Origin of the sequence: Sporomusa termitida (assembly GCF_007641255.1) — a bacterium.
In the GTDB taxonomy this organism is placed as follows: Bacteria; Bacillota; Negativicutes; order Sporomusales; family Sporomusaceae; genus Sporomusa; species Sporomusa termitida.
The window spans coordinates 2,537,548-2,594,361 of sequence record NZ_CP036259.1; the positions used below are offsets into that span (position 1 = coordinate 2,537,548).

At 49.6% G+C, this 56,814-nt stretch carries 63 protein-coding genes and 1 other annotated feature (2 of these 64 cut by a window edge); of the genes, 16 read left to right on the top strand and 47 right to left on the bottom strand.

Going from position 1 to position 56,814, the window contains the following annotated elements; translation table 11 throughout:
* A protein-coding gene (locus SPTER_RS11905; protein ID WP_246105585.1) for an acyl-CoA dehydratase activase-related protein crosses the window boundary here: on the bottom strand, positions 1-280 show its 5' portion. It extends 632 nt beyond the left edge of the window; 280 of the gene's 912 nt are visible here — the first part of the coding sequence; the start codon lies at positions 278-280; the stop codon falls past the left edge of the window.
* Between the two features lie 2 nt (positions 281-282).
* The gene (locus SPTER_RS11910; protein WP_246105586.1) at positions 283-1,233 is read right to left on the bottom strand and encodes an acyl-CoA dehydratase activase; all 951 of its coding nucleotides are present in this window, start codon (positions 1,231-1,233) and stop codon (positions 283-285) included.
* Positions 1,234-1,389: 156 nt separating this feature from the next.
* On the opposite strand from SPTER_RS11910, the gene SPTER_RS11915 reads away from it, so the two are divergent.
* The 3 genes from SPTER_RS11915 (at position 1,390) to hydG (ending at position 4,378) form a co-directional block, all read left to right on the top strand.
* The gene (locus tag SPTER_RS11915) at positions 1,390-2,487 is read left to right on the top strand and encodes a PRK06851 family protein (RefSeq protein WP_144350602.1); all 1,098 of its coding nucleotides are present in this window, start codon (positions 1,390-1,392) and stop codon (positions 2,485-2,487) included.
* Positions 2,488-2,670: 183 nt separating this feature from the next.
* Complete coding sequence (locus tag SPTER_RS11920) at positions 2,671-2,952, top strand: TM1266 family iron-only hydrogenase system putative regulator (RefSeq protein WP_144350603.1); 282 nt, start codon at positions 2,671-2,673, stop codon at positions 2,950-2,952.
* Positions 2,945-4,378, top strand: a complete 1,434-nt coding sequence (gene hydG, locus SPTER_RS11925; RefSeq protein WP_144350604.1) for a [FeFe] hydrogenase H-cluster radical SAM maturase HydG — start codon at positions 2,945-2,947, stop codon at positions 4,376-4,378. The genes SPTER_RS11920 and hydG overlap by 8 nt, the downstream gene beginning before the upstream one ends.
* A 50-nt stretch (positions 4,379-4,428) precedes the next feature.
* On the opposite strand, the gene SPTER_RS11930 is transcribed toward hydG, so the two are convergent.
* The 5 genes from SPTER_RS11930 to SPTER_RS11950 form a co-directional block, all read right to left on the bottom strand.
* Complete coding sequence (locus SPTER_RS11930; RefSeq protein ID WP_144352882.1) at positions 4,429-5,331, bottom strand: prephenate dehydrogenase; 903 nt, start codon at positions 5,329-5,331, stop codon at positions 4,429-4,431.
* Positions 5,332-5,333: 2 nt separating this feature from the next.
* A complete protein-coding gene (aroF, locus tag SPTER_RS11935; protein WP_144350605.1) occupies positions 5,334-6,350 on the bottom strand; it encodes a 3-deoxy-7-phosphoheptulonate synthase in 1,017 nt (338 codons plus the stop codon).
* Positions 6,351-6,390: 40 nt separating this feature from the next.
* Positions 6,391-6,636, bottom strand: a binding site (T-box leader).
* Between the two features lie 52 nt (positions 6,637-6,688).
* The gene (locus tag SPTER_RS11940) at positions 6,689-7,009 is read right to left on the bottom strand and encodes a hypothetical protein (RefSeq protein ID WP_144350606.1); all 321 of its coding nucleotides are present in this window, start codon (positions 7,007-7,009) and stop codon (positions 6,689-6,691) included.
* A 57-nt stretch (positions 7,010-7,066) separates the two neighbouring features.
* Positions 7,067-7,312 carry a TIGR03905 family TSCPD domain-containing protein gene (locus SPTER_RS11945; RefSeq protein ID WP_144350607.1) on the bottom strand — a complete coding sequence of 82 codons (246 nt, stop codon included), beginning with the start codon at positions 7,310-7,312 and terminating at the stop codon, positions 7,067-7,069.
* A gap of 64 nt (positions 7,313-7,376) precedes the next feature.
* Complete coding sequence (locus tag SPTER_RS11950; protein WP_144350608.1) at positions 7,377-9,008, bottom strand: putative manganese-dependent inorganic diphosphatase; 1,632 nt, start codon at positions 9,006-9,008, stop codon at positions 7,377-7,379.
* A 159-nt stretch (positions 9,009-9,167) separates the two neighbouring features.
* Here SPTER_RS11950 and uvsE point away from each other — a divergent pair, with 159 nt between their 5' ends.
* The gene (gene uvsE / locus SPTER_RS11955; protein WP_144350609.1) at positions 9,168-10,121 is read left to right on the top strand and encodes a UV DNA damage repair endonuclease UvsE; all 954 of its coding nucleotides are present in this window, start codon (positions 9,168-9,170) and stop codon (positions 10,119-10,121) included.
* Between the two features lie 11 nt (positions 10,122-10,132).
* Here the strand turns inward: uvsE and SPTER_RS25355 are convergent, their stop codons facing one another.
* The 7 genes from SPTER_RS25355 to mobB all read right to left on the bottom strand — a co-directional run bounded on the left by SPTER_RS25355 (position 10,133) and on the right by mobB (position 15,269).
* A complete protein-coding gene (locus SPTER_RS25355; protein ID WP_144350610.1) occupies positions 10,133-10,621 on the bottom strand; it encodes a MogA/MoaB family molybdenum cofactor biosynthesis protein in 489 nt (162 codons plus the stop codon).
* The gene (locus tag SPTER_RS25360) at positions 10,614-11,054 is read right to left on the bottom strand and encodes an MOSC domain-containing protein (protein WP_144350611.1); all 441 of its coding nucleotides are present in this window, start codon (positions 11,052-11,054) and stop codon (positions 10,614-10,616) included. The genes SPTER_RS25355 and SPTER_RS25360 overlap by 8 nt, the downstream gene beginning before the upstream one ends.
* 7 nt (positions 11,055-11,061) lie before the next feature.
* Complete coding sequence (moaC, locus tag SPTER_RS11970) at positions 11,062-11,538, bottom strand: cyclic pyranopterin monophosphate synthase MoaC (RefSeq protein WP_144350612.1); 477 nt, start codon at positions 11,536-11,538, stop codon at positions 11,062-11,064.
* Positions 11,539-11,710: 172 nt separating this feature from the next.
* Positions 11,711-12,871: an iron-containing alcohol dehydrogenase gene (locus SPTER_RS11975; protein ID WP_144350613.1), complete on the bottom strand. Its 1,161-nt coding sequence runs from the start codon at positions 12,869-12,871 to the stop codon at positions 11,711-11,713.
* Positions 12,872-13,307: 436 nt separating this feature from the next.
* Complete coding sequence (locus SPTER_RS11980) at positions 13,308-13,664, bottom strand: hypothetical protein (RefSeq protein ID WP_144350614.1); 357 nt, start codon at positions 13,662-13,664, stop codon at positions 13,308-13,310.
* Positions 13,665-13,780: 116 nt separating this feature from the next.
* Positions 13,781-14,761 (bottom strand): GTP 3',8-cyclase MoaA, encoded by a 981-nt coding sequence (gene moaA / locus SPTER_RS11985; protein WP_144350615.1) that lies wholly within the window; start codon positions 14,759-14,761, stop codon positions 13,781-13,783.
* A gap of 4 nt (positions 14,762-14,765) precedes the next feature.
* Entirely contained in the window at positions 14,766-15,269 is a 504-nt protein-coding gene (gene mobB / locus SPTER_RS11990; protein WP_144350616.1) for a molybdopterin-guanine dinucleotide biosynthesis protein B, read from the bottom strand.
* A 172-nt stretch (positions 15,270-15,441) separates the two neighbouring features.
* Between mobB and SPTER_RS11995 the strand changes: the two genes are divergently transcribed.
* Positions 15,442-16,110: a metal-dependent hydrolase gene (locus tag SPTER_RS11995; RefSeq protein ID WP_144350617.1), complete on the top strand. Its 669-nt coding sequence runs from the start codon at positions 15,442-15,444 to the stop codon at positions 16,108-16,110.
* Between the two features lie 119 nt (positions 16,111-16,229).
* Here SPTER_RS11995 and SPTER_RS12000 read toward each other — a convergent pair whose 3' ends face one another.
* The 3 genes from SPTER_RS12000 to SPTER_RS12010 all read right to left on the bottom strand — a co-directional run bounded on the left by SPTER_RS12000 (position 16,230) and on the right by SPTER_RS12010 (position 18,801).
* Positions 16,230-16,682 (bottom strand): N-acetyltransferase, encoded by a 453-nt coding sequence (locus SPTER_RS12000; protein WP_144350618.1) that lies wholly within the window; start codon positions 16,680-16,682, stop codon positions 16,230-16,232.
* A gap of 292 nt (positions 16,683-16,974) precedes the next feature.
* The gene (gene nth / locus SPTER_RS12005; protein ID WP_144350619.1) at positions 16,975-17,610 is read right to left on the bottom strand and encodes an endonuclease III; all 636 of its coding nucleotides are present in this window, start codon (positions 17,608-17,610) and stop codon (positions 16,975-16,977) included.
* A gap of 162 nt (positions 17,611-17,772) precedes the next feature.
* Positions 17,773-18,801: a GntG family PLP-dependent aldolase gene (locus SPTER_RS12010; protein ID WP_144350620.1), complete on the bottom strand. Its 1,029-nt coding sequence runs from the start codon at positions 18,799-18,801 to the stop codon at positions 17,773-17,775.
* Positions 18,802-19,284: 483 nt separating this feature from the next.
* Here SPTER_RS12010 and aroF (SPTER_RS12015) point away from each other — a divergent pair, with 483 nt between their 5' ends.
* Entirely contained in the window at positions 19,285-20,298 is a 1,014-nt protein-coding gene (gene aroF, locus SPTER_RS12015) for a 3-deoxy-7-phosphoheptulonate synthase (protein ID WP_144350621.1), read from the top strand.
* Positions 20,299-20,346: 48 nt separating this feature from the next.
* Here aroF (SPTER_RS12015) and SPTER_RS12020 read toward each other — a convergent pair whose 3' ends face one another.
* From SPTER_RS12020 to SPTER_RS12055, 8 genes are all read right to left on the bottom strand, one after another.
* Complete coding sequence (locus tag SPTER_RS12020) at positions 20,347-20,541, bottom strand: YwbE family protein (RefSeq protein WP_144350622.1); 195 nt, start codon at positions 20,539-20,541, stop codon at positions 20,347-20,349.
* Between the two features lie 79 nt (positions 20,542-20,620).
* Positions 20,621-20,866, bottom strand: coding sequence for a GIY-YIG nuclease family protein (locus tag SPTER_RS12025; protein WP_425474349.1), 246 nt, complete (start codon positions 20,864-20,866; stop codon positions 20,621-20,623).
* A 38-nt stretch (positions 20,867-20,904) separates the two neighbouring features.
* Positions 20,905-21,453 carry a GDYXXLXY domain-containing protein gene (locus SPTER_RS12030; protein WP_144350624.1) on the bottom strand — a complete coding sequence of 183 codons (549 nt, stop codon included), beginning with the start codon at positions 21,451-21,453 and terminating at the stop codon, positions 20,905-20,907.
* Positions 21,443-22,738, bottom strand: a complete 1,296-nt coding sequence (locus SPTER_RS12035; protein WP_144350625.1) for a DUF2157 domain-containing protein — start codon at positions 22,736-22,738, stop codon at positions 21,443-21,445. Before SPTER_RS12035 ends, SPTER_RS12030 begins: the two co-directional genes overlap by 11 nt.
* 34 nt (positions 22,739-22,772) lie before the next feature.
* On the bottom strand, positions 22,773-23,033 hold the full coding sequence (locus SPTER_RS12040; protein WP_144350626.1) for a TfoX/Sxy family protein: 261 nt from the start codon (positions 23,031-23,033) through the stop codon (positions 22,773-22,775).
* Positions 23,034-23,046: 13 nt separating this feature from the next.
* Entirely contained in the window at positions 23,047-25,218 is a 2,172-nt protein-coding gene (gene recQ / locus SPTER_RS12045) for a DNA helicase RecQ (protein WP_144350627.1), read from the bottom strand.
* A gap of 23 nt (positions 25,219-25,241) precedes the next feature.
* On the bottom strand, positions 25,242-25,577 hold the full coding sequence (locus tag SPTER_RS12050) for an arsenate reductase family protein (protein WP_144350628.1): 336 nt from the start codon (positions 25,575-25,577) through the stop codon (positions 25,242-25,244).
* 21 nt (positions 25,578-25,598) lie between these two features.
* A complete protein-coding gene (locus SPTER_RS12055) occupies positions 25,599-27,506 on the bottom strand; it encodes an ABC-F family ATP-binding cassette domain-containing protein (protein ID WP_144350629.1) in 1,908 nt (635 codons plus the stop codon).
* A 161-nt stretch (positions 27,507-27,667) separates the two neighbouring features.
* Here SPTER_RS12055 and SPTER_RS12060 point away from each other — a divergent pair, with 161 nt between their 5' ends.
* Positions 27,668-28,108 (top strand): hypothetical protein, encoded by a 441-nt coding sequence (locus tag SPTER_RS12060; protein ID WP_144350630.1) that lies wholly within the window; start codon positions 27,668-27,670, stop codon positions 28,106-28,108.
* 35 nt (positions 28,109-28,143) lie between these two features.
* Complete coding sequence (locus SPTER_RS12065) at positions 28,144-28,347, top strand: hypothetical protein (protein ID WP_211367552.1); 204 nt, start codon at positions 28,144-28,146, stop codon at positions 28,345-28,347.
* A gap of 76 nt (positions 28,348-28,423) precedes the next feature.
* Here SPTER_RS12065 and SPTER_RS12070 read toward each other — a convergent pair whose 3' ends face one another.
* Positions 28,424-29,164, bottom strand: a complete 741-nt coding sequence (locus tag SPTER_RS12070) for a transposase (protein ID WP_144350632.1) — start codon at positions 29,162-29,164, stop codon at positions 28,424-28,426.
* Positions 29,165-29,376: 212 nt separating this feature from the next.
* Here SPTER_RS12070 and SPTER_RS12075 point away from each other — a divergent pair, with 212 nt between their 5' ends.
* Positions 29,377-30,708 carry a DEAD/DEAH box helicase gene (locus SPTER_RS12075; protein WP_144350633.1) on the top strand — a complete coding sequence of 444 codons (1,332 nt, stop codon included), beginning with the start codon at positions 29,377-29,379 and terminating at the stop codon, positions 30,706-30,708.
* Here the strand turns inward: SPTER_RS12075 and SPTER_RS12080 are convergent, their stop codons facing one another.
* From SPTER_RS12080 to SPTER_RS12090, 3 genes are all read right to left on the bottom strand, one after another.
* On the bottom strand, positions 30,709-32,715 hold the full coding sequence (locus SPTER_RS12080) for a DNA topoisomerase III (RefSeq protein WP_144350634.1): 2,007 nt from the start codon (positions 32,713-32,715) through the stop codon (positions 30,709-30,711). It lies immediately after the preceding gene.
* A 218-nt stretch (positions 32,716-32,933) separates the two neighbouring features.
* The gene (locus SPTER_RS12085) at positions 32,934-34,097 is read right to left on the bottom strand and encodes a DEAD/DEAH box helicase (protein WP_144350635.1); all 1,164 of its coding nucleotides are present in this window, start codon (positions 34,095-34,097) and stop codon (positions 32,934-32,936) included.
* Positions 34,098-34,120: 23 nt separating this feature from the next.
* A complete protein-coding gene (locus tag SPTER_RS12090; RefSeq protein WP_144350636.1) occupies positions 34,121-34,909 on the bottom strand; it encodes an inositol monophosphatase family protein in 789 nt (262 codons plus the stop codon).
* 126 nt (positions 34,910-35,035) lie between these two features.
* On the opposite strand from SPTER_RS12090, the gene SPTER_RS12095 reads away from it, so the two are divergent.
* The gene (locus SPTER_RS12095) at positions 35,036-35,353 is read left to right on the top strand and encodes a hypothetical protein (RefSeq protein ID WP_144350637.1); all 318 of its coding nucleotides are present in this window, start codon (positions 35,036-35,038) and stop codon (positions 35,351-35,353) included.
* A 63-nt stretch (positions 35,354-35,416) separates the two neighbouring features.
* Here the strand turns inward: SPTER_RS12095 and SPTER_RS12100 are convergent, their stop codons facing one another.
* From SPTER_RS12100 to SPTER_RS12115, 4 genes are all read right to left on the bottom strand, one after another.
* Complete coding sequence (locus SPTER_RS12100; RefSeq protein ID WP_425474366.1) at positions 35,417-36,739, bottom strand: PFL family protein; 1,323 nt, start codon at positions 36,737-36,739, stop codon at positions 35,417-35,419.
* A 53-nt stretch (positions 36,740-36,792) separates the two neighbouring features.
* Entirely contained in the window at positions 36,793-37,062 is a 270-nt protein-coding gene (locus tag SPTER_RS12105; RefSeq protein WP_144350639.1) for an ACT domain-containing protein, read from the bottom strand.
* Positions 37,063-37,207: 145 nt separating this feature from the next.
* Complete coding sequence (locus tag SPTER_RS12110; RefSeq protein ID WP_144352883.1) at positions 37,208-38,131, bottom strand: NAD(P)/FAD-dependent oxidoreductase; 924 nt, start codon at positions 38,129-38,131, stop codon at positions 37,208-37,210.
* 12 nt (positions 38,132-38,143) lie between these two features.
* Entirely contained in the window at positions 38,144-38,905 is a 762-nt protein-coding gene (locus tag SPTER_RS12115; RefSeq protein ID WP_144350640.1) for a flavin reductase, read from the bottom strand.
* 132 nt (positions 38,906-39,037) lie between these two features.
* Between SPTER_RS12115 and SPTER_RS12120 the strand changes: the two genes are divergently transcribed.
* Positions 39,038-39,241 (top strand): DUF896 domain-containing protein, encoded by a 204-nt coding sequence (locus SPTER_RS12120; RefSeq protein ID WP_144350641.1) that lies wholly within the window; start codon positions 39,038-39,040, stop codon positions 39,239-39,241.
* A gap of 80 nt (positions 39,242-39,321) precedes the next feature.
* Here the strand turns inward: SPTER_RS12120 and SPTER_RS12125 are convergent, their stop codons facing one another.
* The 3 genes from SPTER_RS12125 to SPTER_RS12135 all read right to left on the bottom strand — a co-directional run bounded on the left by SPTER_RS12125 (position 39,322) and on the right by SPTER_RS12135 (position 41,453).
* Positions 39,322-39,708 (bottom strand): DUF1540 domain-containing protein, encoded by a 387-nt coding sequence (locus tag SPTER_RS12125; protein ID WP_144350642.1) that lies wholly within the window; start codon positions 39,706-39,708, stop codon positions 39,322-39,324.
* Between the two features lie 58 nt (positions 39,709-39,766).
* Complete coding sequence (locus SPTER_RS12130; protein ID WP_144350643.1) at positions 39,767-40,000, bottom strand: hypothetical protein; 234 nt, start codon at positions 39,998-40,000, stop codon at positions 39,767-39,769.
* Between the two features lie 145 nt (positions 40,001-40,145).
* Complete coding sequence (locus SPTER_RS12135) at positions 40,146-41,453, bottom strand: APC family permease (RefSeq protein WP_144350644.1); 1,308 nt, start codon at positions 41,451-41,453, stop codon at positions 40,146-40,148.
* Between the two features lie 131 nt (positions 41,454-41,584).
* On the opposite strand from SPTER_RS12135, the gene SPTER_RS12140 reads away from it, so the two are divergent.
* On the top strand, positions 41,585-42,961 hold the full coding sequence (locus SPTER_RS12140) for a [Fe-Fe] hydrogenase large subunit C-terminal domain-containing protein (RefSeq protein WP_144350645.1): 1,377 nt from the start codon (positions 41,585-41,587) through the stop codon (positions 42,959-42,961).
* Positions 42,962-43,004: 43 nt separating this feature from the next.
* On the opposite strand, the gene SPTER_RS12145 is transcribed toward SPTER_RS12140, so the two are convergent.
* The 11 genes from SPTER_RS12145 to SPTER_RS12190 all read right to left on the bottom strand — a co-directional run bounded on the left by SPTER_RS12145 (position 43,005) and on the right by SPTER_RS12190 (position 53,901).
* Positions 43,005-44,669, bottom strand: coding sequence for a nucleoside kinase (locus SPTER_RS12145; protein ID WP_144350646.1), 1,665 nt, complete (start codon positions 44,667-44,669; stop codon positions 43,005-43,007).
* 357 nt (positions 44,670-45,026) lie between these two features.
* Positions 45,027-45,203 (bottom strand): hypothetical protein, encoded by a 177-nt coding sequence (locus SPTER_RS24725; RefSeq protein WP_170233242.1) that lies wholly within the window; start codon positions 45,201-45,203, stop codon positions 45,027-45,029.
* Positions 45,204-45,267: 64 nt separating this feature from the next.
* Positions 45,268-45,762 (bottom strand): superoxide dismutase family protein, encoded by a 495-nt coding sequence (locus tag SPTER_RS12150; RefSeq protein WP_144350647.1) that lies wholly within the window; start codon positions 45,760-45,762, stop codon positions 45,268-45,270.
* 183 nt (positions 45,763-45,945) lie between these two features.
* On the bottom strand, positions 45,946-47,193 hold the full coding sequence (locus SPTER_RS12155; RefSeq protein WP_144350648.1) for a pyridoxal phosphate-dependent aminotransferase: 1,248 nt from the start codon (positions 47,191-47,193) through the stop codon (positions 45,946-45,948).
* Between the two features lie 92 nt (positions 47,194-47,285).
* Entirely contained in the window at positions 47,286-48,578 is a 1,293-nt protein-coding gene (asnS, locus tag SPTER_RS12160; protein ID WP_144350649.1) for an asparagine--tRNA ligase, read from the bottom strand.
* Between the two features lie 177 nt (positions 48,579-48,755).
* Positions 48,756-49,016: an alpha/beta-type small acid-soluble spore protein gene (locus SPTER_RS12165; protein WP_144350650.1), complete on the bottom strand. Its 261-nt coding sequence runs from the start codon at positions 49,014-49,016 to the stop codon at positions 48,756-48,758.
* Positions 49,017-49,182: 166 nt separating this feature from the next.
* Positions 49,183-50,043: a hypothetical protein gene (locus SPTER_RS12170; RefSeq protein ID WP_144350651.1), complete on the bottom strand. Its 861-nt coding sequence runs from the start codon at positions 50,041-50,043 to the stop codon at positions 49,183-49,185.
* 434 nt (positions 50,044-50,477) lie between these two features.
* On the bottom strand, positions 50,478-51,698 hold the full coding sequence (locus SPTER_RS12175) for an aspartate kinase (RefSeq protein ID WP_144350652.1): 1,221 nt from the start codon (positions 51,696-51,698) through the stop codon (positions 50,478-50,480).
* A gap of 194 nt (positions 51,699-51,892) precedes the next feature.
* Positions 51,893-52,288: a class II SORL domain-containing protein gene (locus tag SPTER_RS12180; protein WP_144350653.1), complete on the bottom strand. Its 396-nt coding sequence runs from the start codon at positions 52,286-52,288 to the stop codon at positions 51,893-51,895.
* 236 nt (positions 52,289-52,524) lie between these two features.
* On the bottom strand, positions 52,525-53,637 hold the full coding sequence (locus SPTER_RS12185) for an MgtC/SapB family protein (protein WP_144350654.1): 1,113 nt from the start codon (positions 53,635-53,637) through the stop codon (positions 52,525-52,527).
* Positions 53,638-53,649: 12 nt separating this feature from the next.
* Positions 53,650-53,901 carry a hypothetical protein gene (locus tag SPTER_RS12190; RefSeq protein WP_144350655.1) on the bottom strand — a complete coding sequence of 84 codons (252 nt, stop codon included), beginning with the start codon at positions 53,899-53,901 and terminating at the stop codon, positions 53,650-53,652.
* Positions 53,902-54,263: 362 nt separating this feature from the next.
* On the opposite strand from SPTER_RS12190, the gene SPTER_RS12195 reads away from it, so the two are divergent.
* From SPTER_RS12195 to fba, 4 genes are all read left to right on the top strand, one after another.
* Positions 54,264-54,608: a hypothetical protein gene (locus SPTER_RS12195; protein WP_144350656.1), complete on the top strand. Its 345-nt coding sequence runs from the start codon at positions 54,264-54,266 to the stop codon at positions 54,606-54,608.
* Positions 54,609-54,642: 34 nt separating this feature from the next.
* Positions 54,643-55,110, top strand: coding sequence for a hypothetical protein (locus SPTER_RS12200; RefSeq protein ID WP_144350657.1), 468 nt, complete (start codon positions 54,643-54,645; stop codon positions 55,108-55,110).
* Positions 55,111-55,462: 352 nt separating this feature from the next.
* On the top strand, positions 55,463-56,353 hold the full coding sequence (locus SPTER_RS12205; RefSeq protein WP_144350658.1) for an RluA family pseudouridine synthase: 891 nt from the start codon (positions 55,463-55,465) through the stop codon (positions 56,351-56,353).
* Positions 56,354-56,416: 63 nt separating this feature from the next.
* Positions 56,417-56,814 carry the start of a class II fructose-1,6-bisphosphate aldolase gene (gene fba / locus SPTER_RS12210; RefSeq protein ID WP_144350659.1) on the top strand. The gene runs 532 nt beyond the window's last position, so 398 of the gene's 930 nt are visible here — the first part of the coding sequence; its start codon is at positions 56,417-56,419; its stop codon lies beyond the right edge, outside the window.

Here is a 56,814-nt window from a genome sequence, read left to right on the forward strand (position 1 = left end):
AACCCATCATTTTGGGACAGGTATACATCTGACGGGCAACACTCACAATCCGTGGCACAAACAGACAATCGGCCTTACCTGCCAGACTGACGGTGTGACCGACATATACCTTCAGCGGCAGACAAACCTCACCCAGCACGCCGCCGGCAGTAAGCATGGCCTTCGTAGTTTCTTCGGAGACAATGACCCGGGCACCAAGGGCGGCAAAAAAGTTTTGCCACAGGTCGCCGTATTCATAATATAAAAGCCCGCGCGGTAAACCAATACGTAAAGGTTCCAAAACTATTCCTCCTGACAGTGCTTGTAACCCCATTTGCCGCAGCGATCGCCCCAGCGCGCGGCCAGCTGATCATTCCGGCTGATTTCAACAACCTCACACATATTGGGACAGCCGTCACACTCAAAGCTGCGCGGCAGATAGATATCATCAATAACCGCAAAGCCCCGGAAGGCGGTTGAGTTGCCGGCTGTAGCTTCCTGCGCCAGCAGGGCGGCGCCAATCGCCCCCATGACATTGTAATAAGGCGGGATAATAACCTGACACCTTAATACCTCTTCAAAGGCCCGCTTCATTCCCTGGTTGGCTGCGACGCCCCCCTGAAACAGCACAGGCCCTTTAATATCTTTGCCTTTGCCGACATTATTGACATAATTGCGAGCCAAGGCCTGGCATAACCCGTTAACTATGTCACAGATCTGATGGCCGGCCTGCTGTTTATGAATCATATCCGATTCGGCAAAAACAGCGCAGCGCCCGGCAACTCTGACCGGAGTTGTTGATGCCATTGCTTTGCCGCCGAATTCTTCTATTGACAGATTCAGCCTTGCGGCCTGTTGATCAAGAAAAGAGCCTGTCCCCGCTGCACAAACCGTGTTCATCGCAAAATCAATAACAATACCATTACGAATAATAATCAGCTTGGAATCCTGCCCGCCAATCTCAACTACGGTTTTCACATCAGGTGTAACATGCATAGCGGCAACGGCATGAGCTGTGATCTCGTTTTTTACAACATCGGCCCCCACCATGATCCCGGCCAGCTGCCGGCCGCTGCCGGTTGTGCCGATCGCCTGAACCGTAAGGCCCGGGTTGCGCTCTTTTATTGTCTTAAGCCCCTGCTGGATAGCCGCAATCGGCTGTCCCTGGGTTCTTACATAAAGAGTATCAAATACCTGGCCGCTGGTGTCTAATACGGCAATATTCGTACTCACCGAGCCAACATCGATGCCCATGTAGCAGGCCAAATGCTGCTGCAAAACCATCCCCCCGTTCCATTGGTATACATTGGTATTATGACCTGCAAAAGGAAAGATATACTTAGGCCGCCGGCATCATACACATTATAGTGAAGACAGCAGTAATACAAAGCTGCAAAAAGGAGGTTGCAAATGGCGGAGGCAAAGATTAGGCACATGTTTCCCGGCGGTAATACCCCGCAGGGGTTTTTCTCCTACTACGGGCATATAATTGCTGCCGACGCAGTGCGGATTTTTTTACTGAAAGGCGGACCTGGCACCGGTAAATCAACGTTTATGAAAAGAATCAGTCAGGCACTGACCGGACAAGGGTTTGCGGTTGAACACCATCACTGTTCCAGTGATCCCGCTTCTTTGGATGGTCTGGTTATACCGGCGCTGAACATCGCCCTTATCGACGGCACGGCGCCCCATATTGTTGACCCCAGGTACCCGGGCTGTGTTGATGAAATCCTTAACCTGGGCGAATTTTGGCTGGAAAGCAGCCTGGTGAATAATAAATCAGCTATCCTGGCCTGTACTAAGGAAATCAGCAGGTATTTCCAGCATGCCTACGGGATGCTGCAAGCCGCCAAAGCGGTATATGACGACTGGGAGGCCGCAAACTGCGAGGCAATGGACTATACGCAGGCCAACTGGAAAGCAGCAGAGCTTATTGAAACACTGTTTGCCGGTGTAACCACTGCCGGCAACGGCAAAAATCGCAAATTATTCGCTTCTGCCATCACCCCGGACGGTCCGGTAAATTATATTGATTCTATTACCTCCGGTCTGGCAAACCGCTATGTCCTGACAGGGCCTCCCGGTACCGGCAAAGCCACCCTGCTGGCCAAGGTGGCCGCTGCCGCCAGCGTGAAGGGGCTGGATATCGAAACCTATCACTGCCCGCTTGATCCGCTGAAAGTGGAACATATCGTCATCCCGGCGCTGCATACCGCGCTGATTACCTCTGTCCCGCCTCATAATCATTCCCCCCGCGGTACCACGGCCATTATCGACATGACTGACTGCCTGGACCGGGAGCTCATTCAGAAGGCAGAGCCTGTCACCGATTATGACCGCACTGCCTTCTGGGAGCTGTTCGGCAAAGCCGGGGCCTATATCAAAGAGGCGAAGAAACTCCATGACCGGCTGGAAGGTTATTATGTGCCCAATATTAATTTTAACGGCATTGATGCCCTGTACGACAGGACACTGGCCAGGATACTGGCGTACGCCGGCCGGGAATAACTAAGGTTGCCGGAAATATTGTAAAATAGATCATATTCATTTCTCGCCAAATCATGTATAATAGGAATAAGACTATGGTCTGAGGCCTGGCGGTCAACCGCTCTGCCAAGGATACTAAAATTATGTCGCCAGTCTAAAAGCAAGGGCTGAGGCCTACGCTCAGGAAGAGGGAGGGAACAACACATGGCTAAACGTATTGGCGTAATCGGCATCGTAATCGATGATCCCCGCTGTATAGTTGACAAAATCAACAGCATTCTTAGCGATTACGGCAAAATTATTATTGGCCGTATGGGTATTCCCCGGCATGATACAGAGGTCAGCGTTATTGCCCTCATTATTGAGGGTACCACCGATGAAGTGGGTGCGCTTACCGGCAAACTTGGCAACCTTCCCGGCGTTACTGTCAAATCGGCCCTTACTGCCAGAGAAGCGGCAGCTAAAGGGGAGAAAAAAAATGATTGACAACGCGCAACGTACCTCAGATGCATTTATTGATGAGCCTTTAATTTATCAACTGCTGGCTGAGGCGAAAACAAAATCCCGGGATAAGGAATATGTCCGGGCCATTATTACCAAGGCGCGCCAATATCACGGCTTATCGGCCGCTGAAGTCGCGGTTCTGCTTGAGGTAACTGATGCGGATTTACAAACTGAAATGTTCGCCGCCGCCGCCGATGTCAAGCAGGCCATCTATGGCACGCGGATTGTATTATTTGCCCCGCTCTACATTTCCAGTCACTGTATTAATAACTGTACTTACTGCGGTTACCGGGCCGGCAATGCCGCCCAGCTGCGCCGCCGGCTGACCCTTGACGAAATCAAAGAAGAGGTTGAAATCCTTGAATCAATGGGCCATAAGCGCCTGGCTGTCGAGGCGGGTGAAGACCCGGTCAACTGTACCATCAACTACGTAGTTGATGCGATCCGTCAGATTTACAGCATAAAAGACGGGAACGGCAGTATTCGCCGCGCCAATGTAAATATCGCCGCCACTACTGTTGAAGAATACCGTAAACTAAAAGAAGTGGAAATCGGCACCTATATCCTCTTTCAGGAGACCTACCACCGTTCCACTTATGCCGCGCTGCACCCCACCGGCCCCAAACGCGACTATAACTGGCATACCACGGCTATGGACCGGGCCATGGAGGCAGGCATTGACGATGTCGGCATTGGGGTGCTCTATGGCCTGTATGATCACAAGTTTGAAACGGTGGCGATGTTCCTGCATGCCGAACATCTTGACAAGACCCGGGGCGTTGGCCCCCATACCATCTCGGTGCCCCGCATACGCCCGGCCAGCGGCATGGACCTGACTAAGTTTCCCTACTTAGTCAGTGATGAGGATTTTAAAAAGATTGTCGCCATTATCCGGCTGGCAGTCCCTTATACAGGTATGATTTTATCCACCCGTGAATCTTCTGCGCTTAGAGATGAGCTGATCAGATATGGTGTATCCCAGATTAGTGCCGGTTCCTGTACTGGTGTCGGCGGCTACCATCAGGTCTATAAAGAGCGGGAAACGAATGCCCCGGCCAAAGGTCTCCAGTTTGAGACTGGTGATAACCGTTCGCCTGAGGAAATTATCAGCATGCTCTGCGAGCAGGGTTTTATCCCCAGTTACTGCACAGCCTGCTACCGCCAGGGCCGTACGGGTGACAGATTTATGAGCCTTGCCAAAAGCGGCGAAATCCAAAATGTCTGTTTACCTAACGCCCTGTTAACATTTAAAGAATATCTCCTCGATTACGCCGCCCCTGCTGTCAGGGAGATTGGCGAAGCCACTATTCATAAACACCTCACCGCAATACCGGCGGCAGCCACCAGAGAAGCCACGGCCCTTCGTTTAAAAGAAATCGAAGCAGGTACGCGAGATCTGTATTTTTAAGTAATAAATAAAAGAAGCTTTACGGAACTTCCGTAAGCTTCTTTTTATTATCAACGCCCATTGGACAAGGGTTGTTCGGTAACAGCCTGCTCCAGTTGCAGGAGCTCATCCCGGCGTTCTTGGGCAGCGGCAAAAAAACCATGGACACAGGCCCGGTCGCCGCGGCGAATAGCGCTGGCAACCTCACCGATAATCTGGCTGAATTTATCCAGGCTGTCGGCAATCGGCCCGGCATTTGTCATACACACATCGGCCCACATATCGGCGTTGGAAGAGGCAATACGGGTGGTATCACGGAAGCCGCCGCCGGCCAGCTTAATGCTGCTGTCTTTATCCTCAGCGTAAGACAATAAATTTACCAAAGCGGCCGCACCGATATGGGGCACATGGCTAATCAGCGCCGTACACCGGTCATGGCGGCCAGCCTCCATCTCCGTAATCCTGGCGCCTGTCCAGCCAACAACCCGGCGCACCGCCTCAATAGCAGCGGCATCGCTGTTTGCCGGCGGGATGAGAATATACCATTTATCACAAAAAAGAGTGCTGTCAGCGGCTTCAATGCCGCTTTTTTCCCGTCCAGCCATAGGATGGCCAGGCACATAAGAAACACCGGCCGGCAGCACTGCTGCTATTTCCTTAATTAAATAAGACTTCGTGCTGCAGGTGTCGGTCAGGATTGTTCCCGGCTTTAAATAGGGTGCTATTTCTTTTACCAAGGCCGCCGCCTGCAGTACCGGCGTACATAAAATAACCATATCGGCCTCAGCTGCGCCTGCCTTGCTGTCAGCAGTAACGCTATCAGCCGCGCCCCGCTGCCGGGCCCTAATCAGTGACAATTCGTTGGTATCAATGCCGGTAATTTCAATTTTCCCGCCCCTGGCTGCTTTAAAAGCCAGCCCCAGCGACCCGCCAATCAAGCCCATACCAATGATTGCAATCCGCCTGACAGCCAGACTCATGCCATTCTCCTGCCCACCACCGGCGCAATGGCCCTGATTTCGTTCATTAGCCCCCGGAAGTTCGCCGGTGTCAGGGACTGACTGCCGTCGGACAAGGCTTCCGACGGGTTGGGGTGTACTTCAATCATCAGACCGTCAGCCCCGCCGGCCACTGCTGCCCTGGCCATCGGCCGCACCAGCTTCCATAAGCCGGTCCCATGACTCGGGTCGACGATAACAGGCAGGTGGCTGAGATTTTTAAGCGCGGCCACGGCACTCAAATCCAGAGTATTGCGGGTGTAGTCCTCAAAAGTCCGGATACCGCGCTCACAAAACATAACATTGTAATTCCCCTCACTCATAACGTACTCGGCAGCGTGCAGCCACTCATTAATCGTCGCCGCGATACCGCGTTTTAACAATACCGGCATACCACTTTTGCCTACCGCCTTTAACAACTGAAAGTTCTGCATGTTGCGGGCCCCGATTTGCAGTACGTCAGCATAAGCACCGACTACCGCCACCGACTGAATATCAACAACCTCGGTAACAATCTTCAGGCCTGTTGCCGCTCCGGCTTCGGCCAGCATCTCCAGCCCTTTTTCTTCAAGCCCCTGGAAAGAGTAGGGAGAAGTACGGGGTTTGTAGGCCCCGCCCCGCAGAAACTGAGCACCTGCTGCTTTGACAATGCCGGCCGACTCCAAGAGCTGGTCCCGGCTCTCCACCGCACACGGCCCGGCCATGACGGTTAACTGCGGACCGCCAACAAGTACGCCGCCAACATCAATCACCGAGTCTTCATTTTTGAATTCCCTGCTGACCAGTTTGTAGCCGGCCGTAACCGATATTGTTTTTTCCACGCCGGCCATAGCTTCCAACGGCAGCTGGGCCATTAATTTTTTCTCACCGATAAGACCAATAATAGTACGCAGTTTTCCTTCTGACACATGCACCTTTAACCCGGCACCGGTTACCCGGGAAATCACTTGTTCAATCTCCGTTTGTGTAGCTGTTGGGATCATTACAATAATCATGCCTATCGCCTCCATAAAAATATAAAAAGCCCCATCCCTATACAGGGACGAGACTTCACTCGCGGTACCACCCTGCTTGCTAAAAATAGCAAGCCGCTCTTTTCAGGTACGGGAAAACTCCGATACCCTAGCCTGTAATAACGGTGGCAGCCGGCGCAGTCTACTTGATCACTTTCGACCTGCTGCTCACGGGTGTATTTCCACAAGCCCGCCTACCGGGTCACACCAACCCCCGGCTCTCTGATAATAGCGCTGCTCATGTACTTATCCCGCTCATTGCATTTGCGATATGCTGTTGCCAATGAATATACCAAATAACAATCTCATTGTCAAGAGATTTATGGCGTCATTGTCTCGTCATCTTTATAAAACCTAAGACTATACCACGCCGCCCCCTGCTCAGGTAATTGCTGCCAGCCGGCTTTTACCAGCTTTTCAACCAGGCCGTCCAACGCCCGCCGGTGGCGTTTATTTTTTTCGTCCGGTGTGAAAGAACAGGACATAATCTCAATCTGTTCTGACTTCCTGATCATAGGCTTTTGATTTTCCTGAATATTTATACCGTCAGAATTTAACAGGCGGGCCTGAAACTCACCCTTGTCACGGGGAAATATCCCCCAGCGTTCGCCTGTGACCTGATAAATAATTTCACAATACATTGCGCTTAACCCCTTAGTAAAAATTAATAGCTTCGCCGGCAACCGCCGCCCGGGGAACTACCGTGCCTGATACTCGGCCAGTGCCCGGGCCAGCTGATCCGGACAGGAAGTAGCTTTATCACCGCATCGAATACCCTGTAACTTACGAATAACATCTTCGACCTTCATGCCTTCGGCCAATCGGCTTACGCCCTGCAGATTCCCGGAGCAGCCGGACTGAAACTTAATCTTGGTTACACGCCCTTCTTCGACCACAAATTCGATTGTTTTAGCGCATACGCCACTGATCGTGTAAACTGGCATAATTCACATTCCTTTCTCTGGCTGTTATGGTAATAATGATACCATAAAACAGCAGCTTTTTCTATTAAAGCCGGCGCGCAGCATCAATCAGGGGCGGAACAACCTGCTTCTTGCGTGACATTACACCAGGCAAATACCAGGTGCCGTCAGGGCAAGGCTCACCGAAAGCAATAGTCACCACCCGCGCTGGCTGACCATAATGCAGCAGGTAGGTTGCTTCGTCCAGGATGCCGGTTATAAGCAGTATTGCCATATTATACTGTTCTTTTTCACAGATGGCCTGCATAGCCGCCTTCAGCTGCGCTTGCTGCTGCAACACATCTTTTTGATCCATAACTGAGATTTGACTAATCGCAACATAATACTCGCCAATTTGAAATTCTTTCAAATCGCTGGCTACTATATCACCCGGGGTCAGTTTATCGATTACCGAGCCCGCTTTCAGCATCGCCATACCAAAATCCTGGATATCCAGGCCGGCTATAGCTGCCAGTTTATAGGCAGCATCGCGGTCCTTATCTGTCGCGGTCGGCGATTTAAACAATACCGTATCCGAAAGGATGGCGGCCAGTAAAAGTCCGGCTATATCTGCGGGTAGCGGGACATTACGGTGCCAGTGCATGTTGGCAACAATAGTAGCTGTCGATCCTACCGGCTCATGTTTGATAAAGATCGGCTCACTGGTCTCCATTCCCCCCAGCCGGTGATGATCAATAATCTCAACAATCTTAGTCTCTTCAATCCCATCCACCGCCTGCGAACGTTCGTTGTGGTCAACCAGAATAATCTGATTCCGGTCAGGTACAATCAGCCGGTCCCGGTCAATAAGACCAACCATCCTGCCATTTTGCACAACAGGGTAATTACGGTAGCCGGTCCGGATAATAATTTCTTTCATATCGGCAACCATATCATCCGGTTTAAATGCCGTCACATTCGCTTTCATAACCTTCCCCACCGGGATGCTCTGGTTGATTAGGCGCCCGCAGGTATACGTGTCATAGGGGGCTCTGATAATATATGTCCCGGCCGCCCGGGCTGCCGCCTCCACCTCCGGCGCCACTTCAAAACCGCCGGTTATTATCAGGCAGGCAATACCGGCTTCGATGCAGGTCAGTTGAACATTAGTACGGTTGCCCACCAAAACAATATCGCCGGGTTTGATCACCTTCCCCATAGTTTGAGTCCGGGAAGCGGCAATTTTTACACGGCCTTCCAGCCTGCAGGTTAAATCACCGCCACATATAAGAGTGCCGTTAAGACACCTGAGAATGCCGGCATAATCAACCCCGGTTTCCCGCAAATCCTGCATGCCCAGTTCATTAACATACCGTTCAGCCAAATCGCCGACGGTAACCATGCCAACTAAACTGCCGTCAGCCTCGACCACGGGAATAGACTTTACACTGTACTGCTTGATCAATTGCCCAAGCTCTCTCAATGTATTCCAGGGATGAATAGTTATACTGTGTTCACGCATAACATCCTTAGCCCGCGGATACATATCCAGAATGAGCGCCGGCGGTTTTATACCCAATAAATCCAAAACATATTTAGTCTCAGCGTTGATCTTGCCGGCCCGTGCCGGAATTACATGCTCGCCCAAAGCTTGTTTGAGGTGTGCGTAGGCAATTGCTGAACAAATAGAATCTGTATCAGGATTACGATGACCAATAATGTAGATCGGTTTGGACAAGCGATACTCACTCCTAAGACTTTTCTTACCATTCTAACCCCGATACCAGGCAAATTGCAAGCGTTCTTCCTCTTTTTACCCGCTTAGCCGATATCCTGCGCTAAAGTAGCATATACTAAAGGATAATGAATGAGAAACTGATAAAAGAGGTACCTGGTTATGCGAATAAGGTTTGGTTATGTAGCAATTGCCCTTAATATTGCCGAAGGTTCACCCAATAAAAGCGTGACAGTAAAAAACCTGGAAAAAATTACTGATCCCGAAGGCCGCATCAATCGTCTGCGCCGCTTAACACGGGAAAACCTGGCTAATACCCTCCGTATCCTTCGCTACAACTCGGCCTATGACATTCATGTATACCGCCTTACCTCGAAAACAGTACCGTTGGCGACCCATCCCCTGGCGAATGACTGGAGCTATACGGAAGAATTAAAGACTGAGTGGCGGGAAATCGGCGATTACATTCAAAGCCGCAATATGCGCATCAGTGCCCACCCTGATCACTACACACTGCTGAACAGTCCGCGCGAGGATGTATTAACAGCCGCACTGGCAGACCTTGATTACCATGTGAATATGCTGGAGGCTATGAGGCTGCCGCCTGCTCCCCAGTTGGTCATTCATGTCGGGGGCCTGTATAAAGCCAAAACCCCCTCGCTGGAACGCTTTATCAGCCGGTTTAGCCTGCTCCCTGACCGGATTCGGCAACGGCTGATGATAGAAAATGATGATAAATTATACACCGCCGCCGATGTGCTCACCCTGTGTCAAACACTCGGCAGTCCCATGGTGCTCGATATTCATCACCATACCTGTATGAATCAGGGGGAAGATCTGGCCGGGCTCTGGCCGGCGGTTATCAAAACCTGGCAGGGCTGCCTGCCAAAAATCCACCTGTCCAGCCCGAAGAATGCCCAGGACATTCGCAGCCACGCTGACAATATCAATCTGGCCGATTTCCTTCCCTTCCTGGCGATTGCCAAAGAAACCGGCCATGATTTTGATGTCATGATTGAAGCCAAAAATAAAGACCAGGCACTGTTCAAGCTGTTGGACGAGCTCGAACAGACACCTGGCGTTAAACGGGTAGAACAAGCTGTTATTGAACTATAAACCTGTACAAACTAAGGCCGGGCGCACTCGCCGGCTTCCCCCCTGGCAATCGCTAATCCGTGTTCAAGCGCCGGCAGAACAACTGCCAGACATTCCCGCACGCCTTTAGGACTGCCGGGAAGGTTAATAATAAGGGTCCGGGCCCGCAGGCCGGCCACGGCCCGGGACAGCATGGCCCGCGAAGTTACCGCCATTGACTTGGCCCGCATTGCCTCAGGAATACCCGGGGCCTGCCTGTCAATCACGTCTAAAGTGGCTTCAGGGGTTACATCACGGGGTCCGAAACCAGTACCGCCGGTGGTAAGGATAAGATCAACCCGGAGGTTGTCGGCCATATGAATCATTGCCTGGCTCAGGGCCGCGCGCTCATCAGGTACGATTACATAATGATCGACCGTCCCCAGACCGGTCAGCATTTCTGCAATTGCTTTGCCGCTCAAATCCTCGCGCTCACCGCGTGAGCCTTTATCACTGGCTGTTATAATGCCAATACTAAACATTTCGCATCACCTCGATCGTATCGCCGGCAGCTACCGGCCCGCCGGCAAGGACAATGGCGAATATTCCCTCTTTCGGCATCACACAATCGCCGGCCTGATAATAGATATTACAGTGGGTATGGCATTCTTTGCCAATCTGGCTGACTTCCAGCAGCACCCCGCCAATCTTTATTTTTGTACCGATCGGTAAGACCGGCAGGGTGAGCCCTTCGGTAGTAATATTCTCAGCAAAATCACCAGGGTGAACATCCAACCCCATTTGCCGCATTTTTTCAATGCTTTCTAAAGCCAGCAGACTTACCTGCCGGTGCTGAAAGCCGGCATGAGCATCGCCTTCGAGGCCAAGTCCGGGCAAAAGTATAGCCTGGCCGACATTTTTCTTACGCTCGCCTTTATTTTTACTGGTACAGACAGCCACAATCTTTCCCTGCATAGTATTTTTAATCCTCCCTGATATAATCGCCGCTCTTACCACCCGATTTGGCCCGCAGCCGGACATACTCAATAGTCATAGATTTATCTGCCGCCTTGCACATATCATAAATAGTCAGCGCCGCGACAGACACAGACGTCAACGCTTCCATCTCCACGCCGGTCTTGCCGGTCGTCTTGACCACCGCCGTAATATCAATGGCCTTGGCCGTATCGTCGATGGCAAACGCCAGCGTGACTCCAGTCAATAAGAGCGGGTGACACATCGGGATTAAATCCCACGTCCGCTTGGCCCCCATTATCCCGGCTACCTGAGCAACACCCAAGACATCGCCTTTACCCATAGCCCCTTGTTTTACCAGTTCAAGGGTAGCGGGCTGCATTGTAATCCGCCCTTCTGCCACTGCCTCCCGTTTAGTTTCTGCTTTTACTGTTACATCAACCATGCGTGCCTTACCTGAGTGATCAAAATGTGTTAATTCCATGGATGCGTCTGGCTCCTTCGCGCAAATGATTTATAGTTAGTATTTTGCCATTTATTTAATAATTCCTGCAATAATACAGAGATTATTGCCGATTTATGCTATTACCGCTGTTAAATAAAACACAAGAGGCTGTAAGCACAGCCTCTTGTCGATTAACTATTTTCTTGTCCGCTTAAATAGCAGCCCTAAAGATATTTTCTATTTCGTCCTGGGTGGCTTGCTTGGGATTAGTAAAACCACAAGCATCCTTCAGGGCGTTGGCAGCCAAGATCGGTATATCACTTTCCTTAAACCCCTTTAAGTCTTTCAGGCCGGCAGGAATACCAATGTCGGCGGAAAGCTGGCGTATCGCGGCCAGTGCTGCTGCTGCGGCCTGTTCAACGGTCAAACCGGCAACATCCTTACCCATCGCCTTTGCAACATCAACAAACCGCTCCGGCACAACCTTAGCATTATAATCTTCCACCGACGGGAGTAAAATTGCATTGCAAACACCATGGGGCAGATCATAGAAGCCGCCAAGCTGATGGGCCATGGCATGAACATAGCCTAAACTGGCATTATTGAAGGCAACGCCGGCAAGATACTCGGCATAAGTCATCATTTCTCTGGCTTCCATATCCTTGCCGTCGGCAACCGCTCTTCTCAAATAGCCGGCGATCAATTCAATGGCTTTAATGGCGGCGCAGTCAGTAACCGGTGTGGCAATGATGGAAACATAAGCCTCCACCGCATGAGTCAGGGCATCCATACCTGTGGCTGCGGTCAGCGAAGGCGGCATGGCAACCATTAGATCCGCATCATCAACTGCAATTACAGGCGTTGTGTGCCAGTCGACTATGGCCATCTTGATGTGGCGGCTTTCATCGGTAATAATGCAGAACCGGGTCATCTGGCTGGCAGTGCCGGAGGTTGTATTAACAGCAATAAGCGGCAGCTGCGGTTTCGCCGATTTGTTAACCCCCTCATAGTCTTCAATCTTGCCGCCATTGGCAGCAACGAGGGCAATACCTTTCGCACAGTCATGAGGCGAACCGCCGCCGAAAGATACAACAAAATCACACTTGTTCGCCTTCAGCAATTTTAGGCCGTCATTCACATTGCCAACTGTCGGATTAGGCTGAGCCCCGTCAAAAATGACATATTGCACATCTATTTTCTCAAGCACATCGGTGAGCTTTTTGATAAGTTGGATTTGAACAAGAACCTTATCACTGACAATCAAGGCTTTTTTAAAACCCATAGGCTTTATGTAATCCGCGATGTCTTCAAGACAGCCAACCCCCATGATACTGACCGGAGGCATAAAATACCCATAAGATTTTTTTGTCATAATATAACTCCTCCTTGTTTATTAACTCAACTTTGGCTTACCTGGCAAACAACCAACCTAACCGGGACACCTGGCGAACCGACAAATCATTGGCCTCATTCATCCCTCCCCCTATAATCCGGTGTATTTAATAAGGTATCCCAAGGCACTGTGACCCTCAACCGCGCTTTTTTCAATATTCAGAATTTAAATTTCAGCATACTAAGCATGTAATTTCGTAAAAGCCAAAGTTCTCAGGATAGTAAATCACACTATAACATATAGCAAAAATCGTGCCATTCCATTTAGGCTTGTTATTGATTACTATTTAAGGCACATTATGGTAAATTGTTAGTCAAATGCAACATTTGTGACAAGATTGTGTTACATTTATTTCACACATTTAGGACACCTGTTTCGTATTTTTTAAAAACAACAATCCCGTACGGGATTGTTGTTAGCGTCCGATATGCATGCGTGTGGCCAGCAGCCATTCGATAGCCGCCTGTTTAGCATCGGCATAGTGTTCATATTGTTCATTAATTTTAATTTCCTGGCGCTCCTTATCAGGAATTACGCCAAAACCAGAAAGTAAATATCTGTTCTGGTTATAGGAGATCGCAATATAAATAGCGTCAACAGTAAAGGGATGCGCGTGGTTTGTATACGGCTCATAATAAATTGCACATTCCAGACCTTCCTGCCGGCTCTTATCTGCTTGTTCCACCCATACGCAATGGTTGGCAAGCGCAATATCCCGCAGTGGAGTTACGAAAGTATGGAGCGTAGGGATACGTGATTGAACGGTCTTCAACAGCTGCACCTTCTTTTTGTCTTAGTATATCTAATTGACTATCATAATAACAAAAAAAGATACAAAATCAAAAAAGCTTAACCTCTGGGGGCAAGAAGTTAAGCCTTTGCCTGGAATCAGCCGCCAATCTGCGACATTTGCCGGAAAAACTTAGTCTGTCCGCCGGCATTTGCCAGTGTATGCCCCTGGGGCTTATCTGTTATGGTCTTGTAAAAAAGTTCGGCAATTTCAATGTCACTGGCCCCCTGACGCAAGGCAGCCTTGACATCAAGCTCCTGATTAGATAAGAGACAGGGCTTAAACTTCCCATCGGCTGTTAGGCGAATCCGGTTGCATACATTACAGAAGTGCTCGGATATCGGCGTAATAAAGCCAAAAGTACCTTTGGCCTGTGGCAGATAAAAATACTTGGCCGGACCATTGCCTTGAATATTCAGGGTTGGTTTTAACGTCCCCCGGCCAAAAGCATTAATGATACCTTTAATCTCCTCAATCCCGGGACCGGCACAAACCTGACTCTCACCAATCGGCATATATTCAATAAACCTGACTGAAATTGGTTCCCGGTGCACTAAGTCAACAAAATAAGTCAGATCGCGCTCGGTAATTATATTCGTTAGAACAACATTAAGCTTTAAAGGTGTCAGCCCTGCTGCCAAGGCACTTTTCAGGCCGTCCATTGTTTTGGCAAGGTCCCCGCCATAGGTAATCTTGCGGAACTGATCCGGATCAACGGTGTCAAGGCTGATATTTACCCGGTTTAACCCGGCATTTTTCAGTTTGGCAGCCATACCGGCCAGTAAACTGCCATTGGTAGTAAGTGATATATCCGTGATCGTTTTAAGATTGGCAATGCTGCGGATAAAACTGACAATCCCCCGCCGCACCAGCGGCTCACCGCCTGTTAAGCGGATTTTACTGACACCATGCCCGCTCACCACCCGGATAATCCGCAGCAGCTCTTCGTAAGTGAGAATATCGGCATGGCTGAGCAGCTTAACGCCCTGCTCCGGCATGCAATAAGCGCAACGGAAGTTACAGCGGTCTGTTACTGAAACCCGCAAATAGTTAATTTGACGATTATAGCCGTCATGCATAGCATCAGTCCTTTGCTATTTCTGTATGCAGCACCCTTAGTTCCAGCAAAGCAGCCATGGGCCCCGGATCATCAAGCGGAAAATGCGGCACATCTTTATAGAGTATGGTATCACTCACGACAGCAAGAAGTTCAGGCTTGGCACCAAGCGGCTGATTGCCGGCAGCCTGACGATAAACCTCAATTTTCGGCTTGGGCTCCTGCTTATAGCCTTCAGTAATAATGATATCAACATTGTCTATGAAACCGGCTATTTGGTCAAGCGGCAGTTCCTGGTCTGTTTTCCTGATCATAGCTACTTTAGCCGGCGATACCAGGCATACGGTGTCTGCTCCCGCCTGCGTATGCCGCCAGGTATCCTTACCTGGCACATCAATCTCAAAATCATTGTGATGATGCTTAATAACCGCAACCTTATGCCCCCGGTACTTAAGCTCACCGATTAATTTCTCCAGGTATGTCGTTTTCCCGCTGTTGGACCGCCCTACCACAGATATTATCGGAATCATTACATGTCGCTCCTTTATCAACCGGACAATTATCTTTATTTTTAGAATTCTCCATATTACGTAAATTCCCTGCTTTCGCAAACGACAGAATCTTTTTTCTTTATTTTAGCAGGAATTTATTCAATAATCTTGGAAAAATAGTAACTATAATATAATCATGGAGGTGCAACCTTTGACTAACCTAACATTTCATGGCCATGCCTGTTTTTCGCTGGCCAACGGCAATACCTCATTATTGTTTGACCCGTTCTTTACCGGCAACCCACTCACCACTACCAAACCCGAAGATATTACCTGTGACTATATTCTGGTGAGCCATGGCCACGGTGATCACCTGGGCGATACTATTCAGATTGCCAAACAGACCGGGGCCGCCGTTATCGCCACCGCGGAGCTGGCCGCGCAGGTCGGAGAGCAGGATTGCGCCAATATCAGCATGCATTTGGGCGGCAAACGCAGCTTTGATTTCGGCTATGTCCGGGTTACCCCTGCCTTTCACGGCTCAGGTGTTCCCGGCGGACATGCCGCCGGCTTTATCGTAAACTTTTTTGGCAAGACCGTATATTTCGCCGGTGACACGGCCCTTTTCGGCGACATGGCCCTGCTGGGCCGTTTGGAAACAATTGATTACGCCCTGCTGCCGATTGGTGATAATTACACAATGGGACCGGATGATGCCTTCGAAGCAGTTAAGCTGCTCACCCCCCGCACCGTTATACCCATGCATTATAATACCTGGCCCATCATTGCCCAATCGCCGGCAGCCTTCAAAACCAAGGTTGAGGCCGGGTTGCGTATCCCTGTCACCATTATGGCTCCTGGTCAAAGTATTGAGCTATAAAGCGGGCCTTGGGCCGCAGCGGAAGCTGCTGTGGCCGTAATCCGGCAAAGATGTTGCCGGCCTTTTGCTAAAAAGCAAGCGGATGTGTCAATCTTGTAGAGCGACACGCCCGCTTGCTTTTATAGTTCTTTAACCATGGCAATTTCATCACAATTGGGAAATTTAGGACAGTTAATGCACTCTTTCCACATTTTATGCGGTACACTTTCTTTGGGTACTTCTTTAAAATCCAGTCTGGCAAAAAATCCAGGCTGGTAGGTTAAGGCAAACAGGGTTTTTACCCCCAGCGCCCGGGCCTCTTCTGTCAGCCTGTTAACAATTTCACGGCCGACACCGGTTTTGATCTTACCGGGATGTACTGCCAGGGCCCGGATTTCACCAAGCTCATCCCACACCAGATGCAAGGCGGCTACGCCGACAACTTTGCCGTCCTCCTCCGCCAATATAAATTCCCGCAGCCCTTCATACAGGGTATTGCGGGCCCGTGCCAGCATCAGTCCCTGCTCGGCATAGTCATTAATCAGCTTTAAAATATCTTCAACATCACTAAATTTTGCTTTACGAAAAATCATGCTTCAGCCCCCAGTACTAGTACTTCATCTTTCTTAAAGCCATAAGAATAGTTTGCGTAGATTTCTTCGCAATGCAAGGCGGAGGACGCTAACTGATTCATTAAGATCTGCTTTAATGATCCTGTATGATACGGGCCTCTTATTACTTGCACGGGCCTTGCATATCGGACATATGCAAGGTGACGACAACGCAGCAGTGCGGGAAAAAATGCGCAAACTATCCTTGGTGTTAGGGGAGATGAAGCACTATGTATCATTATACATTTAAAATAATATTTATACAACATCTTAATTATTTCCCAAGGCTGCTCGGGCATAAATCCTGGAGGGGACAGATATGACACAGCGGCTTAGCGGCCTTGCAAACCTTACGCCCATGCCAAATCAGCCAATGATGGGCATCGCTCCACTGTCCCCGGGGAATTGCCCGCATCAGCCCTTGCTCAACAGCCAGCGGTGTGTCACCGCTGGCCAGCTGCAGGCGGTTCGACACCCGGAATACATGGGTATCGACAGCAATGGCCGGAACACCGAACAGCTGGCTTAAAAGAACATTAGCCGTTTTGCGTCCAACCCCCGGCAATTGCACCAGGTCAGCAAAAATTCCCGGTACCTGGCCGCCATAGTCCCGGCATAATTTCTCACAGGTTGCCAGAATATTTTTCGCTTTACTCCGGAACAGGCCGCAATCACGGATTTCCTGTTCCAGCCCCGCCTGGCCCAGTTCCAGGATCTTTGCCGGCGTATTGTAGCGGGGAAACATCCGGGCCGTGATAATGTTGACCCTGGTGTCGGTACACTGAGCTGACAGAATAACCGCAATCATAAGCTCAAAAGGAGTCGAGTAGGTCAGCGCTGTTGTCGTGTCTTTATAAGCCTGCTCTAATCGTTCCAGCATTGTTTTCTTTATTGCTTTGGTAATGCGCATGGCCGCGCCTCCAGTTTCCTGTAATATAGTAAAGCTATTTTATCCTAATTATAATTGCAACCTCGAACTTTGTCTTTTACCCCAATCATGACTTTGGTATTCCTGGCAGAAAAAAGGCCACCATCTACGCCTGAACTCTTAGATGATGGCCTGAGTCATCATTTATTTTATAATTTTTTGTATAGCATGAGCAGCATAATCCACATCGCCGGCAGTAATGCCCCAATGGGTAATCATACGGCAGGCATAAGGCCCAATCGGTTTCACTTTTATTTGCTGCTGCAACAATGCCTCCGTAACCCAAGCCGCCTCTTTGCCTATTTTCTCAAAATCAAGCTGGACAACATTGGTTTTGACTTGTTTAACATTAACCAGCCGCTCATCAATAGCAGCCAGGGCGTTAGCCAGCCGGCAGGCGTTAGCATGATCCTCATGCAGCCGCTCGCGCATGGTTTCCAGAGCAATGATCCCGGCAGCAGCCATATGCCCGGCCTGGCGCAGGCCGCCGCCAAGCCGCTGTTTAATCCATCTGGCCTTCTCAATAAACGCCTGACTGCCAACCAGCATCGAGCCAAACGGAGCTGCCAGTCCCTTCGTCAGGCAAAACTGCAGGGCATCCACATCCTGCGCCAGTTCTTTCAAGTCACATTGCAACGCCGCAGCGGCATTAAAAATGCGCGCCCCGTCAAGATATACAGCCAGGCCATGATTACGGGCCAATTGCGCCATTTCTGCCTGATATGCCGGTGGCAGCGGGTAACCCCGGTTGAGATCATAAGTATTCTCCAGACACAATACCCGGCTGACCGGCGATTGTACGCCCCGGGGCCTGATGGACTTTTTTATATCGCTGACAGCAAAACGACCTTCCTGACTGGGCAGCGGCCGGGCCTGGACACAGGCCAGGGCTGCTAAAGCCCCTACCTCCAGATTGTACATATGGGCCTCTTCCCCTACTATGATCTCATCCCCCAGCTGGGTTAGCGCCATAATGGCAATCTGATTGGCCATTGTTCCGGAAACGGTCAGTAATGCGGCCTCTTTCCCAAACATCGCCGCACTCAGGAGCTCAAGCTTTTTAACCGTAGGGTCCTCGCCCAGTGTATCATCACCAACCACGGCTGCCATCATCGCCTGCCGCATTGCCGGGGTCGGCTGCGTAACCGTATCACTCCTAAAATCCTTCCACATAAATACCGCCTCCGCTTCTGCCTCCTAGTGACAACTAATATGTAAACTTTACACTACAGTATATAAGCAACCGCTGCCGGTGTCAATTCTTTTTCAGTCTGTCGCCAGCACTTCCCGGGAATACTTTTATATTTTGTTTTTACTACATTATTTACAGTTGTTTAAATAAAATTTTAATTCTCCAACATCGCTTGACACAACGTTCTTATCTGTTATAATAAATTCATGATCTAAAAGTAACACATACAGGGTGGTTTTTAACGATGGCAACCTCTCAGCAAGCTTACACAACCGCATACTTTTTCTTTTTTGCTTGGGCCAGCTTTTTTGGCGCAGGCTTATTTCCTTTTGATAACTTAATAAATGATTTACCGGTGAGTCCTTAAGAAAAATACAATTAAATTAATGTATAACAAACCTAAGGCTCAATTGAGACTTAGGTTTTTATTTTTATATACTATATATGTACAGGAGGCGTTTTTATTGGTCATTGTATTAAATTCTTCATCAACCCCCGAGCAAATTGAAAAACTAAAACAGGAGCTGGAGAACTTTGGTTGCAGTGTTTGGCCCACTTATGGTAAATTCCAGACCATACTGGGAATCGTCGGCGATACGGGAAAGCTTGACCGTGACTATTTATTAAGCAAGCCTTTTGTGGAGAAAGTACTCTCCGTACAGGAGCCATATAAAAAAGTCAATCGGACCTTCCACCCGGAAAACACGCTCATCAATGTCGGGCAGCAAACAATTGGCGGCAATCAGGTGGCGGTTATCGCCGGCCCCTGTTCGGTCGAAAGCCCTGAGCAAATTGTGTCGATAGCCCGGCAGGTCAAATCGGCCGGGGCCGGGTTCCTGCGGGGCGGGGCCTTTAAACCCCGGTCCTCACCCTACAGCTTTCAAGGCCTGCAGCAGGAAGGCCTTGAACTGTTAAAACAGGCAAGAGAGGCAACAGGCCTGCCTGTCGTGACCGAAATCATGTCCATAAAGCAATTGGAAAACCATCATGAGGACATTGACATTATTCAAATTGGTGCCCGCAACATGCAAAACTTTGACCTGCTCAAGGCGGCTGGTCAAATCGCTAAGCCGATCCTGCTCAAACGGGGCCAAAGCGCGACTATCGAAGAACTCTTAATGGCTGCCGAATACATCATGGCCGGCGGCAATGAAAACGTAATTTTGTGCGAACGCGGCATACGCACCTTCGAAACCTACACCCGCAATACCCTCGACCTTAGCGCCGTCCTGGCCATTAAACGGCTCAGCCACCTGCCGGTAATTGTAGACCCCAGCCATGCCGCCGGTCTCTGGTGGATGGTCGAAGCACTGTCCAAAGCAGCCGTTGCCGTAGGGGCCGACGGCTTAATCATTGAAGTCCACCAGGACCCCGGCAATGCCAGGTGCGATGGGCAGCAATCAATAAAACCCGACCGTTTCGCCGCCCTCATGAAATCCCTGCGGGAAATTGCCCACATCGACAATCGCACCCTCTAACAACCAGGCGACTTACGGGGACGGCTCTCCTGAGACATTTTTTCGCTGTTATGGCAGGACTTCCTGTACTCTGCCGACGATGCCGTCGGTCAGCCGGACTTTAATGCCGCGGTGATGTACGGCACTGCTTGTCAGAATGTCTTTGACGATGCCTTCGGTTAAATGACCGGTCCGCTGGTGAGGTTTTTGGATAACCTTTACTCTGGCACCTGGTGTAATATTTTTACGCTGTGTACCGTCCATAATCTGCTCCTATCCTGCCTGGGCTCATTGTTGCAGTCCGGGCAGTTGCTTTTTATTGCATAAAATAACCTTCTTAAAACTATAAATACCCTTCAGGGACTGTAAAACCGGCCACAAGCACTTCTTTCGCCTTGCGGCTCATGTGTTTTATCGCCCATTCCCGTTTCCGGGCCAGGCTGGCATTGGGCTGAAGCTCATAATAAATCAGGGCAACAGGCAGGCGGCTGCGGGTATACCGGGCCCCATGGCCGGCATTGTGAGCCGCCATTCTTGTAGCCAGGTTAGTCGTCCAGCCGGTGTAGAAAGTGCCGTCAGCACATTGCACAATGTATGTATATGCCATAAATACCCAACCAATAATCCTTACTGCGGTTGCCGCAAAAATTCGTACAGTGTTTGTTCACCGATATACAATTGTTCAATAACGCCATAACCGTCTTTAATCCGGACAGCCGCAACGCCTGTTTTGCCGGCCCTTTCCCGATAAGCATTTTCCGCCGCCGGCGCCAGGTTTTCCGGCAGATAATAGCGGGTAAACGGCAAATTCACATACGCGGTCCCGGGCCCCTTGGCATAGGCCCTGACTTTCACATAGTAGCCTTGCTCCGGGCGGTTAACGCTAACCCCGCTGATATACGCCTGGCCCCCGGCATTCTCGGCAATAAGGGCATATACCTGCTGTCCCAAAATCAGGTTATCCGCGCCGATAATCGGGGCGGTGTCCTCTTTAAACCGCAGGTCCACATAGCGGCCCTTGAAGGCATCCGCCGGATCAACCGGTGCGGTTTGCCAGTAAAACCGGTGTCCGGTCTGTAAAATATCTTCCCAGCGCCAGGCCATATAGAGGGGAACTGCAGCCTGCAGCAGGGAAACCACAATAAATAAACAAAGCAACAGCCGCTTATTTTTCATTTTTCCACCCCGCTTTGCGGCGTACTAAAACCACATTGGCAGCAAGGAAGCCGATGCCAAGCAAGACAAAGATCACGCCGCGCACGACAAAACTGACATCAATATCAAAGAACCGGGCCACAATCAAGGCCGCCAGCATGATCATACCCAGATTTACAATGCCAAGATGGAATTCTCTCACACCCTGGGCGATCAGGCTGATGCTCAGGCCCAGCATGTAAACATTCAACACGAGAGTGGCGCCTAAACCGCTATGATCATAAGACTGAATTAAATAAGCCAGGCCGACAACCCAGGGCAGCGCGGCAAACTTCCCGGCCTCCCGCTTGCGGTTCTTAATAAGCCTAACAGTACCGGCCGCCACCAGCACCAACAGCACCGCGGCAATCACCCAGGCTGCCGGCAGGACCGAGCTCCAGGCTAACGCCACATTCCGCCAGACTTCATTAAAGGTCAGGATAAAGGTTAACCCGATGCTTCCGGCCAAGCCTACCGCGGTAAACGGCAGGCGCCGGCCCTGATCGGGACTGATAAACCCTAACTCACCGCTTAGATAGGTTACGCTAAACAAGGCACTAAAAACAAGAAATCCCAGCCCGGCCAGATAGTTGGAGAAAGCTACTGTAAAACAAATATAAAAACAAACCGTTAATACCCACCAGGAAATAGCGGTCGTATTGGCATAACGGTTGTGCTTAAGCAACCCCCAATAATGCGGCAGTACGACGCCGAGCAACCCCCAGACCCATTGTTTGCTCAGACCATAATGGCTCCCGGCCCAGAAAGTAATGCCGACAGTATAGAGGATAGCCACGCTGGCCGAATTCAGCAAGTACACGACCGGCAGGGACAGCAACATCCAGGTAAGCAGAAAGACATCGGCATCCTCCACCAGATGGTAAGTCTGCCCGACTAAGGCCATGGCGGCGCCAACCATCAGCATCAGCAAAGTAGCAGCCCCCTCCCGCCAGGCCGTGCTGTCCCGTTTAAACCAGAGCACGCCGCCGGCCAGCACCTGGGCGGCGACCAGCAGGCTAAGGGAAACTGCCAGACGGTTTAGCTTGGATAATTGAGCCCAGTTATGCGCCAAAATCAGGATAATGCCAAGACCGACCAGCAATGCGCCAATTACTCCGAAGATAACGAGAAAAGTCCGTGTCCCGGTATTACCGTCAACAGGACCATAGTATTTTCTTATTCGTTCAGCACTTTCAGCCGGCAGGACGCCTTGGTCCACAAGCTCCGGCAGCTGCTGATAGAGCCACTCCACCGCTTTTTTATTCATAAGAAAAACGCTCCTGTTATAACAAATACTTACTTTATTTTCTTTCCCTGGCCGTATAATATTCCTTCAGCTCTGCCTTGACTGCCTTGTCCAGATTATGCCAGCGCACACCCTGCACAGCCCCTTCCAGCGCGTACAGCATTGACAGGCAGGTATCCTGACCGGTACCGCGAATGAGCATCAAGGCGGCTTTACTGCCAACTGCCCGTAAACCGGTCAGATCAAATATGCCTGCATTTTTTAGCCGTTCAGCCAGTACTGGGCCAATGTTAGGCAGTTCGGTCAATGGCGACATCCCCTAACCTCCTCTAAGACCGGGCAGCACCGAAGTGCTTGCATAATACGGCCTTAATTGCCGCATAGCTCACACCGTCAGGCAAAGCGTCTTTAAACGGCTTTAACTGCTGACCGCCGACCTCTTTAATCCTGGCAATAATTAATTCCTCATATCGAGCAGGGATAAGTTTATCCCAATCCACAGCATGCCCTTCCTGCGCACACCGGACCAGATGGTTTTGCACAGTATTAACCGTCAGGTCCCGTTCCCGCGCAATTTCCTCCAGGGCTGCCCCCTGCCGGTACAGCGCCAGGGTAACAACATGACTGGGCTCAGTCTCTACTTTGCCTGGGCTCTTCTTAGCGGCGGCCCTTTCCTTGGGCGCCGGTTTACTGTCAGGTAGCGGCCGGGGGCTGGTGGCGGCTGCACTGTTCTCTACAAGATATTGGGTAATAACTGTCAAAAATTCCTTACCGTATTTCTGCAGCTTTAGTTCCCCAACCCCCTTGATCTGCCGAAGGGCTGAAAGATCAACCGGCCGGTGCTGGCTCATTTCCCGCAAAGTTGTATCGGCAAACACAACAAACGGCGGTACCCCTTCCCGCTCGGACAGCCGCTTCCGGCACACGCGCAGCAGCTCAAACAAGCGGTCGTCTGCAACCAGCGGCTGCCGCTCGGAAAATACTTTTTGCCACACCTGGGCTTCACTTCTCAGGACCGCCATGGCTGCAGTTTCCAGCTTTACCACCGGATACTCGCTTTCCGTCAGACGCAGGTAGCCAGTGGCTACCAGCCGCTGTACCAGTGACTTTATATCAGGCAGGGTGCGCTCAGCCATCAGACCATACGTCGGCAGCCGGTCCAGGCCCAGCTGCTGGACTTTTTTATTTTTCGAGCCTTTCAGCACCTCGGCAATCACCGCGATCCCAAAGCGCTCCCGCAGGCGGTAAACGCAGGAAAAGACTTTCTGGGCATCCACCGTAATGTCCACCTGCTCGCCGTCAGCGGTGCAGTTGCCGCAATGGCCGCAGCCTGCATCAGCGGCCGGTTCACCGAAATAGCTTAATATATATTGCCGCAGGCAGTCAGGCGTATGGCAATAATCGACCATCTCCTGCAGCTTTTTTAGCTCATGCTGTTTGCGTTCCGGCTGTTCTACCGACTTGTCAATCAGAAACCGCTGCAGGAGCGGGTCCTGCGGCCCAAACAGCAGGATGCATTCCCCCGGTTCACCGTCCCGGCCGCTGCGGCCGGCTTCCTGATAGTAGGACTCCATATTTTTCGGCATGTTATAGTGGATAACATAGCGGACATTGGATTTATCGATGCCCATGCCAAAAGCATTGGTCGCGGCCATCACCCGGACATCATCATAGAGGAACCGCTCCTGCTGCGACATGCGCTCCTCATCACTCAGCCCGGCATGATAGCGGCCGGCAGCATAGCCTTTTTTCCGCAGCAGTTCATATAAGCCGTCAACCTCTTTGCGGGTAGCCGCATAAATAATCCCGGACTGAGCGGCGTTGGCCTTGATATACTGGAGCACAAACTGCTGCTTGTTCTCGCCGCGCAGGACGGTAAAGGACAAATTCGGACGGTCGAACCCGGTTATATGGATCTGCGGCCAGCGTAAGGCCAGCAGATTGGCAATATCGGTCTTGACCTCAGGGGTGGCGGTGGCGGTAAAGGCGCCAATAACCGGCCGGCTGGGCAGATTGGCAATAAAGGCGCCGACATTCCGGTAGCTTGGCCGGAAATCATGGCCCCACTGGGAAACACAGTGGGCTTCGTCAATCGCCAGCATGCTGATATTAATTTCGCCCACTGCCGCTTGAAACCAGTCGGCAGTCAGACGTTCGGGCGCCACATATACGAGTTTGTACCGGCCGGCCCGCAGCTGCTGCAGCCGCCGTCCGGCCTCGGAGCCTGTCAGTGAGCTGTTGATAAAGGTAGCCGGTATGCCCTGTTCGGTTAACGCATCCACCTGGTCTTTCATCAGCGAAATCAGGGGGGAAACCACGACTGTAATCCCGGACAGCAGCATGGCCGGGATTTGGAAACACAGCGATTTCCCGGCCCCGGTGGGCATAATCGCTACCGTATCCTTACCATTGAGCAAGCTGGCAATGACTTTTGCCTGCCCGGGCCGGAATTCATCATACCCATAATATTTTTTCAGCACTTTGCGCGCCATTTCCAGCATATGTCTAATCTCCCATTTTTAAATTAGCTCCAGCTTGCCCAAACCTCCGGGCAATAGCCAACTGTGGCCCTGGCGCCGTTCCGGACTATCGGGGTCTTTAACAGCAGCGGCTGATTCAGCAGCTGCTCTTCCACATCATGCACCAGATACTTCAAATTGCGTTTTTCATATTCTTTGCCGGTCTTATTAATCAGATTGTCGAACCCGCCGACAGCCACCCTAACTTTTTCCAGTTCGCCTTTGCTCAGGCCGCGCACCGTTAGGTCAACAAACTGAAAGGCAATTTTTCGTTCCTTGAAATAACGCTCCGCTTTCCTGGTATCCTGGCACTTTTTTGTGCCGAAAATCTGTATGTTCATTGCGAATGCCAACAACCCCTTTTATTTGTTGTTAAATGCTTCCACAAGCTCATTAAGGTATGTCCAGCGGTCCAGCAGTTCATCAAGCTGCGCCGCCAGCGCCTGCTGCCGGCCGGTGAGCTCCTGCAGCAATACAAAGTTGCTGCCGGCGGTATTAATCCCCTCAGCCACCTGGATCAGCTCCTGTTCAACCCCGGCAATGACCGCATCAATCTGCTCGTATTCCCGCTGCTCTTTAAAAGACAGTTTCTGCGGCCGTTCTTTCGGCTTGTCCACAGCCGCCGGCCGTTTATCGGCAATAGGTCCGGCCTTATCGGCAGCCTGGGCTGCGGCCACACTGATCCGGGCCTGATAGTCCGAATAATTCCCGGGATACTGCGTAATCCGGCCCTGCCCGGCAAAGGCGAATATTTTATCAGCAATCCGGTCCAGAAAATACCGGTCATGAGATACAACAATAACTGCCCCGGGAAAATCGTCAAGATAATCCTCCAGAATGGTCAAGGTCTGGATATCCAGATCATTGGTCGGTTCGTCCAGCAGCAAAACATTAGGGGCGCTCATCAACACCCGCAGCAGGTATAAGCGGCGTTTCTCCCCGCCTGATAATTTGGCAATCGGTGTCCACTGCAGACTGGGCGGAAACAGGAAACGCTCCAGGAGTTGGGCGGCGCTAATGGTTCCGCCATCGGCAGCAGGCAAAAAATTAGCTTCTTCTCTAATATATTCAATAACCCTCAGTTCCTGGTTCATCTCGCTGCTTTCCTGAGAGAAATAGCCGATCTTTACGGTCTGGCCAACCTCCACGGTGCCGTTGTCAGGGGTCAGTATGCCGGCAATCATATTAAGCAAGGTGGATTTGCCACTGCCGTTAGGCCCGACGATCCCGATCCGGTCGTCCTTAAGCACGATATAGCTAAAATCAGTAATTAGCTGTTTGTCCCCAAAGCCATGGCTGATATGCTCCAGCTCAACCGTCTTGCGCCCCAGCCGGGTGGCACCGGCAACGATCTCAATCTGGCCGTTGCCGGCCTCAGGGGTCTGGGCGCTAAGCTCTTCAAATCTCTCAATTCTGGCCTTCTGCTTGGTGCTGCGGGCCTGGGCCCCGCGCCGGATCCAGGCCAGCTCATTTCTTAAGATATTCTGGCGCTTGCGTTCACTGGCTTCCTGCTGTTCTTCCCGCTCCGCCTTGGCCTCCAGAAACTTACTGTAGTTGCCGGTATATGTATACAGCATGCCTTTATCCAATTCAATGATCCGGTTCGTAACCCGGTCCAGGAAGTACCGGTCATGGGTAATCATTAGCAGAGCGCCTTTGCGTTTATGGAGAAACTGCTCCAGCCAGGCCACAGTATCGTTATCAATATGATTGGTGGGTTCATCCAGAATGAGTAAATCAGCCGGATTAATGAGCGCGCAGGCCAGCGCCACCCGTTTGCGCTGACCGCCGGACAGAGTGCCGACAGGGGCGGTAAAATCATCAATGCCGAGTTTAGTCAGAATTGTTTTGGCATCACTCTCCAGCTGCCAGGCATTGTGGTTATCCATCTGCTGGGTCAGGGCAATAAGCCGCTGTTGGCGTTCCCCGTCCTCAGGGCGCCGCTGGGCTGCGATCAGGGCCTGCTCATAGGCTCTTAGCACCTGCATCACCGGTGACAGCCCTTTAAACACCTGCTCCAGCACGGTGGCCGTAGCATCAAACTCGGGATTCTGCGGTAAATATTCGATCCGGACACTGTTGCCGGTTATTATCTTGCCGGCATCGGCCTGCTCCACCCCGGCAATGACCTTTAAAAATGTCGATTTGCCGGTGCCGTTAACCCCGATCAGGCCGATTTTATCCCCGTCGTCAATGCCAAAGGTAATCCCGCCGAATAAGACTTTCTCACCATAGGCTTTGGACAGGTCTTCGATTGAAAGTAAGTTCATAGTACATTCCTTTTGTTTCATTTTCTTTATTTTAACATAGAAGTCCTTTTAATGAACAGGCCATGTTCTTTTTTAAAGGGACTTCAAAAAAACAAATAGATTTTCTCATCGCTTCGGTATATAATAACGGTAGCTACCGTAGCTACTGAGGAGGTTGTAATATGAACGTAATAAAAAAATATGAACCCATTCGCTATAACGTAAAGCAGACTAAAAACGAATATTCTAAAGTCAACAATCTTGCCATCAAAGGCTTAGAGGTCGTCACATATGCCCACAACACCAAAGAAGAAGTCAGCCATATTAAAAAGGCCATCTTTGATTCTCTCTTAAAGCACGTCACCTTTACGCTGGCAGAAACCTATGACGAAGAATTACAAGGCTGGACTGTTTCCGTTCCCGAAATTGACCTATACGGCGAAGGCAACACCAAAGAAGCCGCCGTCTCCGATTTGATCAACAGTATTCACGAATATATTTCGCTCTACACGGAGTCCAATTTTCTTTCCCAACATGAATCGCCGGAAAAACAAGCCGCAATCATCAAATTAATGCGTTGTGAAAACGATGAAGCGATGCGGAACGCGTTAGGTCTAAAATAATGCCCATACGTTTCGATCATGGCGATGTTCGCCGCTTGCTTAAACATTTCGGTTTCCAGCGCATGGGCAAAGAAAGTTTTAGCTACATCGGTCAAACATTTGGCGTAAACCGCACCGTTAAATTTGATTACCCTAGCGACCGCACTCAGCTCAAAGTCGGTACGGCCGGAGCGATAGCTAAGTCGCTTGGGTTCAAGGACCAACAAGAAATGAAAGACTATATCCACAAAAACCTGTAAAATAAAATCCACCCTCGCTATTACCCATCTGTACTTATGTCGCGTGCTAATATGACAAGGGGACGTTCCTTTTTCGTCAACATCTTGCCACTATCCCCCGTGATATTCCGGTTTCCCGCTCAATTTGACGAATTGACACTCCTGCTGCCTTAAGCTGCTTGATTACAGCATTCCGCTCGGGCTTGGACCACGACACAATTTCGTGCGGCTCTCGCCCCTTAGTTACTTGCAATATCTTTTGGCGAACTTGATTGTCACTCAAACTGGCTTGACCTGATACTTCAAATGCCTCATCACCCAAAACCCGGTGAAGCTCCAGCCATTCATTTTTCCCTATCATACTCAGAGATAATTCTGTATTGACCCAATCACTGCCGTGTAGGTATTCCCAATAGCTGCTAAACGCATAATCTTCCAGCTTTTCTACCAGATTTGCTTTTAGCGGATTTTGATGAATATAACGGATAAGTGTAATAAAGTACTCATCTACCTTAACCGGCACACTTTTATAACGACTGGCAATCAACGCCCCGCTGCGCTGGTATTTTTGATTGAAATACATGGCGTATTTAGTTAATATTCTTTTCATAATCATCGAAATATCGCCTGGTTCTTGTTCTTTCATCAGCAGATGTACATGATTGCTCATTAGACAATATGCGTGGATTTCGAAGTTCATAGTTTTTTTCAATGTTTTTAACGCCTGAAGCAGATACTGAAAATCAGCATCTTCCTCAAATAGGTGCTGATGGTTGATTCCCCGGAATATCACATGGTAAAACCCCGTTTCACTCAGCTGCCTTGCTTGTCTGCTCATCGTTATCCCCTCCATCTACAGTATACTATAAAGTTGACAAAAAAGGAACGTCCCCATCGACCCTGACAGCAAAGAATAGTCAGGTTATATTGCAAAAACTCTTTACTTTTATGGAAAATAGTAGTATATTAAATTGTTATCCACGCATAGCCTTTCCCGGGCTTGCACAAACTGAACTACCGGCATATTTCCGCAAAGAAAGGTGTTCTCTGATGTCAACAAATTTTTCTGCCTTAGGCATTCGCCCTGAACTGACTCAATTTCTACAACAATCCGGTATCACCCGGCCCACCCCGGTGCAGGTACAGGCCATCCCGGTACTGCTGGCCGGCAGGGATGTCATTGCCCAGGCCCAGACCGGTACCGGCAAAACCCTGGCCTTTTTGCTGCCGCTGCTGGAAAAGCTGCGGGCAACCGCGCCCCATGTCCAGGCCCTGATTATTACCCCCACCCGCGAGTTGACGCTGCAAATCACGGCCGAAGCGAAAAAAATCGCTGCTGTACTTGATATTAACGTATTATCCGTGTACGGCGGCCAGGATGTGACTGAGCAAATCCGCAAACTGCGCGGCCAGCCCCACCTGGTCATCGGCACGCCGGGGCGGCTGCTGGACCACGCCCGGCGCCAAACGCTGGTGCTGACCGGCGTGACCAAGCTGGTGCTGGATGAGGCTGACCAGATGCTCCACATGGGCTTTCTGGATGAGGTGGAAGCGGTTATCCAGCTGACTTCACCGAAACGGCAGACCATGCTGTTCTCGGCCACCATGCCGCCCAAAGTCCGGGCCCTGGCGTCCCGGTACATGACGAAACCGGCCGATATCCACATTCAGACCCAAAATGTAACCTTAGATGAGATTAAGCAGATTATCATTGAGCTGCCGGAAGCAGACAAGCTTGACAAGCTCTGCAGCCTGATTGATGAATCCCAGCCCTATCTGGCCATCGTCTTCTGCCATACCAAAGACCGGGCCAAAGCGGTGAATACGGCGCTGATTCAGCGCGGCTACCAAGCCGATGAGCTGCACGGCGACTTGTCTCAGGCCAAACGCACGCAGGTGATGAAACGCTTCAGCGACGCCAAACTGCAGATTTTAGTCGCCACCGATATTGCCGCCCGCGGCCTGGATATTGAAGGCGTGACCCATGTATTCAGCTACGATATCCCCCATGACCCGGAGAGCTATATTCACCGGATCGGCCGCACCGGCCGGGCCGGTCAGACCGGGACCGCCGTTACCTTTGTGGCCCCCGGTGAACACCTGTATCTGCGGCTGATTGAGCAGGGGATCAAATCCTCGCTGGAAAAATACAAAGCCAACGGTCAGAAAGTAGTAAAAGCGGCCCGCCCCAGCGGCAATAAAGCGGTGTTCAAAAAACCTGCCCCCCAAACGGCACCGGACAAGAAAGAGGCTGAGAAAAAAACAGTGAGCCATGGCGGCAGTAATCTCCGGAGCCGCCGCAAGCCGAAACCGGCTGCCGCCACCGGTGGCGACAAAAAATATAGCAGCAAACGGGCGAAAACCTCCAGGGGCAAGGCGTAATCAGCCTTGCCCCTGTTCTTTTACCGGCGGCAGCGCCGGTTTGTCATTGGCATCATCATAGGAAGCCCGGCAGGCCGGGTAACGGGAACAGCCCCAAAACTTGCCGTGTTTACCGGTTCTGGACTGCAGTACCCCTTTGCGGCAGCGCGGGCAGGGATAATCGCCCTTTAACGGGATCGCCGCCTGTTTGGCTTTTGTGCAAAGGCTGGAGGCAAAACGGGCCTGCTGCCCCAGAAAACTATCCAGGCTGGCATTGCCGGCCGCCATCTGGTGCAGGATATCTTCCCACAACGCGGTAAAGTCCGGATAGGTGATCTCTTCCGGCAGGATATCAACAAGCAGATAGGCCGCTTCCGTGGGCTTGAGATACTTTTTCTTGGTTTCCTCCCGCAAAAAACCCCGTTCAATCAACTCTTTGATGATGGTGGCCCGGGTAGCCTCAGTGCCAATGCCGGCCACATCCTTGAGCTGTTTTTTCAGTTCAGGGTTTTTTACATACTTATGAATCTCTTTCATCGCTGCCAATAAGGTCGCGGCAGTAAACCGTGCCGGCGGCTTCGTCGACTTTTTGTCAGCCGAGGCCTTGACAAATAGCGGCTGATCGCCTTTAACCATGGCCGGCAGCGCCCCGCTGTCCTCTTCTTTCTTGTCCTCGGCCTCGGTACCGTATAATTCCTTCCAGCCCAATTCCCGGATAACCCGGCCGCTGGCGGTAAAGCGTTCACAGGCATAGTCCAGTTCGGCCCGGGTTTGGTCAAAGACATGCACCGGATAAAATTGGGCAAGATAGGCCTGGGCAATCAGAAAGTAGATGTTGCGCTCAGGTTCACTCAGGGCCGCAAAGTTACAGCGCTCGACCGTGGGAATAATCGCATGGTGGGCAGTAATTTTTTTGTCATTCCAGGCCCGGCTTTTCGTCAGCGGTTCAGCCTTGCCGGCCCACCCTGCCAGTTCCGTCTGGGCCAGGCCGCTTAGATTTTTCAGAATCGGCCCGGCGTCCTCCTGCTGGGACTCCGGCAAAAATTCGCAGTCCGAACGGGGATAGGTTGTCAGTTTCTTTTCATAGAGCTTCTGCGCTGTATCCAGCACCAGCTGCGGATCATAGCCGAATTTTTTGCCGGCCATAACCTGCAGGGTCGACAAAGCCAGCGGCAGGCGCTGCGGGTCCTTTTTCTCCGTTGTTTCGCATAAGCTGACGGTCGCGGGCTCGGTAGCCGCCTGCAACGTTGCCAGCAAGGCCCGGGCAATGGCTTTATCCGCCAGCCGGCCTTCAGTATCAAGCCCCGGCTGATTCGCCTGCGGCTTCCAGTAAGCGGTAAATACGATATCGTTATGGACGAAATCGGCTTTCAGGGTAAAATAGTCGGCCGGTTTGAACCCTTCAATCTCTCGCTCCCGGCGGACAACCAGCGCCAGCGTTGGTGTTTTAACCCGTCCCACCGGCAGTGTCGTCCGGTGCCCGGCCTGCTGCGCCGCCAGGGTATAGGCCCGGGATAAGTTCATGCCAATCAGCCAGTCGGCCCGGGATCTGGCCAGGGCCGATTGCTTCAGGTTATAAAAATCCCGGTTGTCGCGCAGGCTGTTAATCGCTTTTTTGATGCTCTGCTCGTCAAGGGCATTTAACAGAATCCGGTGCACCGGTTTCTGATTATTTACATAGTCAAGTACTTCATCGATCAGCAGCTGTCCTTCCCGGTCAGGGTCACCGGCATGAACAATTTCGCTGGCCTGATCAATCAGCGATTTGATAATTTCGAACTGTTTTTTACAGGAATCGGCCACCAGCAGCTTCCAGCTGCGGGGAATAATCGGCAAGTCCTCGGCCCGCCATTTTCCATACTTAGCGTCATATTCGTCAGGCTCGGCCTGGCGCAGAATATGTCCATAGCCCCAGGTAATAATGCCGCCGCCGGTATTGATGTAACCGTCTTTGCGGCTTACCGGCCCCGGCAGGCATTTGGCGATTTCGGCAGCCATGCTCGGTTTTTCTGCAATATATAATCTCAAAGTCACACCTCAACCATTCTTAACTGGTTTAAAAAAGCGGCGGAATTACTGTCTCCACCCTATACCATCTTACATTCTACCATAACTATCGGCGTGTCTGCCACTACTAAGAATAAGCAAAATAGTGGTGAAACGGTGGCACACCGGCGATAAATAACCAATAATGCCGTCTGGACATTATGAAACGGTACTGATTCACCAGTACCGTTTAGCATTGGTTATTTAGGCCTATGGGCAGTTCTCTTATCAAAAACTTTACCGTGACTAACGTACTTAGGCAGCATTTTTATTTGTAAGACCTGCTCATAGTGATCAATTAGCGCCGCCTCCCGCGGTGTGATAATGGCGATCGACACCCCACTGGCACCGGCCCGCCCGGTTCGTCCGGACCGGTGCAGGTAGATTTCCGGGTCTTCCGGCAAGTCTAAATGGAAAACATACTCAACCCCGGGGATATCAAGCCCCCTGGCCGCCAAATCGGAAGCCACCAGCAGTTGCAGCTTACCGTTCCTGAATCCCTCCATGGCTTTTTTCCGGTCTTCTTTAAGAAATTTTCCATGAATCCCGGCTGCTATTAAGCCGTGATAGTTAAGTTTATCGACGGTTAGCTCCACATCAGCACTGCGATTGATGAACACCAGGGCCTGGTCAATATGAATGCTGTTCACTATTTTGCGCAGGGCCTCAAATTTATCCCGCCGGTCGGACACAAAATAGACATGTTTGATATCAGGCTTATCCTCAGGCTTACTCCGGGCTGACAGTATCTCAACCGGGCTGCGCATCAATTCCTGCACCCGGCCTAGTGCTGCCGGGGGTATTGTCGCCGAAAAAGCCAGCAGCTGGCGGTCTTTTTGCGTGGTCTTGATGACTGCTCTGACGTTATCTGCGTTTTTATCATCAAGCAGCCGGTCTGCTTCATCAAGAATAATTGTTTTAATCGTCTGGGAGTTGATCTTCTTTTTTTGGATCAACTCCAGGATTCGCCCGCCCGAACCGGTAATGATATGCGGCTTTTCCTTAAGTTTATCAATTTGCCGCATAATGTTGACATCACCAATAATCGGGGTCGCCGTTATCGGCAGCCCTGAATTGGTTATCAACAACTCGATTTGCCGCTGGATCTGAATCGCCAGCTCATGGGTGGGGGCAAGAATCAGCCCCTGGGTCTCGCGTTTGGCAGGTTCAATTTTTTGGAAAAGCGGCAGCAGATAAGCCAGGGTTTTGCCGGTGCCGGTCGGTGATTGCCCGATAATATCTTTACCGGCCAGCGCTGCCGGGATAACCTCCGCCTGGATGGCAGTCGGGACAGCGATACCGGCAGCGGTTATCCCGGCGGTCAGTGGCGCAATCAGCCCTAATTGTTCAAAGTTTGTCGTCATAATAGTATATAGTCAACCTCCAGCTATTGCAGCGTTTTTATCTCGTTATAAATTTGCCCCACAATGGTATTATTACCAGCAATGATGGAAACCTTCCGGTCTTGGCGGAAAGGCTGGACAGTACCGCCGGCTTCCTCCACCAGCAAAATTCCGGCAGCCGCATCCCAGGGTGAGAGATTTAGTTCCCAGTAACCGTCAAACCGTCCGCAGGCTACGCTGGCTAAATCGTAGGCAGCTGAGCCAAATCTCCGTATTGCTCGCGTTTTGGGCAATAACCTGGTAAAATAGTCTATATTATTGACTGGATGTTCGGCCACATCATAGGGAAAACCGGTTGCCAGCACGCTGTCCAGCAAATTGGTTTTGGCGGCGACATGAATAGGCCTGTCATTTAAGAATGCCCCTTGCCCTCGCACCGCATAATATAGTTCAGCAAGGACAGGCGCGTAAACCAGGCCGAGAATCGTTTGTCCGCGATAGGCAAGGGCAATTGAGACCGAAAATATCGGCAAACCCTGGGCATAGTTTGTGGTACCGTCCAGGGGGTCAATAATCCATAGATAGTCCGACTGCGCCGCCGACCGTCCGGACTCTTCCGCAAGGATTGCATGGGCCGGATAATATTCTTTGACAAAAGCAATAAGCTTTGCTTCTGATTTTTTGTCAATTTCAGTGACGATATCAATCGCGGTTGATTTTACAGCCAAGGCCAGCTTGGCGCTCCCCAGGTTTTCCTGTTGGAATTTGCCTATTTCTGCAACAAGCTGTTTAAGCCTGTCAATAACACCGAATAAATCAATTGTATGATCCATGTTGATCACCCCATTTAATGTTGTCTTTTTTTACCGGTTCTCATGACTTAATTCAACGTTAGAGGGAACAAACCCTTTAATATGGCAAAGGTACCCATTTCAATTAGCATAGGGAGATGATACGTAATGAGCAGTGAAACTATTGTATCTTTTTACGAATCGCTGGGTTTTGAAGAAACAGAGATTGACGATGGCCTGATTGTGCCGGGCATTGAGCTTACCCCGGCCGGAAATTATGCCCTGATTACCAATGATGAGGGCACTATGCCCACGGGCTTAAACCAGGGGATCATCTTTGCTTATTATACCCCGGAGGATTCCTATCTCTGGAGCGCCAGCTTCAAAAGTTCGACTGCATTTAAAGAGCTCTGGACCGGAGCCCAAACCAACGAGGCCAGGCTTGATGCCATTGTGAAGCACCGGGAAGCAAACGAAACCTTCTGATACCGGGATCGAAAAAGGCGGGACTGCTCTGTACAGAAGCAATCCCGCCTTTTTTAACCTTCTTTAGTTGGTCAGACTGCGAAGCGGGGCCGGAATCCGTCCACCCCGGGCAATAAAATCATCTGATTTGAATTTGCTGACAGGAATAATCGGGCAATACCCCAACAGGCCGCCGAACTCAACCGTATCACCTACTACTTTGCCGGGTACAGGGATAATCCGCACGGCGGTCGTTTTGTTATTAATCATGCCGATCGCGGCCTCATCCGCAATAATTGCCGCAATGGTAGCAGCCGAGGTATCGCCGGGTACGGCAATCATGTCCAGACCGACTGAGCACACACAGGTCATCGCTTCCAGTTTTTCCAACGTCAGGCTGCCGCGCTCAACCGCGGCAATCATCCCGGCATCCTCACTTACCGGGATAAAGGCCCCGCTCAGACCGCCGACATGAGAAGAGGCCATCAGACCGCCTTTTTTAACCGCATCATTTAACAGCGCCAGCGCGGCTGTTGTCCCCGGCGCCCCGCAGCTTTCGATGCCCATTTCCTCCAGAATATGGGCCACGCTGTCGCCAACCGCCGGTGTCGGTGCCAGCGATAAATCAATAATGCCGAAGGGATAGCCTAACCGCCGGGCTGCTTCCTGCGCCACCAGCTGGCCAACCCGGGTAATCTTAAAAGCAGTGCGTTTAATTGTTTCCGCTACAGTGCTGAAGTCCCGCCCCCGCACATCCTCCAGGGCCCGCTTGACAACACCCGGACCGCTTACACCAACATGAATCGTGGTCTCAGGCTCACCCACCCCGTGGAAGGCACCGGCCATAAAGGGATTGTCCTCAGGCACATTGGCAAATACCACCAGCTTGGCACAGCCCAAAGCATCTTTGTCTTTGGTCAGTTCGGCCGTACGTTTGATAATCTCGCCCATTTCGCGAACACAGTCCATATTAATCCCGGCTTTGGTTGAGCCCAGATTGACAGAAGAACAGACCCGTTCCGTCACAGCCAGCGCCTCAGGGATAGAGCGGATCAGGATATGATCCCCCTTGGTGTAGCCTTTTTCCACAAGCGCCGAAAAACCGCCGATAAAATTGACGCCGACCTCCTTGGCGGCGGCGTCCAGCGCCTGAGCCACCGGCACATAGCTGTCGGCCCGGCTGCTCTCGGCAGCAATGGCAATCGGGGTTACCGAAATCCGTTTGTTGATAATCGGAATCCCATATTCAGCCTCTATATCTTCTCCGGTTTTAACCAATTTTTCCGCGGTGCGGGTCACCTTGTCATAAATATTCCGGCAAAGGACCTTACTATCCGGGTCACCGCAGTCGCGCAGGCTGATACCCATGGTAATTGTCCGGATATCAAGCTTGTTCTCATCAATCATGCGATTGGTTTCATGAACATCCTGTAATGTGAACATTGTTTTTGTCCTCCTGCCTATATCCGGTGCATACTGCGGAATATATCTTCATGCTGTACTTTAATATCAAGGCCCATGGCAGCGCCCTTGCCGCGCAGCAGCTCGCCCAGATCTTTCAGGCTGATGATGGACTGCGTCATATCCACCAGCATCACCATATTAAAAAAGCCATCTAGGATATTCTGATTGATATTAAGGATATTAACATTGTTCTCAGCCAAAATGTTGCTGACCATGGCAATAATGCCTACTCTGTCCTGCCCGACAATTGTTATGACAGTTTTCATGTTCTCACACTCCATAAATTGTTGTATTATGACTGGATGGTATGATAATATTATACTCGTTTTCCCGGAAAAGCCAAGTAAATGTAAAGAAAAAACACCGGCCGCACGTGGCCGGTGTCAGTTTGTGCATGCAAACTATTACTTTCTAATCGGCTCTGCGCCTATGCAGCAGGTATTCATAGGCAACCAGGGCCGCTTTCGCACCGTCACCGGCAGCTATGACAATTTGCTTGTCAGGGCCGTTATTGACATCACCGGCGGCAAACAAACCCGGAATATTGGTGCGCGTGCGGCAATCGGCAATCACTTCCCGGTCTTCATTAAAAGCCAGCAGCCCCTCACAATATTCCGAGTTAGGCATTAAGCCGATCTCCACGAATACACCCTGTACCGCAAGTTCGATTTCATTACTGTCACCATTTTTCACAATAACCAGCTTTTCCACAGCCTGTGAGCCTTTAACAGCCTTAGTTGTATAGCCTATAAGCTCGGTAACCGGTTGTTGTAATGCTTTCAGTTTTTCAATAATGATCGGATCGGCCTTATAATCGTTCATTAAGGAGATGAGATATACCTTAGCCGCGACCTTACTGACCTCAATCGCCGCCTGCAGGGCCGAGTTGCCGCCGCCAATGACGGCTACAGCCTTACCCGCAAACAGCGGGCCATCACAAGTAGCGCAATAACTGACACCCCGGCCCGTGAACTCGAGTTCTCCGGGCACTTCCAGGCGGCGAGGCCGCTTGCCTGAAGCCACAATGACGGTTTTAGCCTGATATTCGCCGCCATCGCTGGTGACGGTAAAGCTGCCGTCAGGCAGAACAGCAAGCGCCGTAACTTCCTCATATTTTATATCAATGGGAAATTTTTGCACCTGCTCATCAAACTTCGCCATCAGTTCCGGACCGGTAACAAACTGATAGCCCATATAGTTCTCAATATCCATCGTCCACATCGGCTGGCCGCCAAACTCTTTCATCACCATCAGGGCCTTCATCTGCTTGCGCGCTGCATACACGGCCGCCGTCATTCCCGCCGGCCCCCCGCCAATAATGATCAGCTCATACAAAGCCATCACCCTTTAACGTTTACTACTCCTGTATAAACTATATGTCAGTGCCTCGGCATTTGCTACCATTCTGCCGGCGGTAACATCAGCAATAAATAAAGTATGGCTGCCCACATCGACCATTTTCTCCGGCATTACCCTCGCTTCCACATACGCCAGACAGTTGGTAAGAATCGGACAGCCGTTTTGGCCGGCAATATAATCGACACCGGCAAACTTATCCGTATCACGGCCTGATTTATAACCAAAACGGTGAACCGCAGCGGTTTGATCACTGCCGAGCATGGAAACGGCAAATACACCGCTCGCCATGACATACTCATGGGTAAGATTGTTTTTATTCAGACAAATTGAGATCCGCAGCGGTTTGCTGGTCACCTGAAACACTGTATTGCAGCATTGCCCGTTGATATTATTATCCTTTATTGAACTAACGATATATAGCCCGTAGCTTATTTTATCAAGTGCCGAATGAGCAGTATCCTGACCGGCCTCGGCTACTGCCGCTCTGGTTAATTGTCTGGTTTCGTCCAGCAGCAAGACAAAAAGTTCAGGCCCCACACCACAGAGGGGGCATTTGTCCGGCGGATGATCACCCTCATGAACATAATCACACACTGTGCATTTCCAGCGTTTTGCCGCCACCGGCAGCTTGGCAGCCGGTTCCTGCTCAACAGCGAAATCCTCAGGCCCAACACCGCAAATCGGGCATTCTGCCGGGGGCTGATCGCCTTCATGGATGTGACCACATACATTACAACGCCACTTCTTCATATATTCTCACCTTTCCCAACTAAAAAATAGCTTTCCTGTAATTGTTATTTTCCGTCATGCTTGCACATTTGTCAATAATTTGCTAGTATTTTTCTATGCAGGCCTATATATAAGAAAAGCGAGGTGCCGTTGATGATAACTCCTGCCGTCATTGCCAGGATCAACGAATTAGCTAAAAAAAGCCGTGCTCCCGGTCTCACCGACAGTGAACGCGCTGAACAGGCAGAGCTCCGCCGCCGTTACATTGATCATATAAAAGTCCAGGTCAAAACCCAGCTGGATTCCGTCAAAGTGGCTGACCATGACGATCATTGTCAGTGCGGCTGCCATAACTAGTACTTCAGCAAGATGAAGTACTAGAACGAATAAGCCGCTAACATCATCAATGATGTTAGCGGCTTATTCTCACCAATCAATTATTCTACAGACTGAAAGGTCTCACAGTCAGTATCGGCAGTTTTAGAAGCATTGAAACCAGCTACATGAATTTGCTCCGCCTTGCAATAGTTGCCATCGTTCCAGTATTTACAGTTATTAACAAAACATTCTACTGCCGGCGTGATTTGGGTTCCTTCCAAAAAAGCGGCCGACATGGAGCCGCCGATATTGGCATTGTGGAAAGCACCAATCATATCGCCCACTGTTTTACGGTGATGGAAGGCTTTACACAGGGTATCCCGTGGCTTACTTGAGGTACCTTCCTCTTCATCATTATACACGCTTATTTTTGCCGCCATACACTGATCACCAGGCATATAGTGGGTACATTGATCAACACTACACTTAACCACTGGATTGGACATACAGCTCACTCCTTCACTTTTTTGATATTATCTGCCGATTTGCCGGCTTTTATCCCCTTTAAATATTCACAAGGGCCAGGGTTACCCGGATATCATAAGCACATACCGGACAATACAAAAGATGGATACATTGCCCCGCTGACTGAAACGGCAATAACGCTGTTTCTCCGTAGGGGCTGTATGGACCAAGATAATTATTCAATGAACCGCCGTCGACCAGAAGCTGATTGCAAACAGGACATTTTTTTTCAACCGGCCGCAACGCATTGCATAGCGGGCAAACATTCTCCATGTCTTAACACCTCGCCTGATCCTCAGAATTAGTTTGTTCAGCAGTCTGAAATTTAGTCAGCAAAAACCAGGTGGAAAGAAATGTTCTTTCACACCTGGTTGCTTTTAGCCGCTGACAAAATCAGCTGCTGCGCTGATCGCCGGCACTATTTGTTTTTAGTCAGCAGCAGGTATACCGGAATGCCGGTCAGCGTAATACCAAGAGCCCAGATAGCATCGCCGGGGCTATTGGTGAGCATACTGAAGGCAATGTACACTGAACCTAAGATGGCAATGGCAGGTATGACCGGATATCCGGGAACACTATAGGGGCGTCTAACCTCAGGCTTGCGTTGCCGCAAAATAAACACAGCCACAAAGGCTAAGATATAAAATATCCAAATAATAAACATCGCCATATCTGTCAACCGGTCAGGATCGCCGAGTGTCATCAGGGCTGTAGACAGCAGGAATCCAAGTACCAGAGCATTAGCCGGCGCCCCCGACCTTTTATGGGCCTGTCCCAACAGTTTCGCTCCGGGCAGCAGGCCATTCCGAGCCATGGCATAGGGTACCCGGGCCCCTGTTAAAATATAACCGTTAAGGGCACCGAAAATTGAAATCAGGATACCGATGCTGATAAGCCGGCCGCCCATTTCACCAAATAACAACCCGGCTGCGGTACCGGCCGCCCGGCTTCCCAACAGGGCGATCTCCGCTGCCGGCAGCAAATGCAGCAGCGCAATATTGACAGCAAGATAAACAATCATAACAATACCTAAACCAAAAATAATCGAGCGCGGCAGCTCTCTGGCCGGATTCTTCATCTCGCCGGCAACAAAACTAACGTTAATCCAGCCGTCATAAGCCCACAAAGTAGCCAAAACGGCAGCCCCCATACCGGCGGCTTCTACTCCCCCGCCCGGCATACCGAGAACCTGACCATTGCCTTTCCATAACCCAAACACAGCAATAACCACAATCGGCACAAGCTTAGCCACTGTCGACACCGACTGGATAAAACCGCCGTACTTGGCCCCTAAGGCATTAACCCCGGCTAAAAAGCCAACCGCCGCTATCGCCACAGGCAGTTTCCAGGTTGCCGGCAAATTAAAAAACGGCAACAATAAAGAGGAAAAATAAAGGCCGAGCGCGCCGGTTGTCGCCGGGCCGTAAATTAAGGTTTGCACCCAGCCAAACAGGTAGCCCCACATCTTGCCGTAGACTTCGTCCAGATAGGCATACAGCCCGCCTGTGCGCGGGATTTGCGCCCCCAGCTCGGCAACAGTAAGACCGGCAGCAATAGTGATCAGCCCGCCTACGCCCCAGGCAATAAGCGCCATTGTTGAATCGCCGGCGGCGGCTATTACGATTCCCGGTTTCATAAAAATACCGGAACCGATTACCATCCCCACCACCAATGCCATCCCGGCCAGCAAATTAAGATCTTTTTTTAATCCTGGTTTTTGGCTCATATAAACTCCTAATCATTTTTTTGCACACAGTTACTACAATAACAAAAAAATACACAAACTACAACAGTACTTTCTCCAGCTTAGTCATAACCCATAATCAGCTACAATAGCAAAGTGGATAGGTGATAACTATGGCAAAAAGTACCCCGCCGGATCTCAATATTAGACCACGCATCCTGTACCAGGTAGCAAAGGCCGCCTGGGAAGGCCAGCTATTTGAACGTAAAGAAGAAATATGCCGTTTATTACAGCATGAATTTGATGATAAGGCCACACGCCGGCTTGTCGCCAATCAGATTCGCATTGCGATGGGTCTGGAGCCCAACAATTCCGAAGAGGTGCTCAATGAGTATGATGAAGAGGCTTTAATGGGCAGCGAGCCTGTTGTTGTTGCCAACCCCGACGCTTGCCGGGAATGCCGGGGCGCAGAATGTGAGAAAGCCTGCCCCCTTAGTGCGATCACCCGCGATGAGCTTGGCCGGCCTTCGATTGACAAAAGCAAGTGCGCTCACGACGGCTATTGTATCAGTGCCTGTGAGTTTGGTGCGCTGGCGGATAAATCTCAGTTTGTCCCGCTTATCCGCCTGCTCCGCCAGCATAGCCACAAAGTGTACGCGTCAGTGGCCCCGGCCTTTGCCGGGCAATTAGGTCCGGCAGTTACTGCCGGCAAACTGCGCAGCGCCCTGCTTAAGCTGGGGTTTGCTGAAATGGTGGAAACCGCTTTATATGCAGACCTGATTACCATTAAAGAAGCCTTTGAATACGATGAACATGTTAAGGATGCCCATGATTTTTTGATTACCAGCTGCTGCTGCCCTATTTGGATTAAACTGATTGAAAACAAATTCCCTGACTTACTAGGTCATATTTCGCCCTCCGTATCCCCGATGATTGCCTCCGGCCGGGTGATTAAAGAGCTCGAGCCGGACGCCAAGGTAGTGTTTATCGGTCCCTGTGTTGCTAAAAAATCCGAAGCTCAGCTGCCTGACCTGAAAGGTGCGATTGATTTTGTGCTTACCTTTCAGGAGCTGCAGACGCTCTTGGCCGCGGCCGCAATCAATCCGGCCGCAGAGCCTGACGAAGAAAACCCATTGGCCTCCTGGGGTGGCCGCCTTTATGCCCGAACCGGCGGGGTAAGCGAGGCGGTTGGAACTACCCTGGAGAAACTGATCCCCCGGCGGGCCGAAAAATTCAAACCGGTCAAAGTTGACGGCATCCCGGACTGTACTAAACTGCTGGAAGAAATTAGAGCCGGCAGATTAGAGGCTAATTTTATTGAAGGCATGGCCTGCAAAGGTGGGTGTGTGGGTGGACCGGGCCGCATAATTCCGGCAGAACAGGGCACCGGCCATGTAAACGATTACAGCCATGCCGCGCATGCCCATACGCCTGTAGAAAATCCGCAGGTTTATTCAATCTTGGCCAAACTTGGGCATTATCACGGCATGCCGTCCATGACGGGTACCAGTAAAATGGCGGCCATCTTAGCCCGTAAACTTTCCCAATAAATATACCCCGGCTGCCCAAAGCCGGGGTAATTTGTTACTATGTTTAATTCTTGTCGAAGCAGGATTTACCGATAAACTCGCGCAGGATCGAATTATTGGGAATTTCATCATCCTCAACAGGCCTAAAATACTCCAGAAAATTAAGCAGCCTCCTGGCCTCCGAATATTCAGGGTTGGCCTGGGTAACCTTGCCCAGTAACGGTTCAGCATATTTCTTTAACACTGCCAGCTCATAAATTAGCGCCGAGTTAAACATTAAATCGGCTTCTTCCTGGAACGGAAAAATATTGCGTTCTTCACCCCGGCGGACAGACGGCCACATCTTCAGCGTCATGAGGGCATCATGAGACCGGAATTGACTGTCGCGGACAATCCGCCTGATCAGTCTGGTGTCGGTTGTCGGAATCCGGTTATGATTATCAATTGACAACTGGGTCAGGGCGCTGACATAGATTTTGATCTTACAGTGCCTGGGTACAGAGGTTGTTAAGCGCTCATTGAGGCCGTGGATGCCTTCGATAATCAGCGGCTGGCCTTTATCCACCTTAATCCGGTGGCCGCGGTACTCCCGTTCACCTGTTTTAAAATTAAAGGTCGGCAATTCCACTTCTTCACCGGCTAAAATCCTGGCCAGATGAGCATTAAACAAATCCAGGTCAATGGCTTCAATGGCTTCAAAGTCATAATCACCGTGTTCGTCAAGAGGGGTGTGGCAGCGGTCCACAAAATAATCATCCAGGGAAACAGGCACCGGCCAGACCCCATTGACTCGCAGTTGAATATTAAGGCGTTGGGCAAATGTGGTTTTGCCTGACGATGATGGTCCGGCCACTAAAATTACTCTGACCTCATTGCGATGGGAAGACACAAAGTCAGCAATCTGGGCCACCTTTTTTTCATGCAGGGCCTCTGCCACTCTGACAATGTTTTTTATCTCATCGGTTTTACTATACTCATTAAGATTGGGAACATAACCGCATTTTAAAATATTTCCCCACTGGGCCCCCTCCTGAAACACCTTAAATAACTTGGGATTTTCAGTAAACTTAGGCAGCAGGTCCGGATTCTCTTTTTCCGGCAGCCGCAAAATTATCCCCGGCGGGTAATATTTAAGTTCAAACACCTTAAGATAAGCAGTGGATGGCGTCATCGTACCATAAAAATAGTCATATACCTCACCACAATAGTAAATACTGACCATTTCCCGGTCAATCTGCTCGAGCAGGCTTACTTTCTCCTTTTGTCCGGCTGCTTTAAACAACTCGATCGCTTCCGCCCTGGGCAAAGTCTGGCGGATAATCTGACGGTCTTCCATAATAATCTGCCGCATCTGCCGGTCAAGTCTGGCAATATCCTCAGGCGTAACCTCCCGTCCATGATGCAGCTCGCAATACAGGCCTTTACTTAGCGAATGCTCAACCGTTACTTCACCGCCCGGAAACAACTCCTGCGCTGCTGCAATCATGACGAAGGTTAAGCTTCTTTGGTAAACCTTCATGCCCTCATCGGTGCGAAGGTCAAGAAAGTCCACCACGCTGTCCTGGTCAAGGACACTTTGCAAATCTCTTATTGCATTGTTCACTTTGGCTGCCACCACCGGTGTAGTATATCTGTGCGCGGCATCCCGGCTAACCGCTACCAGACTTACCCCCTTGTCATACCCGGTAACGCGGCCATTAGAAAATGTTACATTAATTTTTTCTGACACCTGACGGCCCCCTTACTATCGCCAAAACTCTCTTTAACTATATATATATAAATTCAACTATATGCCCCGGATTTCCTGCCCCCTGCTCAGTAGCAAGTAATTAGAAAAACCTGGCTTACGCCCAGTCCGTTAGGACGCCGGCAGAAGCCGCCGGTGCCCTTTAGGGTATAGGCGCTCTTACTTATGATCAGAAACCGTATACTGTCTGATCATGTACAGAAAACACGGCTTGCGCCGGGCCTTGGGCGCAAGCGTAAGCCGGTGCTGCCCTTATCCGGGCGAAAGTTATACATTCCATCAGGATAAAAAAAACAGCAACTGCTCGCTTACAGGCAGTTGCCATTTTACCACACAGCATTAGCGCAATAACTTAAACAAACGGTAGGCAATGATCGGCAGCGGTGCTCTTCTCACAGCCAGCCGCATCCCCAGCAACAAGAAAAAACAGGCACCAAAGATATGCACAAGCCAAAAACCGGTACGAGGAAACTCAAATGTGGTGTCATCAAAAATATTGTTGTGATGGCAGCTCATTATGCTCGACCTCCTTTGGTAGATAGTATTTCCCGTACCTAACTATTCAAACAGTGGTGACTCTTTAAATATCACGGCCCCTTCTAATAACACCACATGCCAGGCGCCGACCGGAATTGCCGGCCGGCTGTGTTCGAAAATCATCCGGGTTTTCATGGATAATCACGCTCTTACCAATAATATCCTGTACAGTAAATTTGTCAGTAAAAAAACTCATATAGGCAAAACCCTTATGGGAAAAAATCACCGGCAAATCGCCGGCATGATTACCGTGAGGCTGATTGCCAGGATTCCAATGCCCACCGGCTGCCATAAACGGGTTGGACAAATCACCCACCTTACAGGTGCCAAACTCATGAATGTGAAAACCGTGGGGTCCGACTGGCTGCTGCCGGTCCGCTGCCGGCCGGTATGCAGGCAGGCCCCATACCTCAACAGTTACTTTTGTGCCGCCTTGCACGCTCCGGAAACTTACAGCCCCTTTAATATCCGGAGCAAGCGGACCACCCTGAATATTGGCAATCGCCAGATTGTCAGCCACATTTCTCACCTCATTCATATAGATTCCGGCTATGTCCTGATTGGCTTTTCTATAAATTACCCAGAAAAATTCTTATAATATATTATGTATCTCTCATAAGGGTGTGACAGAAAAAAAGATTGCTGCGCTGTGCCGGTAATGACGGAGTGTATCTCCCGCCTCATTACCGGCACAACGCAGCAATCTTCAATTTTATATGAGTTATTTCTCGACGGCAGCCAAAGCCTGAGCCACTTTACCGGCCATGCCGGTAATTTTAGCCGAAGGAACTGCGCATACGGCAACACGCACACCCTTGCCAAGCGGTACAGCAAAAATGTGGTCGTCATGCAGTTTACCGCATACGGCATCCGGATCCGCCGCGGGAATTGTCAGGAAAAATCCAGCTATATAAGGCAGCATGCGGAGATTGGCAGCTTTGGCTTCGCGGACAAAAATTTGGGACCGCTCACGAATGAGCGAGTAATAATGGGCTCGCTCCTGCTCCACCTGAGCCAGTGTTGCTTTATCATTATAAACCGTAGCCAAGAGGCGCATACAGCCCCGGTTGATGTTGGACCAGGTTGCACGGCTGCTATACTGGTTAATATCTGCAAATTCTTTAATGACCGCCTGGCTCCGGGAAATGCCGATCATAGCCCCGGTACGCTGCCCGTACATTGTATAGCTTTTCGACATGCTGAAGGCCAGAATGATAAGAACATTATCAGGCAGATTGCTGAATTTCTTTAAAAATGCACGGCATTCATTTTTCTCGCCGGCATAATCCAGATAAGCTGCATCGACCAGAATGACGATACGCTTAGCTTCATTTTTCGCTGCCGCCTTAACAACATCGAGGATGTTGTCCCATTCACTGTCACTGATGCTATAGCCGGTGGGATTGTGGGCCGGAGTATTGAGGATGGTTACCAGGCTGTCTTGTTTGACAAGCAGTTCATTGACCTTGGCCTCAAAGGCTTTACTATTAAAATTCTGGTTTTCGTCAAACAAGGTAAAGGTGTCCAGCTTGCGCAGGGCATCTTCACACAACACCTTGTAAGGACCCCAATACCAGTCAGAAGTCAAAATTTTATCACCAATCTCTGAATAATTCCAGATAGTATGGTGAAGTACCCCGGAACCGCCGGAAGTTGCAACCGCATTTGTGTACGCCTCAGGCCGGTTGTCACCAAAGGTCAGCGCCATAGCCGCTTCCAGAAATTCCGGCAGCCCGGCAATAGGCGCATAATTAATTACCTCATTGATCGGTAGAGTGCGGAATACTTTTTCTACCGTAGGCAGGCATACCAGCGCTTCATTATCGTCCAGAATCGCACCGATTGTGGCATTAATTACTTTGTCTTTGCCATATTTGCCAACAGCCAGATTGGCGGCGGCGGCGGCACCAAAGATTTTATCTGTAGCGAATTTTCCTCTTGCATGTGTTGCGGCGATACTTATTGTCATTTTTTCTCCCCCTGTATTAACTTATTAATATTTTATTATTATTTAAAATCCCGGGTTGTTGGTTATCTAATATGTAAATTAAGAACTTCAACTCAGGGATACATCTTATGCAGCATGCGCGGGAACGGTATAGTCTCACGGATATGCTCCAGGCCGCACAGCCAGGCAACTGTCCGCTCCAGGCCCAGACCAAAACCAGAATGCGGCACTGTTCCAAACCGTCGCAAATCCAGATACCAGGCAAAGGCTTCTTGGGGTAATTTGTGTTCTGCCAGGCGTTGTTCAAGCAGCGCCAGATCGTCAATGCGCTGACCGCCGCCGATAATTTCACCGTAACCCTCAGGCGCCAGCAGGTCAGCCCCCAGCACTACCTGGGGATTTTCCGGATCTGGTTTCATATAAAAAGCTTTAATGGCAGTGGGATAGCGATGGACAAAAACCGGGGCAGCGAAATGACTGGAAATAATCGTTTCATGGGGTGCGCCAAAGTCCTCGCCCCAGGTAAAATCCTCACCGCCCTGTTTAAGCAGTTCAACCGCCTCCGTATAACTGATGCGCGGAAAAGGCACTGTGACCGCCTTTAGCTTTTCAATATCCCGGTCCAGAGTGTTAAGCTCATTTTGGCATTTTGCGAGCACTCGCTGAATCACATAATAAATCATTTCTTCCTGCAGCTGGATATTGGCATCAATATCATAATAAGCCATTTCGGCTTCCATCATCCAGAACTCCAGCAGATGGCGCCGGGTTTTGGATTTTTCCGCCCGGAAAGTGGGACCAAAGCAATAGATCCGCCCTAAAGCCATAGCATTGGCTTCATTGTATAGCTGCCCGCTTTGGGACAAATAGCCTTTTTCCCCATGATAATCAAGGGCAAATAAATTTGTTGTCCCCTCACAGGCCGACGGTGTGATAATCGGGGCGTCAGCCAGGACAAAATCACGCTCATAAAAAAAATTCCTCAATGCGTGCTCAATCTCGGAACGGATGCGCAGCACTGCCGCCTGGCGGGGAGTTCGAATCCAGAGATGCCGGTGCTCAGCCAAAAAGTCCACCCCATGTTCCTTATGGGTAATAGGATAATCTTCAGCAATACTGACAATCTCCATATGAGTTACCTGCATTTCATAACCGCCGACTGACCGTGGCTCTTCCCGTACTATACCTGTAACGATAACAGCGCTTTCCTGGGTTAGCTTTTTAGCGGCGGCAAACACCATTTCGCCTATTTCCTGCTTCGCTACTACACCTTGCATCAACCCGGAGCCATCCCGGATAATCAAAAATACGATTTTTCCGGAAGAACGCTGATTGTAAACCCATCCCTTGACAGCCACCTGCTCACCAACATGGCGGGATAAGTTTTTTATTAATGCAGTTTCCACGCATTACCCTCCTTATTAAAGATACAGCATATGTAATATTGCCGATAAGACATAGCAAATAGTGTGTAACATGCATATTATATACCTATTCTGGCTACGCCATTATATTTCCTGTTAGAATTTGTAGTAAACTTAATTAATTAAAAGAAAAAGCAGGCTTACGCCTGCTTGTCCTGCTTAGGATTTCTTGTTCACATCATATTGGGCTGTCAAAGTGCTGCCCGTAGCCTGGTTGCTGGTTCCGTTAAATTTGGTTTCCTGAGCTTCAATCATTTTGCGGACCATGTGACCGCCTACCCGGCCATTGTCAGCTGAAGTAAGGGCGCCTTTATAAGTGTTTTTGTAGTCTTTAAGACCAAGCTCGGCAGCCGTTTCTTCTTTCAGACGATCGAGGCCACTTTGCGCCGAAGGGTTCACTGGTTTTTTGCTCCTTGACATTACGCAAAACCTCCATTTAATTTATATTTTTGGTGCCTGATTATAGAATGCCTTTTATTTAGCTTTAGATACATTGTAATATTTGTATAAAAATCCTAAGTTTTACTTTGCAAAAAAATGACTCAGGAGAACCGTCCCCCTGAGTCAAAAAAGTTAGTTTATTGGGTTAGAAATTTACTGCAAATTCTATGTTGGTACGGTTATGGTCAGCGCCATTTTGTTTTTCGCCAAGATCCTGGTAAGCTGTTAACGTGGCTGCATCGGCTACCTTGTAAATGCCTTTTACCCGGAAGCCCTTGGAGTCTTGGTACCAGCTGTCGGTAGTGAAATCAGGCAGAGCGCCGGCATCAATATCACGATAAGATACTGCATATTGGAAATCGCCTTTTTTAGCAGCTTCGCCAACAGCAACCTCAGCCAGATAACCATCCTGGCTCAGGGTATCATTTTTTGCATATTCAACATTGAAAACAACGTTGTCTGCCAGTTTGGTGTCAGCATTAAGAGCATAGTAGTTGTTATCTGCCTCTTTCAGGAATGTGGCACCAACATTTACATTGCCAATGGCACTGCTTACATCAGCAAAACGGGTTTTGGCATCAGCAGGGTCTTTGCCATAGAAACCATTCACAGATGCTCCCTCAAGAGCAATACCGACCTGGGCACCGGTAAATTTATCCTCATCCAGCAACAGACCTTTACCGACAAACAGTGATTGTTTACCCACCCGGGCATCGAACTGACCGGCTTGAGCCCCAATGTAGGCTTGGTCAAACGTAGTTTCGTTGCCGGCACTGCCGTTTCTCAGGTCATTATCCATTCTTACACGGCCATGGATGTAGAAATTGTCATCAATCTGCGATTCTACATTCAACCGGATACGGTTAGTAAGATAATCGCCGCTGCCATCCTGGTTGCGATATTCGATGTTCGCATCACCGGCAAAGGTAGGAGCGGCAGCAAGTACGGAAGCAGCCGATACAGTCAGGGCTGCCATTACGGCAGCAGCAAGCAGTTTCTTTTTCACGTGTCATCCTCCTCAGTAATTTTAGTTTATTCTGGTATAAGTCCTGGAAAGCAAGGTTGCCGCCTGAACCTGTCCGGCTTGTTTACTGGGAGGATATCAGCTGTTCCTGATGAGTGTCCACGTTTCCTCACAGCTACTTGGCTATACCCTGAGCAGCATTTCCGCCTGAACATTATTCTTATGCATGCCGCCATTTTAGCGGAGTATGCGGAGCGGTTACCTATAAAGCAGCAGCTTTTTCTAGTTTACCACTTTACGTTTTATGTAATTCTATATTGCCGATATAACTCCTTCTAATTCGACATCGATTAGGCATGGTAATGTAAGGTAGTTTTCTAATACTAACCCCTATAGATATAGCGAGTAAAAAAAAACAATCCCGCTTAGCGGGACTGTTTTTGTGTCTGCACTGCTTTATTTGTGTCTGCACTGCTTTAAACAGGAAAAAAACGGTTATGTATGGCGTTGACAGCCTCTTTCGCCTTATCTGCTGCAACGAGACAGGAAATACTTATTTCTGAAGTACTAATAACTTCAATATTAATACCGGCATCTGCCAGTGCGCCGAAGGTAGCGGCAGCAATGCCCGGATTTCCCAGCATACCGGCACCAATAACTGACACTTTGGCTACCTGTTCTTCAATTGTTAAACCACTAAAATTCATTTCTGCATTGAGCTTCTCTAAAATGCTCCCGGCCTGGGGAACATCGCCCTGGGAAATGGTAAACACCACATCGATAATATGTTTGTCCAAGGCCCGGACGCTCTGAACGATCATATCAACATCGATGTTAGCTTCTGCCAAAGCAGAAAATATCTTATAGGCCATCCCTGGCCGGTCAGGAACGCCCAACACGGCAATCTTTGCTACATTGGCATCATGTGTTACGCCACGAATGACAAACTCTTTTTCTTCCATTGTATATTCCTCCCTGATAAATGTACCGGAATCACAGGTAAAAGTGGAGCGGACATGGATTGGCATGTCATAATGTTTACCAAGCTCCACTGACCGCGGGTGCATGACACCGGCACCAAGCCGGGCCATCTCGAGCATTTCGTTATAAGTAATCTCTTTCATACGTCTGGCTGTGGCAACAACCCGGGGGTCAGAGGAATAAATACCGTCAACATCAGTATAAATCTCACAGTGGTCTGCTTTCAGTCCGGCAGCAATGGCAACGGCAGTGGTGTCGGAGCCGCCCCGGCCTAAAGTAGTAATCTCACCGGTTTCTGTCAGCCCCTGAAAACCTGCTATGACCACAATCTTGCCGGCATTAAGTTCCTGCCATACTTTGTCGGGAGTAATCCCTGTAATCTTGGCCTTGTTAAATGTTTCATTTGTGGCAATACCAGCCTGAAAGCCGGTCATGGACACTGCCGGTTGTCCCAGTTCGGCAAATGCCATGGCTAAAAGTGCGATTGACACCTGCTCACCTGTTGCCAGAAGCATATCCATTTCCCGGCCGGAAGTCTTATCAGTAATAGCCGCGGCCAAACCGACTAATTCATCGGTAGTATCCCCCATTGCCGATACTACAACAACTATTTTATCATCAGGATTCTTTTCTTGTAATACCCTTTTGGCAACTGCCATAATTTTTTCTGGTGTAGCCACTGAGCTTCCGCCAAATTTTTTTACAATTAGTGCCATGCCTATCCCCCTTTAGTATGCAGTATTCAATTTAGCATGGCAGTTTATATTCTCCACCTAGAAACAATATCCTTCTAGCAGTGGACAAAATCGCAAAAATTAATTGTTTAGCACCCTATTTAGTAGTAATAACACAGCCACCTATTAAAAATACAAAAACCAGGGAGCAAGCGCCCTGGTTTTTGCCAGCAGTATTATTCTGTGATCGAGATGGCTTGGGACCCTTCCCATAAGCCATGAATATTACAGTACGCTTCCGCTACAAAAGTGCCGGAAACATTCAGTTTAACTACAGCTTTAGCAAATGACTCAGAATAAACCGGGCCTTTATTGGCACCCTCAGTGGATTCGCCGTGAGCAGCAAAATCAAAGGTGGCAACCTCGTAAGCAAATTTTGTATTATCCGGCTTGAAGAAAAGCTTGATCCAGCGGATATGATGTTCGGTTGTGTTCGGATGTGCAATTTCCTTGCCAACACCGACCTCAACCGTAACTTTCTCTCCGGCCTTAGCTTGCGCCGGTGCTTCGATCACCGGCACATGCTTTTCCGCTTTCCAGTCGGCACTCTGCACTAAATCTGCAATTTTCATTTACTATTCCCCCTTAGATGTTTAGTATTAATTTACCAAATAGGTTAGAAATAATTATTCTCCATAAAAACCTAAAATTCCTTTTAACGATCATGGATTTTGCAAAATTTCCAGTATCAATAAAATTCAGGCAGGATACCGGGCTAAACGGGAAGTTAAACGCCGGCTTGGCGGCGTTAACCAGCAGCCTGACTGGAAACAAATCTTTATTGGACCCATCTATTATTTTGTGATTTTTATTTAAATATTCGCACCCGCAAGCTTTTTAACATTTGCTGTTCAATGTCTTCCCATTCCGGCGGCCGCAGCATATCGACAGGATATAGCACTAAAGAGGTGTCACACTCATATACTGCATCAAGGGCCTGCATACCGGCGATTGCGTTGGCTGCGCTGTTAATATTTTCAATTTTATCTCTGGCTACTCTTACGGCAAGAATACAATCGTCACTAAATTCACTATTCACAATACCGGCTGCATATGCTTCCTGAAAGGATGGAATATTGGCCAAAACTGCGGCTGCTATTTGCAGCATAATCGCTGCACAAAGTTCAAAATATTGTTTATTATATACCCGGCTATCTTTATCCTGATATTGAATACGCCCTGAAGGCAGCATTTCACAAGTCTGGCGGGGAATGACTGTTTTTGGCGGCAGCCACACCCTGATTAACGGAATATTGACGTGAAAATCAATGTCAACTTCAACAACCATCGGTAATCTCAATTGGTTTAAGACTTCATCCAGTCTGGACCTTACAGCGCTTGTTTCCCCTGCCAACAGTTTTTCAATCCGTGTTATGCGGGTATTTTCCAGTTCTTCATGCCGTTTTTTAGCTTCCTCATAGACTAACCGCTCTTGTTCATTACGCCGGAACGCTTCCGCCTCTGCCGCCTGCTCGGCGCGGATGATCGCTGCATCCCGGTCTTTAATGGTAAAGTATAGTGATACACCGGCAGCAACGCCAAGCGCTGCCGTCAGGAGCAGAGTTACAGGGCTGAAAAGTATAACCAATATACCCAGCAGAAACACAATTGCTGCTATTCTGGTGATAATCGGGTATACATACTCGGACTCGACTTTAGTTTTAGCCTGGCCCGCAAGGTGGCTATAATCGGTTAATTTGAGTTCACCATACGCTTGACGGACCAACTGGGTTTGATAATCAGCAGGCTCATAGCTAAGTTTGCTAACCGCAGCCAGCTTAAGCTCATAATCCTGATGTTGAACAAATTCTTTCCGCCAGCGTTCAAATTGCTCTTCCCCTTTAAAATAACGGACTTCAGCCCGCTCGCCGGAATTACTGTCTCTGCCTCGCCCGCCGCCAGGAGGCTTTTTCTCAGCCATGGAGCAACCTCCCTATTTTCGAATTGTTATTCTTATTGTTTTACGCGCCACTACATAACAAAAAGCCAGCACTCCCCCTAAAGTAAAGAAAAAGGCAATCGGCTTTTGCATCATAATCTCTGAACTACCTATTAAACTGAATAGGAGCGCGGTCATATAGGCCAGAAATAATTCACCATAACGCGGACTAGCAGCGCGGGGCGCAATGATCAGCCACACTAAAAAGCCCATGAGAATAAAATTGCTGTTTTTTATAAACTCCATTACTGAAGATTCACCTGCCTAAACCCATAATAGGTTAACTATTCGCTGTTACGCAGTTTTTTCCTGCTATCACTATTTGTCGAAAAAGCAATCGCCGCCAAATAAACATGAGTCAGGGACTGTGGGCTATAAAAGTCAGCCAGCCAGCAACAAAGCGTATAACGGCATGTTTAAAAGCCATTCTTATTGATTGGCTATAGTTGCAGTAGGTTTTTTCTAAGAATAAGTAAGCACATTATAATTCAGTCTAAATTGTTAACGGTTGTAACATTATGTTTTAGAAATTCATATGCTGAAGTAGAAACAGTTTATATAAAATTCATCATTTGTCCTGAGGTAAATAAAGGAGGTTATTGATATTTATGGAAACTAAATATCCGCATTGGTATGGCCCGGAAGACAAAATGTGCTGTGACTATCCGGATAAAGACATGATGTGCTGTGACGATCAATACATGGATGACCCCATGTCTTACAAGATGTACCGGGATAACTTTAAAGATCGCTTGCTTTGTTTTTTAGGCGATGAAGTCATCATTGGCACTGATGCTATGATTGACCGCAAGGGCTCTACTTTCTGCGGTACAATTTGCTATGTAGGGTGCGATTACATCATTGTTAACAGCACATATTGCCGTCGTTCTATTTCACTGCATGTGCCAATCAAAATGATCCGGTTCATCGCTCCATTCAAAGGGCGCCGCTAATTCCCGAACGCCTTGTCAGAGGAGATGATACACGATGAAAAAACCTTTCAGCCGCAGGTTGTTAACGGTTGATCCGTCGCACATGATTACTTTGCATCAGGAAGCTATTGAACAGCTTGAACTTATGCTCACAACTGTTGAAGCCGCTGAACATACAAGCGATGGCGTACGTGATGCACTTAACACCATGGCCGCAACTCACTGGGAAGGATATCTGGATGTAATTCACATGATCTGCATGCACGATGAGCACCTGGCAGCAGTTATGAAAAAACACGATTCTAAAATAATTGATTATGAGCCGGCAGATACTGAACGGCATTTTTACGGCAATCGCCTGTTACTATTATCACTCCTCACAGGACTTGTTCGGCGTCATCGCCGTTTTGTCTACTTCTATGGCTTAAGATCAAACCCAATGGGAGATTATATCAAAGAATCTATTGCTAGGGAGCGGGAGCATATAGCAGCGATAGTTGGCATGATAGAAAATATGATATAATACTCCATTATTAAAAGGAGGCACCAGCCTCCTTTTTATCCTGATAGACAGTCATGTCAGTTACAACGGCACCAGCCAGGAATGAAAACCACTATTTTTCAGGATAGAAAGTATAACTTCCCTGGCTAAGGGCAGCATCGGCTTACGCTTTCGTCAAGGGCTCGGCGCAAGCCGTGTTTTCTTTATCCCATCAGAATTTATAAAATTCAGCCTATAATCCACGGGCTAAGAAAAACCTGGCTTGGGCCGGCGTCCTGGAGGACTTGGCCCCAGCCAGGTTTTCTAAATAAAGGATTTAAATCCGGATAATACGAATACTATTTCAGTCGAATTAATTATTCAAGGAGTTGCCATGCCGGATTTCCCAGTACCACCAACCTGCTCCCCGTTACCGGTAAAAGAGTTTTTGCGCCGCCAGGCAGGAATATCGCTGACATTGTGGCGTAAGATCAAACACAGCGGAACACTCAGCCTAAATGGCTGCCCCGCAGCAACGCATGACTTGGTGTATCCAGGTGATATCGTTACCGCCACCTGGCCGCAGGCCACAACAATTACGGCAGAAGCGTTACCACTGGCCATTGCCTACGAGGATGAATGGCTGTTAGCCGCAGACAAGCCGGCCGGTATGCTGGTGCACCCGGCAGCGGGGCAGCCGTCAGGCACCCTGGCCAATGCGGTTATGCATTATTACCGGCAAAATAACTATGCCTGCGATTTTCATCCCGTCAACAGGCTGGACCGCAATACGTCAGGCTTAGTACTTATTGCTAAACGGCCTGACATTCAGCACTGGCTGAATCAAAACCAGCAGCACCTGCTGAAAACTTACCTGGCCGCCGCCGCCGGCCGGCCTCAGCCGGACAAAGGTACCCTCAACATGCCTATTGGCCGCAAGCCGGGAAGCATTATTGAACGCCAGGTCACGTTGGCCGGCCAACAGGCAATCACCCATTATAACCTGCTTGCAGCCTATAAAAATGCCAGCTTACTGGAAATTATTCTGGCAACCGGCCGTACTCATCAGATACGGGTACATTTCAGTCATATTGGCTGCCCGCTGTTAGGCGATGATTTGTACGGTGGACCGGTAAATCTAATTCAGCGCCAGGCATTACATGCTGCCAGCCTCAGCTTACTACACCCAATTACGCAGCAGATTACCGAAATTATCAGCCCTCTGCCCCAAGATTTAACAGATCTTTTAAGCCAGCTTGGCGATCAGGTTACAAATATGCTATAATGTATGGGGTAATATGCTATCATATATCTGATCCCCCAGGGGGAAAAATAGGAGGGATTTCATTTGTCATTAGTTACTTCAAAAGACATGTTTAAAAAAGCGTATGAAGGGCAATACGCTGTTGGCGCATTTAATGTTAATAACATGGAAATCATCCAGGGTATTGTTGATGCAGCCAAAGAAGAGCGGGCTCCGCTTATCCTCCAGGTGTCGGCCGGTGCCCGCAAATATGCTAAACATATCTATTTAATGAAGCTGGTTGAAGCAGCTATAGAAGATTCAGGCCTGCCGATTTGCTTACATCTTGATCACGGTGAAGATTTTGAAATCTGCAAATCCTGTATTGACGGGGGTTTTACCTCAGTCATGATCGACGGTTCCAAACTACCATTTGAAGAAAACATTGCCCTTACCAGAAAAGTAGTGGAATACGCCCACGGGCGCGGCGTTGTGGTCGAGGC

Bases quoted from the DNA above. Each gene is read 5' to 3' on its own strand.
- SPTER_RS11920 (WP_144350603.1), top strand. From the start codon at position 2,671: ATGGCTAAACGTATTGGCGTAATCGGCATCGTAATCGATGATCCCCGC.
- SPTER_RS12115 (WP_144350640.1), bottom strand. From the start codon at position 38,905: ATGAAGAAGTGGCGTTGTAATGTATGTGGTCACATCCATGAAGGCGAT.
- SPTER_RS12030 (WP_144350624.1), bottom strand. From the start codon at position 21,453: ATGAAAAATAAGCGGCTGTTGCTTTGTTTATTTATTGTGGTTTCCCTG.
- SPTER_RS11940 (WP_144350606.1), bottom strand. From the start codon at position 7,009: ATGTATTGTGAAATTATTTATCAGGTCACAGGCGAACGCTGGGGGATA.
- SPTER_RS12055 (WP_144350629.1), bottom strand. From the start codon at position 27,506: ATGAACTTACTTTCAATCGAAGACCTGTCCAAAGCCTATGGTGAGAAA.
- SPTER_RS12100 (WP_425474366.1), bottom strand. From the start codon at position 36,739: ATGATTGATGAGAACAAGCTTGATATCCGGACAATTACCATGGGTATC.
- SPTER_RS24725 (WP_170233242.1), bottom strand. From the start codon at position 45,203: ATGAGCTGCCATCACAACAATATTTTTGATGACACCACATTTGAGTTT.
- SPTER_RS12155 (WP_144350648.1), bottom strand. From the start codon at position 47,193: ATGACAATAAGTATCGCCGCAACACATGCAAGAGGAAAATTCGCTACA.
- SPTER_RS12000 (WP_144350618.1), bottom strand. From the start codon at position 16,682: ATGATTTTTCGTAAAGCAAAATTTAGTGATGTTGAAGATATTTTAAAG.
- aroF (WP_144350605.1), bottom strand. From the start codon at position 6,350: ATGATTATTGTAATGATCCCAACAGCTACACAAACGGAGATTGAACAA.
- moaA (WP_144350615.1), bottom strand. From the start codon at position 14,761: ATGCATGACGGCTATAATCGTCAAATTAACTATTTGCGGGTTTCAGTA.
- SPTER_RS12165 (WP_144350650.1), bottom strand. From the start codon at position 49,016: ATGTCAAGGAGCAAAAAACCAGTGAACCCTTCGGCGCAAAGTGGCCTC.
- moaC (WP_144350612.1), bottom strand. From the start codon at position 11,538: ATGGAATTAACACATTTTGATCACTCAGGTAAGGCACGCATGGTTGAT.
- SPTER_RS12095 (WP_144350637.1), top strand. From the start codon at position 35,036: ATGAGCAGTGAAACTATTGTATCTTTTTACGAATCGCTGGGTTTTGAA.
- SPTER_RS12070 (WP_144350632.1), bottom strand. From the start codon at position 29,164: ATGAGCAGACAAGCAAGGCAGCTGAGTGAAACGGGGTTTTACCATGTG.
- SPTER_RS12060 (WP_144350630.1), top strand. From the start codon at position 27,668: ATGAACGTAATAAAAAAATATGAACCCATTCGCTATAACGTAAAGCAG.
- SPTER_RS12130 (WP_144350643.1), bottom strand. From the start codon at position 40,000: ATGGAGAATGTTTGCCCGCTATGCAATGCGTTGCGGCCGGTTGAAAAA.
- SPTER_RS12035 (WP_144350625.1), bottom strand. From the start codon at position 22,738: ATGAATAAAAAAGCGGTGGAGTGGCTCTATCAGCAGCTGCCGGAGCTT.
- SPTER_RS12090 (WP_144350636.1), bottom strand. From the start codon at position 34,909: ATGGATCATACAATTGATTTATTCGGTGTTATTGACAGGCTTAAACAG.
- SPTER_RS12180 (WP_144350653.1), bottom strand. From the start codon at position 52,288: ATGAAAATTGCAGATTTAGTGCAGAGTGCCGACTGGAAAGCGGAAAAG.
- SPTER_RS12140 (WP_144350645.1), top strand. From the start codon at position 41,585: ATGGCAAAAAGTACCCCGCCGGATCTCAATATTAGACCACGCATCCTG.
- SPTER_RS12010 (WP_144350620.1), bottom strand. From the start codon at position 18,801: ATGTGGAAGGATTTTAGGAGTGATACGGTTACGCAGCCGACCCCGGCA.
- SPTER_RS12020 (WP_144350622.1), bottom strand. From the start codon at position 20,541: ATGGACGGTACACAGCGTAAAAATATTACACCAGGTGCCAGAGTAAAG.
- SPTER_RS12075 (WP_144350633.1), top strand. From the start codon at position 29,377: ATGTCAACAAATTTTTCTGCCTTAGGCATTCGCCCTGAACTGACTCAA.
- SPTER_RS11975 (WP_144350613.1), bottom strand. From the start codon at position 12,871: ATGACAAAAAAATCTTATGGGTATTTTATGCCTCCGGTCAGTATCATG.
- SPTER_RS12205 (WP_144350658.1), top strand. From the start codon at position 55,463: ATGCCGGATTTCCCAGTACCACCAACCTGCTCCCCGTTACCGGTAAAA.
- SPTER_RS12120 (WP_144350641.1), top strand. From the start codon at position 39,038: ATGATAACTCCTGCCGTCATTGCCAGGATCAACGAATTAGCTAAAAAA.
- uvsE (WP_144350609.1), top strand. From the start codon at position 9,168: ATGCGAATAAGGTTTGGTTATGTAGCAATTGCCCTTAATATTGCCGAA.
- SPTER_RS25355 (WP_144350610.1), bottom strand. From the start codon at position 10,621: ATGTTTAGTATTGGCATTATAACAGCCAGTGATAAAGGCTCACGCGGT.
- recQ (WP_144350627.1), bottom strand. From the start codon at position 25,218: ATGCTGGAAATGGCGCGCAAAGTGCTGAAAAAATATTATGGGTATGAT.
- SPTER_RS12125 (WP_144350642.1), bottom strand. From the start codon at position 39,708: ATGTCCAATCCAGTGGTTAAGTGTAGTGTTGATCAATGTACCCACTAT.
- SPTER_RS11910 (WP_246105586.1), bottom strand. From the start codon at position 1,233: ATGGGCATCGATGTTGGCTCGGTGAGTACGAATATTGCCGTATTAGAC.
- SPTER_RS12150 (WP_144350647.1), bottom strand. From the start codon at position 45,762: ATGAATGAGGTGAGAAATGTGGCTGACAATCTGGCGATTGCCAATATT.
- SPTER_RS12105 (WP_144350639.1), bottom strand. From the start codon at position 37,062: ATGAAAACTGTCATAACAATTGTCGGGCAGGACAGAGTAGGCATTATT.
- SPTER_RS12085 (WP_144350635.1), bottom strand. From the start codon at position 34,097: ATGACGACAAACTTTGAACAATTAGGGCTGATTGCGCCACTGACCGCC.
- mobB (WP_144350616.1), bottom strand. From the start codon at position 15,269: ATGATTCCGATAATATCTGTGGTAGGGCGGTCCAACAGCGGGAAAACG.
- SPTER_RS12200 (WP_144350657.1), top strand. From the start codon at position 54,643: ATGAAAAAACCTTTCAGCCGCAGGTTGTTAACGGTTGATCCGTCGCAC.
- SPTER_RS12190 (WP_144350655.1), bottom strand. From the start codon at position 53,901: ATGGAGTTTATAAAAAACAGCAATTTTATTCTCATGGGCTTTTTAGTG.
- SPTER_RS12040 (WP_144350626.1), bottom strand. From the start codon at position 23,033: ATGTCGCCATTGACCGAACTGCCTAACATTGGCCCAGTACTGGCTGAA.
- SPTER_RS12195 (WP_144350656.1), top strand. From the start codon at position 54,264: ATGGAAACTAAATATCCGCATTGGTATGGCCCGGAAGACAAAATGTGC.
- SPTER_RS12185 (WP_144350654.1), bottom strand. From the start codon at position 53,637: ATGGCTGAGAAAAAGCCTCCTGGCGGCGGGCGAGGCAGAGACAGTAAT.
- SPTER_RS11915 (WP_144350602.1), top strand. From the start codon at position 1,390: ATGGCGGAGGCAAAGATTAGGCACATGTTTCCCGGCGGTAATACCCCG.
- SPTER_RS12175 (WP_144350652.1), bottom strand. From the start codon at position 51,698: ATGGCACTAATTGTAAAAAAATTTGGCGGAAGCTCAGTGGCTACACCA.
- SPTER_RS11945 (WP_144350607.1), bottom strand. From the start codon at position 7,312: ATGCCAGTTTACACGATCAGTGGCGTATGCGCTAAAACAATCGAATTT.
- hydG (WP_144350604.1), top strand. From the start codon at position 2,945: ATGATTGACAACGCGCAACGTACCTCAGATGCATTTATTGATGAGCCT.
- nth (WP_144350619.1), bottom strand. From the start codon at position 17,610: ATGCGCATTACCAAAGCAATAAAGAAAACAATGCTGGAACGATTAGAG.
- SPTER_RS12135 (WP_144350644.1), bottom strand. From the start codon at position 41,453: ATGAGCCAAAAACCAGGATTAAAAAAAGATCTTAATTTGCTGGCCGGG.
- SPTER_RS12050 (WP_144350628.1), bottom strand. From the start codon at position 25,577: ATGAACATACAGATTTTCGGCACAAAAAAGTGCCAGGATACCAGGAAA.
- SPTER_RS25360 (WP_144350611.1), bottom strand. From the start codon at position 11,054: ATGCAGGGAAAGATTGTGGCTGTCTGTACCAGTAAAAATAAAGGCGAG.